Genomic DNA, 57,281 nt, shown 5'->3' on the forward strand with positions numbered 1-57,281 from the left:
GACCTGCCAGCGCTTACAACGGTATACCCAGCAGTACCAGTGAAGCAGCAAATCTTGCCTGCACCGTGGTGCCGGTTTTCAACTGTTGTGCATGCAGGTGCTCAGGTGTCGCCAGGGCGCACAGCGTCTGGCCGCCGGGGAGTGTGATGCGTACTTCGCTCGGGCCATCTTCAGCGTCGGTCACGCTGTCGATTCGGCCGATCAGACAATTGTTTCCATTTGTTTCTTCGCTGCGGTCTGCGTGCAGTTCCAGCCAGCCGGCCTTGATCAGTGCAACCACCTCCGTGCCGTTTTCCAGTTCCAGACGCAGGGTGCTGTCATGGGTGACCTGTGCTTCGATAAACACCTCGTCCGCCAATTGCAGGCGAACCTGATCGTTATGCCCCTGGCGGGTGATGCTGACGATCCGCCCCAGCAACTGATTGCGTGCGCTGGTACGCAGGGTCAGGCGATTGAGCAGGTCAAGGTCGCTGCTGTCTTCGGCCGCTTCCAGCACCTGGGCCTGCAAGGCCTGGACGCGCTGATAGAGACGCAGCACTCGCTCGCCCTCGACCGACAACTTCGCGCCGCCACCGCCGCGTCCGCCGACACTGCGCTCTACCAGCGGTTTTTGCGCCAGATTGTTCAGCTCGTCGATCGCGTCCCAGGCCGCCTTGTAACTCAGCCCTGCGCTTTTCGCAGCGCGGGTGATCGAGCCCTGTTCGGCAATATGCTGCAACAGCGCAATGCGTTGCGGGCGACGGACCATGTGTTGCGTCAGCAAGGTGGGGAGGGCCATGGAAATCCGGGCGGTCGAGTAGGAGTGGGCAGTATGATCGCTCTCGCTCATGGCGTCGAAACCGGACGCGGAGCGTCCCGAAAGGCATTACCACGCTGGAGCGTGGGAACGATATTAAACCAGGCGCGTAGGGGCCATTAGTCACCCGGCTTGGGCGTGCGAGCCAGGCAATACACGTCCACCCGCCGCGCACCGGCCTTGTTCAGCAGTCGCGCAATGACGTCTGCCGTCGAACCGGTGGTCAGAACATCATCGACCAGCGCCAAGTGCTTGCCCTGTACCCAATCGGGATCAACCAGGGTAAAGGCGCCGCGCAGGTTGCGCCTGCGGGCTTTCGCGTCCAGGCCCTGTTGTGCGGTTGTCTCCCGGCTGCGTAACACATGCTCCTCGTCGACGGGCAGTTGCAGCTGTTTACCCAGCCAACCGGCCAGCATTGCCGCCTGATTGTAGCCGCGCTGGCGCAAGCGTTTGTTGGCCAGCGGCACTGGAATGAGGCAGTCGGGGCGCGGCAGGTCTTCCTCGAAACGGTGCTGCAGGTATTGCGCGCACAGTTCCGCCAGCAGTCGTCCCATGGGCCATTTACCGTTATGTTTGAAGCGGGTGATCAGACCGTCGACCGGGAAATCGTACAGCCAGGGCGCGATGACCTGAGCAAAGCCGGGCGTTTGCTTGCAGCATTGCGCGCAGCTCATGCCTGAACGCGGTAACGGCAGCGCACAGCACACGCAGGCGTTGCCCAGCCACGGCAGTTCTGCTTCGCACGGCACGCAAATGGGCGTGGGCACCTCACTGCGTTCATCGCATAACAAACAGGATTGTTTGTTTTTTAACCAGATGTAAACCTCATGCGGGTAGCTGGGTTGACAGCGCATGGCTCTTCCTTAAATATGCCCGACATCCGTGTAGCGCATGGGGTCTTTCCCGCCCTCGCGCATTGCCCAGAAACACCAAGGAGCCGCCCGATGAGCGCCAGCACCACCGCCACTTTGCGTCACGACTGGACTTTAGCCGAGGTCAGGGCGCTGTTTGTACAGCCATTCAATGACCTGCTGTTTCAGGCGCAAACGGTGCATCGCGCTCACTTCGACGCCAACCGCGTGCAAGTTTCCACGCTGCTGTCGATCAAGACCGGCGCCTGCCCGGAAGACTGCAAGTACTGTCCGCAGTCCGGCCACTACAACACCGGTCTCGAAAAAGAAAAGCTGCTGGAAGTGCAGAAGGTGCTTGAAGAAGCCGCGCGTGCCAAGGCCATTGGTTCGACCCGCTTTTGCATGGGCGCGGCCTGGAAGCATCCTTCCGCCAAGGACATGCCTTATGTGCTGGAGATGGTCAAAGGCGTGAAAGCCATGGGCATGGAAACCTGCATGACCCTGGGCCGCCTCGATCAGGAACAGACCGAAGCGCTGGCCACCGCGGGCCTGGACTACTACAACCACAACCTCGACACCTCGCCGGAGTTCTACGGCAGCATCATCACCACCCGGACCTACAGCGAGCGCCTGCAAACCCTGGCCTACGTGCGCGATGCGGGGATGAAGATCTGCTCCGGTGGCATTCTGGGCATGGGCGAGTCCCTCGATGACCGCGCGGGGCTGCTGATTCAACTGGCCAACCTGCCTGAGCACCCGGAGTCGGTGCCGATCAACATGCTGGTCAAGGTCGCCGGTACGCCGCTGGAAAACGCCGAAGATGTCGACCCGTTCGATTTCATTCGCATGCTCGCCGTGGCACGGATTCTCATGCCGAAATCCCACGTGCGTCTGTCCGCCGGTCGCGAAGCGATGAACGAGCAAATGCAGGCACTGGCGTTCTTCGCCGGGGCCAACTCGATTTTCTACGGCGACAAGCTGCTGACCACCGCCAACCCGCAGGCCGACAAGGACATGCTGCTGTTCTCGCGCCTGGGCATCAAGCCCGAAGCAGGCGAAGGGCATGCCGACGAAGTGCATCAGGCCGCCATCGAACAGGCGCTGGTCGAGCAACAAAGCAGCTCGATGTTCTACGACGCTGCCTCTGCCTGATCCGTTGAATGGGCCGGCCTGTTCCGGCCCGTTTTGAATTGTCATCTTCCGGTTCGGGGCCTGCATGTCTTTCGATCTCCGCACGCGCCTCGATGCCCGGCGCGCCGCACACCTCTATCGCCAGCGCCCGCTGCTGCAAAGTCCGCAGGGGCCGCAGGTCATCGTCGACGGCCAGCCGTTACTGGCGTTCTGCAACAACGATTATATGGGGCTGGCCAATCATCCCGAGGTGATCGCCGCCTGGCAGGCAGGTGCCGAGCGCTGGGGCGTGGGAGGCGGGGCTTCGCATCTGGTGATCGGCCACAGCGCGCCGCACCATGAACTGGAAGAAGCGCTGGCCGAGCTGACCGGTCGCCCGCGCGCCCTGTTGTTCTCCAATGGCTACATGGCCAACCTTGGCGCAGTGACGGCGTTGGTCGGGCAGGGCGATACGGTGCTGGAGGACCGTCTCAACCACGCCTCGCTACTGGATGCCGGTCTGCTCAGCGGTGCACGGTTTTCGCGCTATCTGCACAACGATGTGAGCAGCCTGGAAGCCCGCCTGGAAAAATCCGTGGGCGATACCCTGGTAGTCACCGACGGGGTGTTCAGCATGGACGGCGACATCGCCGATCTGCCCGCGCTGGCCCGTTCGGCGAGGGCCAAAGGGGCCTGGCTGATGGTGGATGACGCTCACGGCTTCGGCCCCTTGGGTGCCAACGGCGCCGGTATCGTCGAGCACTTCGGCCTGAGCATGGATGAGGTGCCGGTGCTGGTCGGCACCCTGGGCAAGTCGTTCGGCACTTCCGGGGCGTTTGTGGCCGGCAGTGAAGAGTTGATCGAAACCCTGATCCAGTTCGCCCGGCCCTACATCTACACCACCAGCCAGCCGCCCGCGCTGGCCTGCGCCACCTTGAAAAGCCTGCAGTTGCTGCGTACCGAGCATTGGCGTCGCGAGCATCTGACGCGACTGATTCAGCAGTTTCGTCGCGGTGCCGAGCAGATCGGGCTGCAACTGATGGACAGCTTTACCCCGATTCAGCCGATCATGATCGGTGATGCCGGTCGGGCGTTGCACCTCTCGCAGTTGCTCCGTGAGCGTGGCCTGCTGGTCACCGCCATTCGCCCGCCTACTGTGCCTGCGGGCAGCGCGCGACTTCGTGTGACCTTGTCTGCCGCGCACAGCGAAGCCGACGTGCAGCTATTATTGAACACTCTGGAGCAGTGCTACCCGCTGCTGGATGCCAGCCAATCCTCGGAGCCTGTTCATGCGTGATCGTCTGATTCTGTTGCCAGGCTGGGGCCTTGGCGTTTCGCCGCTGGAGCCGCTTGCTGCTGCGCTGCGTGGGCTGGACGAGCACTTGCGGGTTGAAGTCGAGCCATTGCCGGATATCGACAGCTGCGACTTGCCGGACTGGCTCGACGAATTGGACAGCAACCTGCCAGACGACGCCTGGCTGGGCGGCTGGTCATTGGGTGGCATGCTCGCGGCTGAACTGGCGGCGCGGCGCGGCGAAGGTTGTTGCGGACTACTGACGCTGGCCAGCAACGCCTGTTTCGTCACCCAAGGTGCGTGGCCGAACGCAATGCCCGCGCAGGATTTCGAGGCATTTCTGGCTGGCTGTGCCGATGATCCGGACCTGACCCTCAAGCGTTTCAGCCTGTTATGCACGCAAGGCGCAGAAGACCCGCGCGGTCTGGCGCGGCTGCTCAAGGCCGGCGCACCGCACCTGTCGAAAACGGCGTTGATCGACGGCCTGAAAATACTTCGGCAACTCGACACCCGCAGCGCTTTGCAAACCTATCGTGGCCCGCAACTGCACCTGTTTGCCGGGCTGGATGCCTTCGTGCCCGCTGAGGCGGCAAGTGATCTGCTGGCCTTGTTGCCGGATGTCGAAGTGGGGCTCATCGAGCAGGCCAGTCATGCCTTCCTGCTGGAAAACCCTCACGGGGTGGCGGCTGCGATCCATGCCTTTCTGCACGAGCTGGACGATGACTGATCTTTCAATCCCCAAACCACCTTCTGTCTTGCCTGACAAACGTCAGGTCGCCGCGTCGTTTTCCCGCGCGGCAGGCAGCTATGACAGCGTTGCCGAACTGCAGCGCAACGTCGGTAATGAGCTGCTCACGTGTTTGCCTGCGCAATGCAATCCGTCTCGCTGGCTGGATCTAGGCAGCGGCACCGGCTATTTCAGCCGGGCGCTGGCGCAGGCTTTCAATGGCAGCGAAGGCATTGCACTGGATATCGCCGAAGGCATGTTGCGTCACGCCCGACCCTTGGGTGGCGCACAGCACTTTGTTGCGGGTGATGCCGAGCACCTGCCGCTGCGTGACCAGACCTGCGGGCTGATTTTTTCCAGCCTCGCGGTGCAGTGGTGCGCCGATTTCACGGCGGTGCTCAGTGAAGCTCACCGCGTTTTGCAACCAGGCGGCGTATTTGCCTTTGCCAGCCTGTGTGTCGGCACGCTGTACGAGCTGCGCGACAGTTGGCAGGCAGTGGACGGCCGGGTGCATGTGAACCGTTTTCGTCATGAGGATGACTATCGTCAGCTGTGCGTGGCGAGCGGCCTGCAAGTGCGCAGCCTCGATGTTCGCCCGCAGGTTCTGCATTACCCGGACGTGCGCAGCCTGACGCACGAGTTGAAGGCGCTCGGTGCGCACAATCTCAACCCCGGACGACCCAATGGCCTGACCGGGCGCGAGCGGATCATGGGCATGGTTCAGGCCTATGAAGGCTTCCGCCAGGACGCCGGACTGCCCGCTACCTATCAAGTGCTGTACGCGGTGCTTGAAAAAAACTGACGGACTGACAGGAAAGACTGCTGAGATGACTGCTGCCTACTTCATCACCGGGACCGATACCGACGCTGGCAAGACCACGGTGGCTGCCGGTTTGCTGCATGCAGCCCGAATGTCCGGCCTGAGCACGGCAGCCGGCAAGCCCGTTGCCTCCGGTTGTTTTGTCACGCCACAGGGGCTGCGCAACCCGGATGCTCTGGCGTTGCTGGCCGAGTGTTCTGTCGAGCTGGATTACGCTGAGGTCAACCCGCTGGCTTTCGAACCAGCCATCGCTCCGCACCTGGCAGCACGCGAAGCTGGCGTCGCGTTGACCGTCGATTCGGTGCTGCAACCCATGCGGCAGATGCTCGCCAGACAGGCCGATTTCACCCTGATCGAAGGGGCGGGCGGTTGGCGCGTGCCGCTGTCCGGGCAGAGCACATTGTCCGACCTGGCCATTGCCTTGGACCTGCCGGTGATTCTGGTGGTGGGCGTGCGTCTGGGCTGCATCAATCATGCGGTGTTGACTGCCGAAGCGATTGCCCGTGACGGGTTGCGTCTGGCCGGCTGGGTGGCCAACATCGTGGATGCCGACACCTCGCGGCTTGAAGAAAACCTCGCCACGCTGGTCGAGCGTCTGCCTGCACCTTGCCTGGGGCGGGTGCCGCGTTTGAACGAGGCGAGTGCCGAAAATGTGGCGCAGTATCTCGACTTGAAGGTGTTGAGCTGACAGCGCCGCTATGTCGCTGACCGGCAAGACAGTTTTGGATTTTCAAGACTCAGGCTATCGTGCGGCCTAGTGCCATTAGTCTGTTTGTCGAGTATTTCCGGGCAAATGCTGCTTCAATGGGCGTGTTCGTTTTTTGAACTGAGGATCGGCTTATGCAAATCACCATGAACAACACCCTCTACCCAGGCCTTAGCGCAATGCAGGTCGGGCAAAGTCGTGTGGATCAGGCGGCCACCCAGATTGCCAGCTCCAATATCGAAGTGTCGGGCAGAAGCCAGTCTTCTGACTTTCAGCTTGAGAACCTGCGCTCTGTTGATCGCAGCCAGCGTTCCGACTTGCCGTCCAACATCGTCGAACTCGAGGCTGGAAAGGATCAGTTTGCAGCCGGACTGGCTGCGCAGAAAGCCAGCAATGAAATGCTCGGTACGCTGATCGACACCTACGCCTGATTCTCGCGTCAATTCCCGCCGTGCCATCAGCGCACGGCGTTGCCCGCTGAATTTCTCCGCATCATTGTCCTGTATCACGCCTGCACCCGGTTTCTCCCTCCACTAGACTTTTGCTTACGTTTCGCTCGCCCCCGCACGACGTACACCTGCGTGGCTTATGCATGGGCCGTGGACGAATGGTGCGTGCTTCGCTATTGACAAGGTTTGGGCGTAAACGTATGTTTCAAACACCTGTTTGACCGCGAGGCATACGAGATTGTCTGGCGCTTGAGGGTATCTCTCCAGCGACCGCCCGGTCATTCGTTCCAGGATTCATCAGCAGAGGTTATCGCTATGCCTGACTACAAGGCCCCCTTGCGTGATATTCGTTTTGTTCGTGATGAACTGCTCGGCTATGAAGCGCACTATCAGAGTCTGCCAGCCTGTCATGACGCCACTCCGGACATGGTCGACGCCATTCTGGAAGAGGGTGCCAAGTTCTGTGAGCAGGTGCTGGCACCGCTGAACCGTGTGGGCGATACCGAGGGTTGCACCTGGAGCGAGTCGGGCGTGAAGACGCCGACCGGCTTCAAACAGGCTTACAAACAGTTCGTCGAAGGCGGCTGGCCAAGTCTGGCGCATGACGTTGCGCACGGCGGTCAGGGTCTGCCCGAGTCGCTGGGCCTGGCGGTCAGCGAGATGGTCGGTGAGGCGAACTGGTCGTGGGGCATGTACCCTGGCCTGTCGCACGGTGCGATGAACACGATCTCCGAGCACGGCACGCCCGAGCAGCAGGAAGCGTATCTGACCAAGCTGGTGTCCGGCGAATGGACCGGCACCATGTGCCTGACCGAGTCGCATTGCGGTACCGACCTGGGCATGCTGCGCACCAGAGCAGAGCCTCAGGCTGACGGGACCTACAAGGTTACCGGCACCAAGATTTTCATTTCCGCTGGCGAACACGACATGGCCGATAACATCGTCCACATCGTGCTGGCCCGCCTACCGGACGCACCGGCTGGCACCAAAGGTATTTCGCTGTTCATCGTGCCCAAGTTTCTCTCGGCTGCCGATGGCGGCATCGGTGAGCGCAACGCCGTGAACTGCGGCTCCATCGAGCACAAGATGGGCATCCACGGCAACGCCACCTGCGTGATGAACTTCGATGGCGCTACCGGTTATCTGATCGGACCGGCGAACAAGGGCCTGAACTGCATGTTCACGTTCATGAACACCGCGCGTCTGGGGACTGCACTGCAAGGGCTGGCGCACGCCGAAGTCGCCTTCCAGGGCGGCCTGCAATATGCCCGTGACCGCCTGCAAATGCGCTCGCTGACCGGCCCCAAGGCACCGGAAAAAGCCGCCGATCCGATCATCGTTCACCCTGATGTGCGTCGCATGCTGCTGACCATGAAGGCGTTCGCCGAAGGCACGCGTGCCATGGTGTACTTCACGGCCAAACAGGTCGACATCGTCAAGTACAGCGAAGACCCGGAGCAAAAGAAAGCCGCTGACGCGCTGCTGGCGTTCATGACCCCGATTGCCAAGGCGTTCATGACGGAAGTGGGCTTTGAAGCCGCCAACCACGGCGTGCAGATCTACGGCGGCCACGGCTTCATTGCCGAGTGGGGCATGGAGCAGAACGTTCGCGACAGCCGGATTTCGATGCTGTACGAAGGCACCACCGGTATTCAGGCGCTCGATCTGCTGGGCCGCAAGGTGCTGATGACCCAGGGCGAAGCGCTCAAGGGCTTCACCAAGATCGTTCACAAGTTCTGCCAGAGCAATGAAGGCAACGAAGTCGTTCAGGAGTTTGTGACGCCACTGGCTGCGTTGAACAAGGAGTGGGGCGACCTGACCCTCAAAGTCGGTATGGCGGCGATGAAGGATCGCGAAGAAGTGGGTGCTGCATCGGTGGACTACGTCATGTTCTCCGGCTATGCCTGCCTGGCGTACTTCTGGGCCGACATGGCGCGTGTTGCGGCCGAGAAACTGGCGGCCGGTACGTCTGACGAGGCGTTCTACCGCGCCAAGATCCAGACCGCGCGCTTCTACTTCCAGCGCATCCTGCCGCGCACCCGTACCCACGTGGCGGCCATTCTGTCGGGCGCTGCCAACCTGATGGACATGAAGGAAGAAGATTTCGGCCTGGCTTACTAAGCTTCGCTGGCGTCATGAAAACCGCCTGATCGCTGATCGGGCGGTTTTTTTATGGGTGCGTTTTAGCGCATCGCTGTATTCGAATCCCCGGCGAGACCTGAGAAGGCGTTCAGGCCCCGTGCATAGTCACGATGTTCTTCAGGACACCTCTCGTTCCTCACGCTCCGCGTGGGAATGCAGTTCGTGACGCTCTGTGTCACCCAACGCATGCCGACGCGGCGCATGGACGCAAGAAGCCCGCAATAAACATTTCCCGCTTCCTGCCGTTACAGAAATTAAGTTGTTTGTTGATCCTGCCGATGCATTGTTTGCTGGGGAGGGGCACAATGCCATCAGGCCAGCCAGTCATCCAGATGCCGGGTAGGAGATAACCCCTTTTGTTGCGTCCATCAGCTGCACGCTTGAGTCATTTTCTGCCTTCACTGGGCTTGCTGGTGGCGGGGCTTGCGGCTGCGTACGTAAAGGACCTGAACGTCTTCTTCACCTCGCTGTTCAACGTGCTTCCGACCCTGGTTCTGTTGTTGGGCGGCGCGTACTGCTGTGTTTACCGACGTCAGCGCGAGCTGTTTCTGATGCTCACGGTGTATATCGCCTACTACCTGCTCGATACCCAGACCGATTACTACCGTGACCACGGCAAGGTCCGCGAAGATGCGGCGGTGATCTTTCACCTGGTCTGCCTGCTGCTGCCGCTGCTGTTCGGGCTGTATGCAGCATGGGAGGAGCGAACGCATCTGTTTCAGGACATGGTCGCGCGGCTCGCGGTGCTGGTAGCGCTGGGCGGCGTGGCGGTGGGGCTTGAACAAAGTTATCCGGTCGAGCTGCAAGTCTGGCTGGCCGACATCCGCTGGCCTGTCCTGCATGGCGCATGGATGAGCCTGATTCAGTTGTCTTACGCGATGTTCCTCGTGTCATTCGGAGTGCTGATCTGGCAATACCTGGAAAAGCCGCGACCGCTGCATGCGGCGCAGATTGTCGGCCTGCTGGGCTTGTTCTGGGCATTGCCCAAGACCTTCATCCTGCCGTTCACGCTGAACATCCTGTGCAGCCAGGTGATGCTGATGATTGCCGCTGCTGTCGCTCACGAGGCCTATCAGATGGCCTTCCGCGACGAGCTCACCGGGTTGCCTGGGCGACGGGCGCTCAATGAGCGCATGCAGCGTCTGGGTCGCAACTATGTGCTGGCGATGAGCGACGTGGATCACTTCAAGAAATTCAACGATACCCACGGCCATGATGTGGGAGATCAGGTGTTGCGTCTGGTGGCCAGCAAACTGTCGAAAATCACCAGCGGCGGTGGCAAGGCCTATCGTTATGGTGGCGAAGAGTTCGCCATTGTGTTCGCCGCCAAGACTATCGATGAGTGCATGCCGCACCTGGAAGCCATCCGCGAGACCATCGCCAATTACGAGATTCAGCTGCGCAACAAGGACAGTCGCCCTCAGGACGATCAGCAAGGCCGGCAGCGCCGCAGCGGGGCGCAGTCAGGCAGTGTGTCGGTGACGGTGAGTATCGGCGTTGCCGAACGCCAGCCGGAGCATCGTACGCCCGAAGAGGTGCTCAAATGCGCCGACCAGGCGCTGTATGCGGCCAAGGGCGCCGGGCGCAATTGTGTGGTGGCTTACGGGCAGTTGAACCGACGTGGCGCTGTCCGCACAACTGAAGCGGCAACCTGAGCAAGCCCTTACGCTTCCCGTGACCTGTTATGACTATTCAGTCATGACACGACCCTATGTCTCTGAAATGTTGTTCGGTTAGACTCGTGGAACTCGACTGCTGATCTGCGTCGCTGGATGCATCGATCGGCTTCCCAAAGCATTTCGATCCGTGTTCACGAGGTTTGCCATGGCTGACTATAAAGCGCCACTGCGCGATATGCGCTTCGTCCTCAATGAAGTCTTCGAGGTTTCAAAGCTCTGGGCTCAACTGCCCGAGCTGGCCGAAACCGTCGACGCTGAAACGGTCGAAGCCATTCTCGAAGAAGCCGGTAAAGTGACCAGCAAGACCATTGCGCCGCTGAGCCGCAACGGTGACGAGGAGGGCTGCCACTGGAAGGACACCGTCGTCACCACACCTGCAGGTTTCCCCGAGGCCTATAAGACCTACGCTGAGGGCGGCTGGGTCGGTGTAGGCGGTAACCCCGAGTTTGGCGGCATGGGCATGCCCAAGGTGGTGTCGGCTCAGGTCGAAGAGATGCTCAACTCTGCCAGCCTGGCGTTCGGTCTGTACGCGATGCTTACGTCCGGCGCCTGCGTATCGATAGACACCCACGCCAGTGAAGCGCTCAAGAGCAAATTTCTGCCCAATATGTATTCAGGCGTCTGGGCCGGGTCGATGTGCCTGACCGAGGCCCACGCCGGTACGGATCTGGGCATGATTCGCACCCGCGCCGAACCCCAGGCGGACGGCGCTTACCAGATCACCGGCAGCAAGATTTTCATTACCGGTGGCGAACACGACCTGACCGAAAACATCATCCATCTGGTGCTGGCCAAGTTGCCGGATGCACCGCCTGGCCCCAAAGGCATTTCGCTGTTTCTGGTGCCCAAGTTCATGGTCGCTGACGACGGCAGCATCGGCGAGCGCAACACCGTCAGTTGTGGCTCGATCGAGCACAAGATGGGCATCCAGGCGTCTGCAACGTGTGTGATGAACTTCGACGCCGCCACCGGTTACCTGATCGGTGAGCCGAACAAAGGGCTGGCGGCGATGTTCACGATGATGAACTACGAGCGCCTCGGCGTCGGTATCCAGGGCCTGGCCTCTGGCGTGCGCTCTTATCAGGCCGCCGTCGAGTATGCGCAGGACCGTCTGCAGAGCCGTGCCCCGACCGGTGCGCAGAACAAGGACAAGGCCGCTGACCCGATCATCGTCCATCCTGACGTGCGTCGCATGCTGTTGACCATGAAAGCCTTCAACGAAGGCGGTCGGGCGTTTTCCAGCTACGTGGCCCTACAACTGGATATTGCCAAGTTCAGCGAAGACGATGCCGCGCGCAAGCGTGCCGATGATCTGGTAGCGCTGCTGACGCCCGTATCCAAGGCGTTCCTGAGTGATATCGGTCTGGAAACCACCGTTCATGGTCAGCAGGTATTCGGCGGCCACGGTTACATCCGCGAGTGGGGCCAGGAGCAACTGGTGCGTGACGTGCGTATCACGCAGATCTACGAAGGCACCAACGGCATTCAGGCGCTGGACTTGGTCGGGCGCAAGATCGTCGGTTCGAATGGCGCTTTCTATCAGCTGTTTTCCGATGAAGTCCGCCAGTTCATCAGCGGCTCGGACAACGCGCTCGGCGAGTTTACTCAGCCGCTGAGCAAAGCCTTGAACATGCTGGATGAGCTGACCGGCTGGGTGCTGGATCGCTCGCGTAACAACCCCAATGAAATCGGCGCAGCCTCTGTGGAATATCTGCATCTGTTCGGTTACACGGCGTATGCCTACATGTGGGCCATGATGGCCAAGGCAGCACTCGGTAAAGAGCAGCAGGAGGAGTTCTACGCAAGCAAGATGGGTACTGCACGCTTCTACTTCGCACGTCTGCTGCCGCGTATTCATTCGCTGGATGCCGCGGTGCGCGCGGGCAGCGAGTCGCTATACCTGTTGAAGGCGTCACAATTCTGACTTGGAAAAGCTTTGTAAGCATTTGCTTACACTGCGTGGTGCCAATTGACCTCTTCCCAAGAAAGGGATCCAAAGTTAATCTTTGTTCATGGACGTAGCGCAGGACGCGCAACAAGACATAACAGGGACACGTAGGGAAGCCTGCCAGGATGGCGGGGTGAAAGGGAAATCAGGGAAACAGTCTGGAAAGCCCCGCTTCGGCGGGGTTTTCTTTGTTTGCGTTTTGACGATTCTGTTTTCTTTCCGCTCGCAGCACACGATGCTGTGCCCGCAGTGCAACGCTTGTCCTGATCCTCTCCCGAGAAAGAATAATGGCGCGATGCCAGAGCCGGTTGAACCCTCACCGCCGGCCAGGGTCGATTAGCTGTATGGCCAATCAGAGCCAATCAATCAGGAGCTTTCCATGGACATCATTCGTATCATTTTCGCCATCCTGCTGCCCCCGGTAGGCGTGTTCATGCAAGTAGGCTTTGCTGGCGCTTTTTGGCTGAATATCCTGCTGACCCTGCTGGGTTACATCCCGGGCATCATCCACGCGATCTACATCATCGTCTCGCGTAAGTAACACCTCGTCGCACTCGCTGATCGTTCCCTGATGCGGGAACGATCACACGGCTCGATCAAGCATCCAGCACATCCCGATAGAAACGCCATTCCTTCTCCAGCGCATCTGCCAGGTTGTTCGCCTTGCGGAACCCATGGTGCTCGTCCGCGTAAAAGTGCGCTTCGGTCTTGATTCCGTTGTCTTGCAACGCCTTGAGCATGGACCGGGTCTGTTCCGGAACCACCACGGCATCCAGCTCGCCCTGAAAGAAGATGACCGGCACGCTGATGCTGTCTGCGTGCAACAGGGGCGTACGAGCCTGATAGCGCTCGATGTCCTTGTCGGGATCGCCGATCAGCCAGTCCAGATAATCACCTTCGAATTTATGCGTCGCCCTGGCCAGTGCCACCGGATCGCTGACGCCGTACAGGCTGGCACCCGCGCGGAATACATCGTGGAAGGCCAAGGCGCAGAGCGTGGTGTACCCACCCGCACTGCCGCCGCGAATAAACGCCTGTCGTTCGTCAATCAGGCCGCGCTCGGCCAGATGTTTCACGACTGCACAGGCATCTTCGACGTCCGCCACGCCCCAGGTGAGGTGCAGGCCTTGCCGGTACACCCGACCGTAGCCGCTGCTGCCGCGATAATTGAGGTCTGCCACGGCGAAGCCGCGGTGTGTCCAGTACTGAATGCGTGGGTCCAGCACCGGGTAGCAGGCAGAGGTCGGGCCGCCATGGATGAACACCACCAGCGGCGGTTTCTCCGCGCCGGTCATGGCCGGATAGAAGTAACCATGAGCCTCGGCCCCGCCACTGGGGTAACGCAATGTCTGAGGACGGCTGATCTGGTTGGCCGGCAGCGGCGACCCGCCTCCGGCAAGCACCTGAGCACTGCCGTCGTGGCGAGAAATAGCCAGTACCGCCGAGGTGCTTAAGGCTGAGGCCGCGATGCAATAGACGAACTCTTCGTCAATGGCGAGGCTGCGAAAGCGGCTGTAACCCGCGCTGAAATCCTCGACGCTGCCGTCGGCCTGACAAAGCCCCAGAACACTTGAACCGTCTTCGAACCAGCTCGCCAGGTAACCATCGTTGATCGGCAGCCAGGTGCAGCTGCCCATTTGCCAGGGCGCGGAGGCATGATCCGCCGGGCGGGCTGAAAGCGGCGCAAACCCGGAAGGTGATTCGCCCCACGGCTGCCAGAAACCTGCACGATCTGTCAGGCAATACAGCCGCCCGTGGGCATCGAAGCGCGGTTGTTGCAGTGACTCTTGCGCGCCGTCGCCTGCGATGCACTGCGCAGTGGCCCAACTGCCATCGTCCTGTTTCGTCGCAGACATCAAGCGGGTGCTGGTCCACGGCTGATGCGGGCGCTGCCATTCGATCCAGGCCAGGCGTCTGCCGTCGGCGCTGACAATCGGCGATGAGTAGAAATCAGCGCCTTCGGCCAGCAACTGGCGCTTGCCGTCAGCCAGCTCGATAGCCACCAGTCGATGCGTGTTGTGGTCTTCTTCAACGGCCAGAATCTGGCCGCCGCTGAAGAACACGCCGCCGTAGCGCTTGTCGCCCTCGGTCAGCGCCACCGGCTCGCTGGCATCCAGTGCCTGTCGATACAGTTGCTGGTCGCGCTCGTTGACGAAGACTACGGCGTCGTCGGCGAGGCAGAACGAGCCACCACCGTATTCATACACCCGACTGCGCACGCTGAAGCCTTGTGGCGTCAGGCAGCGCTTGCTGTTGGCGTACCAGTGCCAGATACGGCTGGCGCCGTCTTCGGGGCGGTATTCGTTCCAGAACAGGCCCGCCGAGCTGACATCCAGTTCGGCGAAGTCGACGCCTGCAGCGACCGCTTGGGCGGCGCTCAGGCGTTCAGGAGGATTTTGCGATGAGTCGTGAGTTTCGGTCATTGCGAAAGGCCAGCTCTTCAATGGTTTGAGTAGCGGTTTCGGACTCGTCACGAGCCTGAGTGATGATCCCGTGGTGATAGGATTTGCTGCACACCGGGTCGGCATTGGCGGCGTCGCCGGTCAGCATGAAGGCCTGGCAGCGACAACCGCCGAAGTCCTTTTCCTTCTCGTCACACGAACGGCAAGGCTCGGGCATCCAGTCGTAACCGCGGAAGCGATTGAAGCCGAACGAGTCGTACCAGATGTGCTGCATGCTGTGATCGCGCACGTTGGGGAACTGGATCGGCATCTGCCGTGCGCCGTGGCAGGGCAGCGCTGTGCCATCCGGTGTCACGGTCAGGAAGATATTGCCCCAGCCGTTCATGCATGCCTTGGGACGCTCTTCGTAATAATCAGGCGTGACGAAAATCAGCTTGCACGGATGATTCTCTGCCTCCAGCCGGACGCGGTATTCATTGGTGACGGCTTCGGCGCGGACCAGTTGATCTTTGGTCGGCAGCAGGCCGAGGCGATTCAGGTGCGCCCAGCCATAGAACTGACAGGTCGCCAGTTCGACGAAATCCGCCTCCAGCGCGAGACACAGCTCGATGATCTTGTCGATGCGGTCGATGTTGTGTCGATGGGTGACAAAATTCAGCACCATCGGGTAGCCGTGCTTTTTGACCGCCTTGGCCATCTCCAGCTTCTGCGCGAAGGCTTTTTTCGAGCCGGCGAGCATGTTGTTGACCTGCTCGTCGCTGGCCTGAAAGCTGATCTGGATGTGGTCCAGGCCTGCTTCCTTGAAGGCGATGATCTTTTCTTCGGTAAGGCCGATGCCCGAGGTGATCAGGTTGGTGTAGAAGCCCAGACGCCGGGCCTCGGCGATCAGCTCGGCGAGGTCCTGGCGCACCAGCGGCTCGCCGCCGGAAAAACCGATCTGCGCCGCCCCCATTTCCCGCGCTTCCTGCATGACCTTGAACCACTGCTCAGTGCTCAGCTCCTGGCCCTGTTTGGCAAAATCCAGCGGGTTGGAGCAATACGGGCACTGCAACGGGCAGCGATAGGTCAGCTCGGCGAGCAGCCACAGGGGCAGCCCGACCTCGGGAGTGGGCGGTATGTACGGGGTGTTGGTGACGGGGGCCAGGTCAGACAAGATCGATCCAGTTTTTCTTTTTGGCGCCTTCCATGAACTCATCGACGTCCATGCCCAGTTCGGGAACATTGGGGAACTGCTGCTGAAGCTCATGAATGATGGCGGTGATGGTGCGCTTGCCATCGATCAGCCCGCCAATCAGGGCCGCGCTGTCATTGAGTTTGATCATGCCTTCAGGGTAAAGCACCACATGCGCCTTTTGCGCAGGCTCGTACTGAAAGCGATAGCCTTGATGCCATTTGGGTGTCAACGCTCGGAACTGCGGATCGTGCTTCATAGCGTAATCCCCTTATGCCAGACCCTTTGGTCTGTGACGCTGTGATACGGCGGGCGGTTCAACTCGTAGGCCATGGACATCGCATCGAGCATGCTCCACAGGATATCGAGTTTGAACTGCAGGATTTCCAGCATACGCTGCTGACCTTCGTACGTAGTGTAGTGCTGTAACGTGATGGCGAGGCCGTGCTCTGCATCGCGTCGGGCCTGACCCAGGCGAGTGCGGAAATACTCGTAGCCGGCCGGGTCGATCCACGGGTAGTGCTGCGGCCAGCTGTCCAGGCGCGACTGATGGATCTGCGGTGCGAACAGTTCGGTCAGCGAGCTGCTGGCAGCTTCCTGCCAGTTGGCGCGGCGGGCGAAGTTCACGTAGGCGTCGACGGCAAAACGCACGCCTGGCAGCACCAGTTCCTGCGAGCGCAGTTGGTCCGGGTCGAGCCCGACGGCCTGGCCGAGGCGCAGCCAGGCTTCGATGCCGCCGTCTTCGCCGGGCGCACCGTCATGATCGAGCAGGCGCTGAATCCACTCGCGACGGATCTCGCGATCCGGGCAGTTGGCCAGAATCGCCGCGTCCTTGAGCGGAATGTTCACCTGATAGTAGAAACGGTTGGCGACCCAGCCCTGAATCTGCTCGCGGGTTGCACGACCCTCGTACATCGCCACATGGTACGGATGATAGATGTGGTAATAGGCACCCTTGGCGCGCAAGGCCTGTTCGAATTCGGCGGGGGACAGCGCAGTCGATTCGCTCATGTCAGCTCCTAAAGCTCGATGCTCATGCCATCGAAGGCCACTTCGACGTTGCGACGAACCAGCTCCGCACGTTCCGGGGAGTCTTCGTCGAGAATCGGGTTGGTGTTGTTGATGTGGATAAGCACTTTGCGCTGCTCGGGAAAGCCTTCGAGGACTTCCAGCATGCCGCCGGGGCCGTTCTGTGCCAGATGGCCCATTTCCCGGCCGGTACGCGTGCCCACGCCACGGCGCTGCATTTCGTCGTCGTCCCACATTGTGCCGTCGACCAGCAGGCAGTCGGCGTCATGCATTTTCTCGGCCAGTGCGTCATCGACCTTGCCCAGGCCCGGGGCATAGAACAGCTTGCCGCCAGTGCGGGTGTCTTCGACCAGCAGGCCGATGTTGTCGCCCGGGTGCGGGTCGAAACGGTGTGGCGAGTAGGGCGGGGCGGCGCTGCGCAGCGGAAAGGGCGTGAAGCGCAGGTTCGGGCAGGCCGGAATCACAAAGCTGCCCTGTAATTCGATGCGGTTCCAGGTCAGGCCGCCGTTCCAGTGCTTGAGCATTTCGAACAGCGGGAAGCCGGTGCTCAGGTCCTCATGGACCATGTCGGTACACCACACCTGATGCGGGCAGCCTTCACGCAGGCTGAGCAGGCCGGTGGTGTGATCGATCTGGCTGTCCATCAACACGATCGCGCTGATGCCGGTGTCGCGCAATGCGCGCCCGGGCTGCATCGGCGCAAAGCCCTGCAATTGCGCGCGAATGTCAGGTGAGGCGTTGCACAGCACCCAGTTGATACCGTCGTCGGACAGCGCAATGGACGACTGGGTCCGCGCATGGGCACGCAGGCTGCCGTCGCGAAAACCCGCGCAATTGACGCAGTTGCAGTTCCACTGGGGGAATCCACCGCCAGCAGCAGAACCTAGAATCTGGATGTACATGACAGCTCCTGGGACACGCTCTGAAATAAAAAACAGCCACAACCATAAAAAAAGCCCCGGCGAACCGAGGCTTCACAGCGCACTGAAATCAACGGCTTGCGAAGTACATGGTGACTTCAAAACCGATACGCAGATCAGTGTAAGCAGGTTTAGTCCACGACATAAAAATCTCCTCGGATAAGTGCAGCGGTGGGTGACTACATCTTAGTGCATCGCTGGAGGCATACGTTCAGATGCTTAGGGAGCTATGTTACTCATTTTCACAATTCAGCAGGGCTAGAATCTGCATGAAAGACCGTTACCGTTCAGGTAAGGATTGCGGAACGGCCGCGCTGGCAGGGCGATTGGCCACGATCAGCCAGCCTCCTGTGGCGTTGATCAATTGATCCGCAGAGGCCAGCAACGAGTGTGTATCCAGATTTGACAGAGCGCGCTGCAAGGTCTGCGCATGGTCACCCCGGTGCCCGGCGAGGTGTGCCTGCCACTGCAGGTCGGCACGCTGTTGCTCCGGCAGGCTCGACGGCTCGAACTGCGCTGCAAGGGCTTTGGTCTGCTCAGGCAAATCTGCATCGCGGACCCACTGCGGCAATCCGCCGATAAAGGCCTCGATGTGCGCAAACAGTTGCTGGGCATTGCAGGTGGGTGATTGCACGCCGAACAGCAAACCGGTCCGTCCGTCGATCTGCCTGAGGCTACTGAATACCGCGTAACCCAATTGCAGTTCGACCCGCAGCCGCTGATAGAACGGCGCTTGAGCCAGGTGCGCGAGCAGACGCCAGGCCGCTTCATCTTCGATGGAAGTCGTGGGCGCGGGGCAGAACACCAGCACGGCGTCTTCCGGGGAGGACGATGCTTCCGTCGCCCAGTGCTTGCCAGCGCGAATGGCTGGCAGATCGGGCGGGGAGGTTTGCCGAACGCCGGGTGCTGCATTCAACACCGCGTCCAGCATTGACTGGCTGGCCCGTTCAATACCGCTGGTGAAACTGATCCAGCGCGAAGCCGCCCATACGCCTGGCAGGTCGCTTATGGTCGCCTCCGACCCATTGCGCAAGAAGTGATCGGCAAGCTGCTTGAGCAACTGACGAATCGGGATCAACACCGGCTCGTCGTTTTCCTGTGCGTGGGTATCGGGGTGTTGCAAGCGCTGCAGGCTTTGTTTCAGGACCGCTGGCATCGGTTCGCGCAAACCGTTCAATTGAAGCTGCCAGTACGGACCGTACGCGGTGAAGGTCAGGGTTACTCCGGCCTGACGTGCGTCTTCGACCACTGGCTTGAGCGCCGCATCGAGCATCCGCCAAAGAGCGGGCTGCGGGGATGGCAGTTGCCAGCGCAGGTACAGCGCGGCTTCAGCGGGGTCGTCCGCTGCCGTATGAAGAAACGGATTCGGCGCTGGCAGGCGCCAAGTGACCGGCTCTGGAACGAGGTTATCCACATCAGCGGTGAGCTTCGCCAGTAATGCACTTAACGTTTTTTGGCCTTGCTCGCTCAACTGCGCGGGCGTTTCGCGACAGTGATGGTTTGCCAGAGCCAATGCTCCGCACGTCTGCAGACGGCGTCGTTCGAGACGGTGGTATTCCTCGATTTGCGTTGGCCAGTGAGCTTTGAAAAAACCGAGCCAGCTGAAAAGCAGGCTACTGATAGCGGTCGCGTTCGCCGGGTCGCCTTTAAACTCGATATCCAGCAAAAGCTGCCCGCCGAACTGGTACAGCGGCGCGGCGTTCAATGAGGTGCAAAGGCCCCTGCGTACCAGCTCGGCGACCAGTCCGCCAGGCTGCGCTGCATTGAGCCAGTGACAGAAGAAGGCCACCGCTTCGTCAGCCTTGTCTGGCAAGTCCTCGAAGGCAAACAGCAGATGGTTTTGCTTGCCAGCCTGTCGAGGGCTGGCCATCAATGCTGGAGGCGGGCGCTGTGTGACCTTCATCCCTGAGGCGAAAACCGCGCCGTGGTTTATCGCCAGCGCCTGCAGTTCAGCCACCGGCAGCGGGCCACTCAGGCACAGGGTCATCTGCCCGGCCTGATAGAAGCCTCGATAAAAGTCTTTCAACGCTTGCTGAAAAGCCGGGTTGGGCACTGACAGGCTGTAGCGATTGCCGGCGTGAAAGCCGCGCAGCGGATGCTGTGGGTTGATCGCTGTCAGCAGGCGCGCCTGATTGCCGGATGCGCTATCGCCGCGCCAGGCGATGAATTCGGCATGCAGCACTTCGCGTTCGCGTAATTGATCTGCGGTGTCCATGCGCGGCCGGGCAAGCATGTCGCATAGCCGCTCCAGCCCTTGGGCGAAGGCCGCTTGCGGCAGTTCGAAGAAGAAGTCAGTGGTGCGCTCACGGGTGCTGGCATTGACCTGCCCGCCATGACGCTGCACGAAGGTCATCAGGTTATCCCCGGCCGGGAAGCGTTCGGTGCCGAGGAAAAACAGATGCTCCAGAAAATGCGCCAGCCCCGGCCACGCTTGTGGCGCATCGTGACTGCCGGCTGCCACGCGCAATGAGGCCGCACAGCGCTTGAGCCGTGGCTCGTGACACAGCACCACATTCAAGCCGTTGGCCAGCGTGAGGCGTTGAGTGTCGGCGGCGTGTGCGGCAGGCATGAGGGGCGTCCGGAAAGCTGTGCGAGGCGAGGCGTCATGCTAGCGGATTAACAGACCCGTTCGCGAGCCTGCTGCTCAAAGCTGCGAAATAGAGGACGCAGAGCGTCCAGAACGGCATGCCAACGCAGAGCATTGGCACGATAGGCAACGAGAATGACGATGAGCAAACGCGCTATTTCCAGAGGCTGTACCGGCCTCTTCAGGATCAAGTCAGCGACGTATAAAGCGCCGGGCGGCGATCCACGAAGTAGTCGTTAGCGGTTCTGGCCTGGGCCAGCAGTGACTTGTCCAGCGTGCCGATCAGCAATGCTTCGTCCTGACCCGCCAGCAACGGGCGGCTGCCGTCCGGCGCGCAGAGGCTGCTGAGCCCGCAGTAACGAATCGCGCCCTCGCTGCCGCAGTAGTTGGCGTACACCACGTAGCAGTGATTCTCGAAAGCCCGCGCCCGAACGGTCACGTCGCAGACGAAATCGTAAGGCAGCATGTTTGCGGTCGGGACCAGAATCAACTCGGCCCCCGCTAAGGCCAGCCGACGAGTGTTTTCGGGGAATTCCACGTCGTAGCAAATCAACAGGCCCAGGCGCCAGCCATTCAACTCGACCACCGGGTAATGATCGTCGCCTGCAGCGAACATCGACCTGTCGAGCTCGCTGAACAGGTGCGTCTTGCGATAGTTGCACAGGCGTTTGCCCTGGCTGTCGATCAACTGCACAGCGTTGTAGATCTGCCGATCGGCGGCGCGCTCCGGATAGCCGTAGAGGATCGCAATGCCACTAGCCTGTGCGATGGCGGCAATGCGCGTTGCTGCCGGACCGTCCTGCGCCTGTGCCAGCTCACCGACAGCCTGGGCGCCGATGTTGTAGCCGCTGAGGAACATTTCCGGACAGATCAGCACCTGTGCCCCTTGTTCGGCGGCGGCCTGAGCCTGCTGTTTCAGGCGAGTCAGGTTGCCGCTGACATCCAGCGGCAATGGCGGGCATTGATACAGCGCAACGCGCATGGGGATTTCCTTCTTTCAGTCGCCCAGTGCAATCGGGCCGATTTCGTGGAACACATCACCGGGGCCGGGGTTCTCGGCGTGAGTTTTGCCGCCAAAGTGGTTCATGATGCCCCACACAGCATTCAGCGAAGTCTGCACAGCGCCTTCGACCCATGCCGGTGTCCAGGACACATCGTCGCCGGCGATGAACATGCCGCGCTGTTCGCTGGGCATGTCCTGCTGCATGAAGTGCGCGTACATGCGCTGGTTATAGCGGTAATGGCCCGGCAGCGCACCCTTGAACGCACCCAGGAAGTGCGGATCGGCTTCCCATGACACGGTAATCGGATCACCGATGATCCGCGCCGCGATGTCCACTTTCGGGTAGATTTTCTTCAAGGCATCCAGCGCCAGCTTCACCCGCTTCTCGATGGGCTGCGGGAGCATCTTCAGTGCATCGCTCATCCATGAGTAGGACAGGCAGATCACGCCGGGCTTGTCGTCGCCGTTATCGAACAGGTAAGTGCCACGGGTCAGCCGGTCGGTGAGGGTCATGCTCATCAGGTCGCGGCCGGTTTCCGGGTCCTTGTCCTTCCAGAACGGGCGGTCGACCATCACGAACGTCTTTGACGACTGCATGTAGCGGGTGCGGTCCAGGGCCATCCACATTTTCTGCGAGAACAGCGACTCTTCGCACTCGATCTGCGTGGTCAGCAGCCAGCTCTGGCAGGTCGTCAGCACGGCAGCGTATTGCCGGGTGTCGCCCCAATTATCGGTCACCGCAAAACTGCCATCCTCGGCGCGTGCGATGCGCTTCACACCGGGACGTGGTGCGCCGCGGTGCAACGACGACAGGCTGGTGCCCTTGGGCCAGTGCGCGCAATGCTCGGGGACGTGGCTCCACAAGCCGACCGGCACTTGCTGCACGCCGCCGACGATCAGATGCTGGTGCTCATCGCAGTTGGTCATCACCACACGGAAGATTTCCAGCATCGAGTTGGGGAAGTCCGAATCCCAGCCGCCAGTGCCGAAGCCCACCTGGCCAAACACTTCGCGGTGAAAGAACGACAGCTTGGCGAAGGCCTTGGAGGTCGCGACAAAGTCATAGAACGTGCGGTCGTCCCATAACGGCACCAGCTTGTTCCACAGCTCTTTGAGACGCGGTACATCGCGGTCACGGATCGCCTGCTGGATGTCACCGAATTGCGAGCCGCTTTCCAGTGCATCGGCCCAGGCGTCGGCGACTTCCTGAAACAGTGCCGGCAGGTCCGAGAGCATTTGTGCGTAGTAGGTGGTGCCTTCCAGGTCGATAACGGTGCTGCCGGACGCCGCGGTCAGCGGGTTGGGGAACGGCCTGGACTCAAGGCCCAGCTTGTCGACGTAATGGAAGAACGCTGTCGAGGACACCGGAAAGCGCATGCCGCCCAGTTCGGCCACGATGCCTTTGGCGCCTTCGAACTCCTGCGAGCGCAGGCGGCCACCCATTTTCGAGGCTTCGTACACCACCGGTTTGAGGCCCATCTTCATCAATTCGTAGGCCGCCACCAGACCGGCTATCCCGGCACCGATAATTGCCACTTCAGCACCGTGGTTCTCCACCGGAATGCTGCCCAGACCTTTCGGGTGCTCAATCCAGTCATCGAAGGCGAAGGGGAAGTCGGGGCCGAACATGGTGATCGGCTTTTTGCCGTTGGCGGGGTGACGGTTGTTCTTCATGACGGACCTTGATGGGCAACGGCGAAAAACAACAGTCTAGAGAAGGGCGGACACGTTAATAAGACGCAAAGTGTCGTCGATATGCTGTTTGTTTGGGCTAAGTGACGAATTTGCTGGTCAGTTTGTATCACTGCTTGATAGAAGCGTGCAGTTACACCGGCTGGCCGCGGTCGATCTTGCTGCTGAGGATGATCGATGTCGTGGTCTTCTCGACACCATCTACGCTGCCGATCAGGTCCAGTAGCTGGTCCAGTTGCTCGGGAGAGTCCGTGCGCAGCCAGGCGACATAATCGAACTCGCCACTCACCGCACAGAGTTGCTGAACCTGCGCCATGGCACTCAGCCGCCGCAACACTTCCTTGCCCGAGCGAGGTTGCACGGTAATGCCGACATACGCCTGCAACCCGCCACTGACCACGCGCTGGCCAAGGCGCACGCCGTAACCGGTAATCACTTTGCTGCTTTCCAGGCGCGCCAGCCGCGAGGTCACGGTGGTACGCGCGATGCCCAGTTGCCGGGCGAGCATGGCGACGCTTTCGCGCGCATTGATTTGCAGCGCGGCAATCAGCTGGCGATCGATTTCATCCAGCACAGGCGGGCGGGTATCGGGCACGGGCGGTTCCTTAAAACTTCCAGCGTTTGGCGGTCTTGGCCAGACGTGCCTGCAGGCCGTCGAGGTTGAGCGCTAACTGCTGGGTCATCAAGTGGTAGCCCTTCAGCTCGGTAGGAATGACGGCTTTCACTGGTGGTGTTTCCGGCGTCTCCGGTGTTTCGGTCGTGCGTTCCAGACGCTCGGTGGCACCGGTTTGCAGGGCGCGCGCCATGCCGATCAATTGCCGGCGAATCTGGCGGTAGTCAGCGTCCAGCGATGCCTTGAGCGTCTCGTCGGCAAGCTGATTCAGGTTCGCCGGGCGAATATTGGCGAGAATCTCCAGGGTGCTCAGGCACATGCGGAAGTGGCCCTGAATGGCGTCCAGTTCGACCATGGACATCTTCACTTCCTTGGACACCGACGGCAGCAGCGAGCGCAATTGCAGCATCGTGCCGTTGAGCCTGGCGGTCAGTTTCAAATGCTCATCCGCCGTCACTGGCTGGCCTTGCACAATGCGTCCGTAAACCTTGGCGCAGTCACGCAAACCACTGGCCAGGTTGTAGCGCCAGGAAAACACCGCATACAGCGGCAGGGCGAAGGAGAACGCCAGGGCCAGCGCGATACCAATCAGAATATCGACGGTACGCCACAGCCCGTCACTGATCGGGTTGTAACCATGACCGGCGACGATGAACAGCGTGATCGCCGACAGCAGCGCGGTGTAACCCCCTTTGCCGATGGCGTGATAGGCGAAGAAACCGCACATCACCGACATCATTGCGTAGGTCAGCAACGGCATTTCCAGATAGCCCTGCTGGACCACCACGATCAGACCGAGACCGGCACCGATCAAGGTTCCGTAGGCCCGTTCGACCGACTTTTTGCCGATATTGCCGTGATGCTGCAAACCGCCGATCACGATCAGCATGGTCACCGATGCCCACTCACCGTGAGGCAGGTTGAGGCCGGTGGTCAGCAGGATAGTCACCAGCAAGCCCACCGCAATCCGCGCCGCGTGGATCAGCCGCGCATGCCGATAACGGCGATACGGGTCCAGCAAAGGACGCAGAACAGGGCGAAGCCAGGAGGGTATGAAAGCAGAGCGCGAATTCGTCATGCGTTAAGAGACCGCGAGGGTAGGGAAGAGATTCCCTGATTGGATGATGGCAGGCTTCAGTAAGCCACATTTTGATGGGGGATGGGTGGGGTATGTCGATGATCAGTGACGTGGCATTGCGCATTCTAGGTGTAGGAATGACGCGCTGAGGGCAGTAGTCACGATTTTATGAGTAGTTAAGGTGTCACTTAGTGAGGCTTTATGAGGATTAATGTGTTCTTTCGTGAGCTGTTATTTTCGGGTCCACACTTCCCATGTCAGTCGGCATCGAAGGGTCGCGGCTCAACCGAGGCAATCTGCTCAGTCAGTACGCTCACTTTGCCTTGAGCAAGGAATAAGCCGAGGCGGCGCTGGACGAGGTGGCCGGTTGGGAAGCCGAACTGCATGATTACTACAGCCAGTTCCTGTCCGGTGCGGAACTGGATGCTGCAGTCGATGCGACCAGTGGCGCACGTCTGAAGCGCTGGCAACTCCTTCTGCTGTGTAGGGTTCTACGGCAAGGGCCGATTGATCTGGTAACGAGTGCTGCGGCCTCCACCGGGCAGGCGAACCAGGCAGTTTTTGGCAAGCAGATCACTTAAGTGGCGGGTAGCGGTGGCCTTCGAGACCTTCGCCACTGCCTGATACTGCGCTGCGCTCAGACCGTTTTCAAAGCCACGCTCGCCGCCATCCAGCAGTCGATTCAGCACCTTGACCTGTTCGGCGTTCAGGTCGTTGTCGCGATGTAATTGCCAAAATCGCGTTTTTCCCAGTACTCGTTCTATATGAACCAAGGCGTTTTCAATGCTTTTCAACAATGTGCGCAGGAACCATTCCAGCCACCCGGTGATATCGGTCGTGCTTTTCTGACTGGTCTCCAGAACGTGGTAATAGCCGGCGCGGTCAGCAAGGATGCTGGCGGACATGGCAAACAGTCGTATGGCTTGCTGATCGCCCTGAGTCAGCGCCAGGTCTGTAATGGCCCGAGTCAGGCGACCATTGCCGTCGTCAAACGGATGCAGGGTTACAAACCAGAAATGCGCGATACCTGCCCGCACGAATGGATCGAGCGTCGGATCACTTTGACTGCCGGCAAACCAGTCGAGAAAATCTTCCAGCTGTTGCTCAAGTCCAGCCCGCGGTGGCGCTTCAAAATGCACGATGGGTCGATCAAGCCTCCCTGAGACCACTTGCATAGGTTCGTCGCTACGCAATTGACCAACCAGGATGCGAGCAGACACAAAGCTGTCCTCTTCCGGGAACAGCCAGCGATGCCAGGTACACAGACGTTGCAAGTCAAGTGGCTGATCATGACCACGTGTAGCGTCCAGCATCAGCTCGGCCAACCCCTCGCTGCGAGGGCTATGCTTGCCGTTATCGGCGATCCCCAGGCGGCGTGCCAGCGACGACCTGACAGAATCTGCATTCAGTCGCTCGCCTTCGATGGCGGACGAAGTGACGATATTCTGCAGCAGGGCATTCAAGCCCTCGCACATTTGCGCATCGCCACCCACTGCACCGCTCATACCCAGCAAGCGACCTTGAGCCTTGGCGCACGCTCGTATCAACGGTGCAAGGCGTTCTTCGCGCCAATGAAAGCGGGGCCAGTTCGGCTGTTGCCAGATCCAGAGATGTTCGGACATCGTATCCGCCTATGCAGTGAGCCGAATAAAAAGTTAATCGGCTCATGAGATGAGCCGATTGTGGTGATTATTCGGCTCACCGTCCAGACGTGCTCATCGGCGTCTGGTTTCGATGTCAGGCAGTCAGGGAGGAAAAGCGGATGGAATTTGATCTGCGTGTGTCGCAACACAGCGACCTGGAATCGTTACAACGCCTGTCGGCGCGGGCGCGTCACCGGTACAAAAGCATTCCTTCCCTGGCGCATGTCGCCGAAAACCCTCCGCTGGGCGCAGACAGGTTCGAAGCCTGCCGGGTGGTGGTGGCTGCCAACAGGCGCAGCGGTGACGTCATCGGTTTTGCAGCCATGCGCTTGCTGGATGATTTCCTGTACCTGGACAACATCTCGGTCGAGCCTGGTGCATCCGGCAAGGGTGTCGGAAAAAGCCTGCTGGCGTCTGTCGAGGCGTACGCGCAGGTTTGCCAACTGCACGCGATAAGCCTGACGACATTTCGCGAGCCGCGCTGGAACGGTCCATGGTTTCGGCAACATGGCTTCCACCCGATGCCGGCAGAACGTATTGGCGATGGACTGAGAGGCGTCATGGACCGTCAGGCGCAGTCTTTCAACCCCGCGACACGCGAGACCTTGTGGCGTCTGCTGTAACCCGCACAGCAATGTGGGCAATCCGCCACCTTCGTTTTGTTGTTCAAGATTCGTACAGCCAGCCTTTGCCATATTCGCCTTGCCAGCCTGTTCTCTTGCCCCGGTGAGAGCTGCAGTGCTCCAGCCAAAATGTATCAAAACGGACATATTCCGGACACGCAACGACCACAGAATTCGCGCCAATCGCTGACGGACCGGCTCATAACCAGAAAATCTCAGGCACCTCCTTCAGACGAGCTAATACCTGCTGCCATGAATAACCTGAACCTGTCGACGCTAGGCCAGAACGAACAATCGCTGGACGTGATTTACGGTCCAATCCAACCTGAGCTGCTACGTGAGGAGGTGCTGGCCGATTTGCTGGAAGCCAGTGCCCGGCGCAACCCGCAGCAAGTGGCACTGATCTTCGGCGAGCATCAGATCAGTTATGGCGATCTGGACCGGCAGGCCGATCAGGTGGCGTCTGCGCTGATCGGTGCGGGTGTTCGGCCGGGGCACATTGTCGGTCTGTGGCTGCCGCGCGGCATCGAGCTGCTGGTCATGCAGGCCGGTATTGCCAAGGCGGGCGCCGCGTGGCTGCCTCTGGATCAGGACACGCCGGTAGAGCGTCTGCAGGTTTGCCTGGACGACGCCAGCGCAGTCGGGCTGGTGTCCTGCGATGCGTTGATGCCGGTGCTGGCCGATACCGGTTTGAAGGTGTGGACTGCCGAACACCTGCTGGCGCCGACCGACGCAGCGTTGGTGCGTCGCAGTGGAGTGCTTCCCGACCATCCTGCCTATGTGATTTACACCTCCGGCTCCACGGGCAAGCCCAAGGGCATTCTGATTTCCCAGCGCAGCATCTGCCATTTTCTGCGCAGCGAGAACGCGATACTTGGCATTCGTGCCAGCGACCGGGTTTACCAGGGCTTTTCCGTGGCCTTCGACATGTCCTTCGAAGAAATCTGGATCGCCTATCTGGTGGGCGCGACGCTGTGGATAGGCCCGAAGGAAACCAGCGGTGACCCCGAAACCCTGCCGCGCCTGCTGAACGAGCAGCGCATCAGCGTCTTGCATGCGGTGCCCACTTTGCTGGCGCTGTTCAGCGAAGACGTTCCCGGCCTGCGCCTGATCAATCTGGGCGGCGAGATGTGCCCTGAATCGCTGGTCGATCGCTGGGCCACGCCGACCCGGCAGATGTTCAACACCTACGGCCCTACCGAAGCCACCGTGTCGGCCAGCCTGGCGCGTCTGTCGCGCGGTCGCCCGGTGTCGATTGGCACACCGTTACCCAATTACGGGCTGTTGGTCATCGCCAATGACCCTGCGGTTGGGAGCACCCTGGCGCCCAGCCTGCTGCCGCGTGGCGAAGTCGGCGAGCTGTGCATCATCGGCCCCGGCCTGGCCGAGGGGTATCTTGGCCGGCCGGACCTGACCCAGGAAAAATTCCTGCCGAACCCATGGTCCACCGGCTATCACGATGCGCGCCTGTATCGAACCGGCGACCTTGCCCGGATCGACGACGAAGGGCAGGTGCAGTGCCTCGGGCGGGCCGACGATCAGGTAAAAATTCGCGGCTTTCGCGTCGAACTGGGCGAGATTGAATCGCTGTTGGCGCAACAGCCTGGCGTGGGCACCGTTGCCGTCCTGTTGCGCAACGAGGCGGGCGTTGATCAGCTGATTGCCTATCTGGTGAGCGACACCTCGACACCTTCCGCATTCACGAGTCAGTTGCGCAAAACCCTGCAGGCGCAGTTGCCGCCGTACATGGTCCCGGGACACTTCGAACTGCTCGACAGCATGCCGCGCCTCACGTCCGGCAAAATCGATCGCAAAACGCTCAAGGCCCGGCCGTTGACGGTGGATGCCAAGGCCGCCAGCGCAGAGTCCGATGTGGCGCAAACCGAAGGTGAGATTGCACTGTTTGCCGCGCTGAGCACACTGTTCCCCGGCATGCCGATCCGCCGCGATGCGGACTTTTTCACCGATCTGGGCGGGCATTCCTTCTTTGCCGCGCGTTTGGCCTCGGCGCTGCGGGCCAACCCGCGCTTCGCTCAAGTCACGGTGCGCGACATTTACCAGCGTCGGCGTGTCGGCGCGATTGCTGAAGTGCTGGATCAGGCGCCACAAGAGGTGGATGCGCCGGTGGACTGGACGCCTCCGTCAGCCTGGCGTCGCTGGCGCTGCGGCGTGGCCCAGGCGCTGGCATTGCCGGTCATGGTCAGCCTGCGCATGACCCAGTGGCTCGCACCGTTCTTTACCTATCACCTGCTCACCGGCTCGCCCGACGACTCTGTCGCATTGGCGACGCTGGCGTCGATCTCGGTATTCCTGATTGCTACCGTTCTGCAGTTTTTCATCGCGCTGGCAGCCAAGTGGCTGATCGTCGGCCGCCTGAAGCCTGGGATCTATCCGCTGTGGGGCGTTACCTATTTTCGCTGGTGGGCCGCAGACCGCATGGTCGAGTCGGCGCCGACTTATCTGCTGAGCGGCTCCTCACTTTATCCCCTGTGGCTGCGCGCACTGGGCGCGAAGATCGGGCAGGACGTGATTATTGGCGGCGCTACAGTACGGGCGCATGACCTGCTGGAAATCGGCGACGGGGTCAGCGTCGGCAACGGTGTCAGCTTCGAAAATGCGCGCGTCGAGCGGGGCCAGTTGCATCTGGGCCTTATCGCCTTGCAGGACAATGCCTGTGTCGGCTCTTACGTGATCATGGAAGGCAATACGGCTGTAGGCCCGTGGGGGCATCTGGAGGCCCAATCGGCCATGGCCGATGGTCGGGAAGTTCCGGCTGGGCGCATCTGGCAAGGCTCGCCAGCGCGTGATGTCGGCGCGTTCGATACGCTCGGCCAACCTGCGCGGCCTGTGACCAGCCCGGCGCGTTTGCGGGCAGAAAAGCTGTTCTTCGTGTTCGGCGTTCTGCTGGTCGCGACGCTGTTCTTCATCCCGGTCTTCCCGACCTTTTTCCTGATCGACTGGTTCGACACGCAGAACGTCTTGCCATGGTTCGAGGGCAGTGGACCATTGGGACAACTGGCGCGCTATTTCCTGCTCGCGTTCCCGGCCAGTGCGGTGCTGATTGTCGCGACTGTTCTGGCGTCTGCGGCATTGCGCTGGGTCGTCTTCCCACGCCTCAAGCCGGGCCGTTATGAGGTGCACAGCAATACCTACTGCGCCAAGTGGCTGATCAGCCAGATTCAGGAAGCGAGCCTCAACGTGCTGTCCGGCATCTACGCCACGGTGTATTCGCCCTTCTGGTATCGACTGCTGGGCGCGAAAGTAGGGCGCGACGCCGAGATTTCCAGCGCACAGGGCGTCATCCCGGACATGCTGACCCTGGGCGATGAAACCTTTATCGCGGATGCGGTGATGCTCGGTGATGAGCGTATCGACGGCGGCTGGATGACCATGCAACCCACGGTCGTGTCGCATCGCAGCTTTGTCGGCAACGGCGGGTACATCGCGGACGGCACGGTACTGCCGGAAAACGTCCTGATCGGCGTCCATTCCTGCGCGCCGCACAATAGCAAAATCGTCGACGGCGACACCTGGCTGGGCTCACCACCGATCCACCTGCCTGCCCGCGAGCAGGTCAGTGGCGCTCCCGAATCACTGACCTTCAAGCCTTCACCGCTGCGCCGCCTGGCACGAGGACTGGTCGAAGGCGTGCGCATTGTCACCCCGCACGCGGTAGTGATCGCCGTTGGCTACACGGTCATGCTTGACCTGATGCCACTCGCCGACGACGAGCGCTGGGGAGCGGTGCTGGCCTACCTTGCAGTGATCGGCGTGGCGTACAGCGTGGGTAACTTTCTGCTGATCGCGGCCCTGAAATGGCTGGTGATGGGCCGCTATCGCAAACGCGCTGACCCGATGTGGACGCCCTTCGTATGGCTGTCGGAGGGCATCACCAGTCTGTACGAAGGCATGGCCGCACCGAACTTCATGCGCTACCTGCGCGGCACACCGTGGTTGCCACTGGCGTTCAATGTGCTCGGCTGCAGGATTGGTCGCGGGGTTTACATGGACACCACCGACATCACCGAATTCGACTGCGTCAGCATCGGCGCAGACAGCGAACTGAATGCCGGCGCCTGCCCGCAGACCCACCTGTTCGAAGACCGAATCATGAAGATTGATCACGTCAGCATCGGCGAGCGTGTGTACATGGGGCCACGCAGCGCCGTGCTGTATAGCGCTGTCGTCGGCAACGATGCGCACCTTGGCGCACTGACCCTGGTGATGAAGGGCGAGCATATCCCTGCCGCCAGCCGATGGGCCGGTTGCCCCGCGTCACCGGACAGGGCATGAAGTGCGGGGCGAGCTGGGTATTCGATGAAGATGGCCGGCTCGCCCCGCCAAAGCCTTTCCCTTGGCAGAATGTATTGCTGGTCAGCTGCGTCACCAGACCGGGCTGTTCAAGGGATGAAGCCAGAAACCGCATTCGGGCTTGCGTGCGTATCGCCTTGGAGCAGTGGCTCGAATTGCCATCCGGGGCGATCACGTTCATCAGCGCCCCAGGTGTCGCGCCGCGATTGCTTATCGACGGGCTGTCGGAGCCCGGGTTTTCCATCAGCCACGAAGCCGGATGCTCACTGGCTGCCATCAATCTCCACGGCGCAGTGGGCGTGGACTTGATGCAGGTTCAGGCGGTGCCGGACTGGCACGCTGTCGCGCAGGACTATCTGGGGGCTGAGGTTGCTACCCGTCTGTCAGGCATGCCCGAGTCGATTCGCCCGATTGCCTTTGCCAAGGCATGGTGCAGGCGCGAAGCGTTTTTGAAGTTGCATGGATTGGCGCTCGATGAATGGACAGCACAGGGAGGGTTGCAGGGTGTGGGGGTTGAGGTTGAATTGGCGGAGGGGATGGTTGGAGTGGTGGCTTTGGGAGCGCTATGTGCTGATGCGTGCGTGCCGCTCTTCAAGCAAAAACATCAGTAAGATTTCCAGCAGGTCGTCGCTACACGCCACACGTATTAGTAACACCATCGATTTGACTGCTGGCTTCCGCATCCGGAAGCCATGCCTGGACAGCTCACGCGCTGGCTACAGTGCTTTTCGCTGCGCGCTGGCCTTTATTGGCCTTGCCTATGGTGCCCTCTCTGACGAGCTTAGGCTTTGCAGCAGCCTTGGCCGAGGCTACTTTTGCTGCTTGCCGCGGTTGCTTACTTGACCCGCTATCAACAGAATTCGTCGCAATTGGCTGCACGGTTAGCTCTACTCCAACGGCCTCCATCAGCTTTCTAATGGTGTCATAGCGAGTCTTCGCGCCGCCCTTAAGCGATTTATAAAGGCTTTCCCGATTAACCCCGGCATCTCGGGCAACCTTGTTCACTCCTTGCGCTTTCGCTACCTCGGACAAAGCCTTCATGAGTAATTCAGGATCTTTTGCCTTCATGCTTTCAGCAAGGTAAGCACTGATCGTTTCCGGATTGTCGAGAAAGCGGGAGGCTTCATAGCGGCTGGTACCGGATGTGTTGAGGTTGAGGATAGGCATCTCCTCTGGAGTTGATTTGATTTCAGTCATTTGATCTTACCCTCATGGCATCAAGAATCGCTTTCGCCTCCTTGATACCGCGTCTTTGGTCGGTTTTGTCACTACCCGAAAGCATAAGGTATTCGGCTTGACCCGAGCGTACGTAGTAAACACGATACCCTGGGCCTACAAAAACCCGCATTTCGCTTACGCCTTCGCCCACTGGTTCAGAGTCACCAAAGTTGCCTGCTTTGGCTCGATCCAAACGGACCAATACAGCAGCCTTGCCTTTTGCATCTTTCACACCGTCAAGCCAGTCATCGAACTGAGACGTGGTGCTTATGGTGTACTCGGTGGTATTCGTCATAGCTTTGAGTGTGGCCTATTGGCTACAGTTTGTCGAGTGGGCTGACATAAGGTCTTACTCAGCCATGATCTGGTTATAGCGCTTTTGATAGTCAGCATAGGGGAGTGCCTGCTCTTTGAGCAGATCAAGCTGTTGCTGCTGGTAAGCCTCTTTTGTCAGCGGCGATCTGCCGGCAACAGAGTTCGAACCTTTGGCTCCCTTCAGTCCGGCCGCGCCCTTTGGAAATAACTGATTAGTCATTTCGGTTATCTTTTTCTCGGCATCGATAAATTTATCGATTACGCGACCGCCACCCCAGCGTGAATCATACTCAGCCTGACCGACCTGCTGACCAAATTGATAAACGCGAATATCGGCGTAACTCATGTAGATCGCCATATCCCAGCTCCAGGTCCCGATATAAGTCGTTGTCAAAGGGCAACTGGATGGGCTGCTGCCCGGCGGGATTTGTCGTGTATGGAAGCCTTTCTCGGTCAGCAATCTTACGTAGGTTGTATTGAACCCCTCGCGCAGGCCATCGGCGGGAATCATGCAGATTTCCGGCGCCAGGTCCGGAGACAGCTCGACGGGAGTCACTGTTTGCTTGATGGTGCAACCAGACGCAAATACTGCTGATGCCAGAATCAGGGGGGTGTAAAGGGTGCGCATGGCGACCTCCTTGTCATGAGTTGGGCGGCGAAGGTATCACGGCTCGTGTAAGTTCACTCGTCCCGACTATGGAGAGGTCGATTTGCGCTTTTATTGACGGTTCGCCGCGGCCTTGAGTCTTTAAGGCTCTACCGAGCGTTGCGAGTGTTTGGCGAACTCATTGTGTCCGCCCCGACCGTATCACCAGCATCCCATGCACCTTCAAGGAAAGTCGGACCAGGAAGATGAATGCACGAATGTTCTAGACTCACCTTTTGACGTCAGCGATAACCAATCGCTTTCATCGATTCTGGTGTTTTATGCCTTCCACACACTGGATAGACCTCGCTCGCGACCTTGATACAGGTATCGAGACGCTGCACGCGCACTTTCAGGGGCATGCTTATGATCCCCATTGGCATGACAGCTATCTGGTGGGCGTTACCCGGCAAGGTGTGCAGCAGTTCAATTGCCGCCGTCAGCGCCATGCCAGCACGCCCGGGCAGGTGTTCACATTGGAGCCGGGGGAAATTCATGATGGCAATGCCCCGTGCGCCGAAGGGTTCACTTATCAGATGCTGTACCTGGACCCGCATTGGCTGAGCCGGGAGCTCAGTGGGTTGTTCGAACAGGCTCCCGACCAGCATCTGCCTTCTTTCGCCAACACCCTGCAAACCGAATCACGGCTGGCTCACGCGGTCACGTTCGCTTTCACGGCGCTGCATCAAAAAGAACTACGCATCGTTCGTCAAAGCGCGTTGGATGAATTACTGGCTCAGCTCATTGATCGGGTGCAATGGCGACGCATGACCGATCCCGATCCGCGCTTGCCGCAAGTGGCCTTGCGGGCGAGGGATTATCTGCACGCGCATCTGCATCAGGACGTGGGCATGAACGAGTTGGCAGCTGTTTGTGGCGTTGACCGCTTTCGCCTGACGCGGGCGTTCAAGGCCGCCTTCAGCCTGCCGCCTCATGCATATCTGGTACAGCTGCGCCTGGCCAAGGCTCGTCGAATGCTGGCAGCCGGAATCTGGCCCGCTCAGGTGGCCAGCGATCTGGGCTTCGCTGACCAAAGCCATCTGGGCCGCTGGTTCATGCGCGCCTACGGACTGAGCCCGGCGGCCTATCGCTTGCGCTGCTCAAACCTTCCAGACTGATCCCGTGGTATGTCGCAGCATGGGCTTTTTCAGCCCTGGATTGCCGATCATGCTGCCTTTCATACTGTTCGCCTTCGTCGCCTCGATCACCCCCGGCCCCACCAACATCCTGGTATTAAGCAACAGTGCCCGCTTCGGCTGGCGCGCCGTTGTACCGTTGATTCTGGGAGCCTGCACCGGCGCTGCACTGTTGGTGTTGCTCGTCGGCATGGGTGTCGGCCACTCACTGCTCGCGATCCCCAATGCTCAGCGCGTCATGGCATGGGTCGGCGTGCTGTGGCTGACCTGGCTGGCCTGGAAGATAGGTGCCAGCCCGACCGACTCAATCGAGCGGCAAAACAGCCTGCCGATGGGCTTTATCGGTGGCGCAGCACTGCAAATAGTAAATCCCAAGACCTGGGTCATGGCGCTGGCGGTGGTCAGTGTATTCAGCCAGCGCAACCCGGTGTCTTACCTGGCGCTGGTGTTCTTTCTGATTTCCTTGCCCTGCCTCGGCAGCTGGGCGCTGATGGGCGCAGGCTCGACCCGCTGGCTCACATCGCCTTGGCGAGTGCAGTGGATGAATCGAGTGCTGGCGGTTTTATTGCTGCTGGCGGCGTGGATCGGTTTTATGGACAGTGTCTGAACGTGTGCGGCATGGGTTGGCAGCAGGCACGCGAGGAGTCGGCTTCATTTCAAATCAAAGGCTGCTCTTGTCGAGCAACTCGACTATTTGCTTGTGACGTGAGTTTTGCTCTTCAACTTGCTGGTTTGCTCTGCGGTCGTCATCTCTTTTCACCGCAGAGCTTATATGGCGTCAGATTATTCCGGAGCTTGCGCGCCGCTGGTCCTGGACAGCTCAGCAGGTCGTGTTGCCGCATTGAAGAAAGCCAAGTGATAGGCCAGGCCGACGAACACCGCGCCGCCCACCGCGTTACCCAAAAATACCGGGACGAAGTTGTCGCCGAACTGCGCCCAGCTCAAGGCGCCGGCAAAGATCGCTGCAGGAATGACGAACATATTGGCGACGATGTGCTGAAAGCCGATCGCGACGAATGCCATCACCGGAAACCACATGCCGACTACTTTACCGATCACGTCCTTGCTCGCGTAGCTGAGCCACACCGCCAGGCACACCAGCCAATTGCAGCCAATGCCGGAGATGAACGCCTGTTCAAAGCTGGCCCCCACCTTGGCATTGGCGATGGCCACGGTCTTGGCCATGAAGGCGCCTTCAGTCAGCCCCACCACATGGCCGAAACAATAGGCGACGAACAGCGCGCCGATCAGGTTGGCCAGCGTCACCAGTACCCAGTTGCGCACCAACTGACCCAGACCGATACGCCCGGCGAACAGCGCCATGGGCAGGCTCATCATGTTGCCGGTCAGCAACTCGCCACCGGCCAGCACCACCAGAATCAGCCCGACCGGAAACACCACAGCGCCCAGCAGATTGCCCAGCGACGCCCACTCGTGAGGGATCATGGTGCTGACATGAATGTCGAGAAGAAACCCGAGGGCAATGAAAGCCCCTGCCAGAAAGCCCAGGATCATCAACGACGGCAGGCTCAGGTGGGCCTTCTTGACGCCGCTTTCGACGGCAATTTCAGCGATTTGCTGCGGGGTGTTCAAAGACATGGTGGGCTCGTGCGTGGTCGTGGGCTGAGCGGGGGGATTAAAAGCTCAAGCGGTGCGCGCATCTGTCGCACCGGGAAACAACGTTACGGAATGTTTCGGGAGATGGCTAATCGGATGTTTTGATCGGGTGATTGAGAGGGTCGATGACTGGGGAGGATACTGTGGGGGGAGTGGGCTTATAGTGGTTTGGTCGGCATGTTTGTAGTGGGTCAACTAAACCCGATCACTGAGTTGTCAGCGACCGAGCCATCTTGGAAACGCTGACTCAAGCGCTCAAGCCAGCGGATTCTGACGCAACGGTAGGCAACGGAACAAGGCGCCAAGGCTTCTGTAAGACGTTTACTCGTTTCGCAACACGATCCTGTTTTTTACTTCATCCGGCTTGGTATTGCCCGGCATCACCCCATAACTATCCCTGTCTCCATAAACCGCAAGGACAGACCATGACCAACCCAACCGAAACCGCCATCCTTGCCGGCGGCTGCTTCTGGGGCATGCAAGATTTATTGCGACGCTACCCCGGCGTGCTGCATACGCGAGTCGGCTACACCGGTGGTGACGTACCGAACGCCACCTACCGCAACCACGGCAATCATGCCGAAGCGATTGAGATCGTGTTTGACCCGGCGGTGATCAGCTACCGGCAGATTCTTGAGTTCTTTTTCCAGATCCATGACCCGAGCACCCCTAACCGGCAGAGCAATGATCTTGGGCCAAGCTATCGTTCGGCGATTTACTACCTGAGCGAACAGCAAAGGGATATTGCCGAAGATACCGCGGCGGACGTGGACGCCTCCAAGCTGTGGCCGGGGCGTGTGGTCACGCAAATCGAGCCCGCCAGCGAGTTCTGGGAGGCGGAGCCGGAGCATCAGGATTATCTGGAGCGGATACCGAACGGTTATACCTGCCACTTCATCCGGCCAAACTGGAAGTTGCCCAAGCGGGCTTGAACCTGAATTGCATCGGGAAAGGCCGCGATAGGGGGAGAGCGCAAAAGCTGGCCTGCCCCTGTCATGCAGGCAACTGTAGTGGTAATCAGACACTTCTATCTGGCGATATTCTCGCCTGAATGAGTGTCTGGAATTACTAGACCACTACAAGGCTGCATCTGAGAGGACCTCACCAGAAACACAAAAGCCGCGCAATGCGCGGCTTTGAGTATGGTGGGCCCACACGGACTCGAACCGTGGACCAAAGGATTATGAGTCCTCTGCTCTAACCAACTGAGCTATGGGCCCTCAGTAGGTCGCGGATTATAACGGCGGTTTCGCGGCTGTGCTATCCGAAAAGTCCGAAAGATTCATAAGAAGAAATCGCTCGCGGAATTCTTCGGCGTCGAGGGGCAGGCTGACAATGTAGCCCTGGATCTGTTCGCAGCCTTCGCTGGTCAGAAATTGCTGCTGTTCGCTGTTCTCCACGCCCTCGGCGATCACGGTCAGTTGCAGGCTGCGCCCCAGGGCAATGATGGCGCGGACGATGGCGGCGTCGTGGGTGTCTTCCGGCAGGCCGCGGACGAAGGACTGGTCGATCTTGAGGATGTCCAGTGGCAGGCGTTTGAGGTAGCTCAGTGAGGAGTAGCCGGTGCCGAAGTCGTCGATTGCCAGTTGCACGCCGAGTGTTTTCAATTGGTGCAGCACGGCCAGCGCTTCCTGGGTCTGGCTCATGATGAAGTTTTCGGTGATTTCCAGTTGCAGGCAGCCGGGTTCGAGGCCGTTGTCCGTGAGCAGTTGTTCGATGCGTTCGAGCAGGTTGGTCTGGCGCAGTTGCGCGCCTGCCAGGTTCACCGACAACGGGCCGAACGGCTGGCAGGCCTTGCGCCATACACCCATCTGGCGGCAGGCCTGCTCCAGCACCCAGTCGCCGATCTGCAGGATCATGCCGTTTTCTTCCGCCAGGGGAATGAAGTGCTCGGGCGGCACATCGCCAAAGGTCGGGTGGTTCCAGCGGATCAGGGCTTCTGCGCCTGCCAGTGTGTGGGTCGTCAGGTTGATTTTGGGCTGGTAGGCCAACGTCAGTTGATTGCGCTCCAGGGCTCTTCTCAGCTCCTGCTCGAGGGCGATGCGCTCGCTGGCCTGGTCACTGAGGTCGCAGGTATAGCTTTCGACCCGGTTGCGGCCTTTTGCCTTGGAGCGGTACATCGCCGCGTCGGCATTTTTGACCAGCGTGGCTACGTCTGAGCCGTCGGTGGGGAACACGCAGCTGCCGATGCTGGGGCTGATGTAGAGCTCATGTTCGCCAGCCTCGAAGGGCGTGTTGAAGCAGGCCAGTAATTTATTGGCGATGGCTTGTGCGTCACTGGCTTGCAGCAGGCCGGGTAGCAGAACGATGAACTCGTCGCCGCCCAGGCGTGCGACGGTGTCGATGTCGCGCAGGGTTTCCTTGAGCCGGTGTGCGATGCCTTTCAGCAGCAGGTCGCCGACCGGGTGGCCCAGGCTGTCATTGATGTGCTTGAAGCGATCCAGATCGAGGAACAGGACTGCGCCGAGGCTGCCGGATTCTTCGCTGTGCAGCAGGGCGGCTTGAAGCCGGTTCTCGAACAGTGTCCGGTTGGGCAGGCCAGTGAGCGGATCATGATGGGCCTGATAGTCGAGGCGCGCCTGTGCGTGTTTGAGGCTGGAGATGTCGGCGAACACGGCGACGAAGTGGGTCAGGAGGTTGTCCTTGTTGCGCACGGCACTGATGGTCAGCCAGCTCGGGTAAAGCTCGCCGTTCTTGCGGCGGTTGCTGATTTCACCCTGCCAGTGGCCCTCGGCCGCCAGTTGGTGCCACATCGCGGCGTAGAACGCGCTGTCGTGTTGGCCAGAGGCAAGCAGGCGAGGGGTCTTGCCGATGGCTTCACTTTCGCTGTAGCCAGTGATTTCCGTGAATGCACGGTTGACGGCGCTGATGGTCTGGTCGGTATTGGTGATGAGCACTCCTTCGGCAGTGCTCTCGAAAACGGTGGCCGCCAGATGGAGTTTCTCCTGCATTTGCCTGCTTTCGGTGATATCCCGGGTAGTCGTCAGCAGACAGTCTTCACCGGCAATGATGACGGGTTGAGATGACAGCTCGCACAGTCGAACATCGCCATTGCTGTTACGAATCCGGACCCGCAGATCCCTGACAAAACCATGTTGTTTCATTTGCTCGATGAGTCTTGAGCGTTCGCTGAGGTCAACCCAGATGCCCAGGTCGAATGTCGAGTGGTCAAGGCAGTACTTTTCGCTATACCCGGTCAAGCGGCAGAACCCTTCGTTGACCTCCAGCAGCATACCGTCCTGCTGTCGGGTAATCGCCATCCCGTCAGGCGACGCATGAAAGGCTTTGGCGAACTTCTCTTCGGAAAGCTGCAATTGTTGCCGGGCCTGTTTGAGCTGGGTGATGTCACGCACTATCACCAGCACGGCAGGTATCGGGCTATGCTCGAACGGTTGGGCAGACATGAGCCCTGAAAAGGTTTCGCCGTTTTTGCGCCGAAAGGGTATCTCCAGATTATGGATATCGCCGGTCTGCAATTGCAGCAAGACTTTTGGGCCGATGCCTGGCACTGCCCACAGATTCAGTTCTGTCGGTGTCTTACCAATTACTTCATCAAGGGGGATGCCTGTTCGCTCTACGAACGCCTCGTTGGCATCCATGATGTGCCCGTCAGCAAGGCTGACGATAAGCATGGCATCCGGGCATTGAGCGAAGATCGAGGCGAATTTTCCTTCGGACAGGCATGACGCTTCCCGGTCACTTTTGTTGATTACTCCACGCATATGCGGCTTACGTCCGTGTCTGACTATCGCTGATGATGGTGTGGCGTAACCCTGTAACTTCAATGATCCAAGGCTTGATTTGAAGAGCGCTGTTGTCTGGTGTGATACATAGTTGTAGGTCAATTTGTCAGGCGCTGCAATTAGACTGACGTCTGACCTCTTCTTGTTTTGGTCAATTGACGACTGGGCCTGCAAAGTTTGAATTTTCTTCTGCCCGGAAACGCAAAACCCCCGGCATGCCGGGGGTCTTGTTGACTCGCTGGTGCGATTACTCGTCGAGGAACGAGCGCAGGTGCTCGCTTCTTGTCGGGTGACGCAGCTTGCGCAGTGCCTTGGCTTCGATCTGACGAATCCGCTCGCGGGTTACGTCGAACTGCTTACCAACCTCTTCAAGGGTGTGGTCGGTATTCATATCGATGCCGAAACGCATGCGCAGAACCTTGGCTTCACGGGCAGTAAGGCCCGACAGCACTTCGCGTGTCGCTTCTTTCAGGCTTTCGACAGTGGCGACATCGATTGGCGACTGCATGGTCGAGTCTTCGATGAAGTCACCCAGGTGCGAATCTTCGTCGTCACCGATCGGGGTTTCCATGGAGATCGGCTCTTTCGCGATCTTCAATACCTTGCGGATTTTATCCTCAGGCATTTCCATGCGTTCACCCAGCTCTTCCGGGGTCGGTTCGCGACCCATTTCCTGCAACATCTGCCGGGAAATACGGTTGAGTTTGTTGATCGTCTCGATCATGTGCACCGGAATACGAATGGTGCGTGCCTGGTCGGCAATCGAGCGAGTGATCGCCTGACGGATCCACCAGGTGGCATAGGTCGAGAACTTGTAGCCACGACGGTATTCGAACTTGTCCACAGCCTTCATCAAGCCGATGTTGCCTTCCTGGATCAGATCGAGGAATTGCAGGCCACGGTTGGTGTACTTCTTGGCGATGGAGATCACCAGACGCAGGTTCGCTTCAACCATCTCTTTCTTCGCGCGGCGGGCCTTGGCCTCACCGATCGACATGCGACGGTTGATGTCCTTGATCTCGGCGATTTTCAGGCCGGTCTCTTCTTCCAGTGCGGACAGCTTCTGCTGGCAACGCTGGATGTCAGGCTGCAGGCGACCGATGGCTTCGGCGTATTTGCTCTTGCCCTTGGCCAGTGCGTCAGTCCAGCTTTCGTCAACTTCGTTGCCCGGGAACTGGCGCAGGAAGTCGGCGCGCGGCATACGTGCATCACGTACACACAGCTGCATGATGGCGCGTTCCTGGGCACGAAGACGCTCAAGGGCACCGCGTACACGCTCCACCAGACCTTCAAACTGTTTTGGAACCAGCTTGATCGGCATGAACAGTTCGGCCAGTGCAACCATTTCGGCAATGGCGTGCTTGTCGTCGCGACCAAATTTCTTCAGGGCCTTGCGGGTGATTTCCATTTGATCGGAAACCGCACCGAAGCGCTGCTGGGCGATGACCGGATCAGGACCGCTCTCGACTTCGTCTTCTTCGTCGCTGGCGTCTGCCGACTCTTCCTCGTCGTCATCGGCACCTTCGGCCTTGACGGCCTTGGGGTCGACAGGCGGCGGGACTTCGGCAGGCGGCGCAATGCCGTCGTCCGGGTCGATATAGCCACTCAGAACATCGGAAAGGCGACCGCCTTCACTGGTGACGCGTGTGTATTCGGAGAGAATGTGGTCAACCGTGCCTGGGAAGTGCGCGATTGCGCCCATCACTTCACGGATGCCTTCTTCGATACGTTTGGCGATTTCGATTTCGCCTTCACGGGTCAGAAGTTCAACGGTGCCCATTTCCCGCATGTACATACGAACAGGATCGGTGGTACGCCCGATGTCGGTTTCGACCGCTGCCAACGCTGCAGCCGCTTCTTCTGCGGCTGCCTCGTCGGTATCGGCGTCGGCCAGCATCAAGGCGTCCGCATCCGGAGCACTCTCGTGTACCGGGATCCCCATGTCGTTGATCATGCGGATGATGTCTTCCACCTGCTCGGGATCTGAAATATCCTCGGGCAAGTGGTCGTTGACCTCTGCGTAAGTCAGATACTTCTGCTCACGACCCAGGGTGATCAACTCTTTGATACGAGATTGCTGTTGCGCTTTTCCGGACATAACACCCTATCCACTGAAGGTCTTGGCGGGCAAAAAACAAGCCGAGGATTATACCCGAGCTATGACCTCACGCGCCAGTTGAGGTCGGGGTTTGTGCGGGAACATTGCGATTTAGCAGTTCCCTAAGCTGAATTTTCTCTTCTGCGCTCAGCTCGGTCTGCCGAGCCTTGCTGATCAGATGTTCCAGACTGCGCTCGCGTTGGCGAGCGGATAAGCTAGTTATAGTGTCGAAAAACTGTTGTTCAAGGTTGTCGGCCTCAATCAGCCATTCCTTTTCTGCCAGTGCGCGCAGCAAACGACCCTGCTCAGTCCCGTGCCATCGCGCTATCAACTGTAACGACCGAAGGTTCGGATTCTTTTGCCTGGCCTCGATAAGAGCGACCAGCAGTTGTGCGTTGGATTGGTCTTCTGCAGCGAAATGGCTGGCATTTTCGACCTTTTCCGCCAATTCGGGGTGATGCAGCAAGGTTCTCAGTGCGGCCTGCATGGGCGGCTCGACGGCGGTGGGTACACGCGGCGTTCGAGGTTCGAAGTCCTGGCGCTTGCCTTTTTTGCCCCAGGATTTGTTGTCCCATTTTTTTTGATTCGGACCGCCGGTTTTCTTCTGCGTCCATTCCTGTTGAGGCTCGTAACCGCCTTGTGGCTGGTAATCGGCAAAATCAGGCATGGCGTCGTAGTCGACATACGGGTCGTAACTCGGTGGCGCCTCTGCCGGCGCGCTCTGCACCAGCTGGCTGACGGCCTCGCCGGTCAGCCCGGTAATTTCGGTCAGGCGCTGACGCATCAGAATACGCAGGTTCGCGCCGGGCACCTTGTCGATCAATGGCGCCGCGAGGGTGGCCATGTGCGCCTTGCCCTCCAGCGAGCGCGGGTCGGACTCTTTGGTCAGTTGCTCGAAAAAATAATCGGCCAGCGGCTGCGCGTGCTGATTGATACGTGCCTTGAACGCATCTGTGCCCTCGGAGCGCACCAGTGTGTCCGGGTCTTCGCCCTCGGGAAGAAACAGAAAGCGCGCCCGGCGTCCGTCCTGCAGGTTCGACAGGGTCGCTTCCAGTGCCCGCCATGCAGCGTTACGCCCGGCCTGATCGCCGTCGAAGCAGAACAGCACGTTGGGCACGACCCTGAACAGGCGCTTCAAGTGCTCTTCGCTGGTCGCAGTACCCAGCGTGGCCACGGCATTGCGCAAGCCTTGCTGGGCCAGGGCGATGACGTCCATGTAGCCTTCGACGACGATGATTTCATCGAGGTTGCGATTGAATTTGCGCGCCTCGAACAGCCCGTACAGCTCCTGACCCTTGTGGAAAACCGGTGTTTCCGGGGAGTTCAGGTACTTGGGTTTGTCATCACCCAGTACGCGGCCGCCAAAGGCAATGACACGCCCGCGTGAATCTCGAATCGGAAACATCACCCGGTCGCGGAAGCGGTCGTAGCGTTTGCCGGTTTCGGCGTTCTCGATCAGCAGGCCGGCATCGATCATCACCTTTTGCTGCAATGAGTCGCTGCTCAGGTGCTTGTACAGGTTGTCCCAGCCGGGAGGGGCGAAGCCCAGGCCAAAGTCCCTGGCGATTTCGCCGGACAGCCCGCGGCCCTTGAGGTAATCCACCGCAGCCTTGCGTGACGGGTGGCTTTTCAGGGCCTGACGGTAGAACTCGGCTGCGGCGGTCAGCAGCGGGTAGAGCGGGGAATCGGTCGGTTGCCGGGGCTTCTGGCCTTTTAAGCTCTGTTCGCGAGGCACTTCCATGCCGGCGGCCTTGGCCAGGTCCTCGACGGCCTGGGGGAAGTCCAGGTTGTCGTGGTCCATGATGAAGCCGAGCGCGTTGCCACCTGCGCCGCAACCGAAACAGTAATAGAACTGTTTGTCCGGGCTGACGCTGAAAGACGGTGTTTTCTCTTTGTGGAACGGACAGCACGCGGTGTAATTCTTCCCGGCTTTCTTGAGCTGCACGCGCGAGCTGACAACATCGACTATATCGGTGCGGTTCAGAAGGTCGTCGATAAAGCTCTGGGGAATCAGCCCGGCCATGGCGTTCTCATCATTCAAGCGTGGTGCAAAAGTATCGGATGACTCTACGAGCGTTCCGTCAGCCTGTCAGCCGTCTTTTTGAAGACGTTGGCAATAAACGGGCACGTCTTTGTATTCGAAGGACGGTGTTGGCCTGAAAGGGATAAAGCTTGATCCCGCGAGTGGATCAGAAAGGCCGCAAGCTTCGTTGTCCACGAGAAGTGGTCAGAGCCTGAAGGCACGGAAGACGCTGCCTTGGCTGAGCTTCTTGCGAAGTCATCAAGGCATACTCGTCTGGTCATCGGTCGATGTGCTGCCCGAGTGGGCATGACCGATGTAGCCTGTGAACAGGCTGGACGTGCTTGACTGACATATCCGAGTCGCATCGGCGGCCTGGACAGGATCAATCAATAAAGCGAACGCAAAACAGCGAAGCTGTAACTGCCGACAGCCCGGCTGGTTGGCCGGGCAAGGCAGAAGCTTGCGACGAAGGTCTGTAAATTAATACAGACGAACGGCGCGGCGCTGTTCGCGCTGGACTTTCTTGGCGTGGCGTTTGACAGCAGCTGCTGCCTTGCGCTTACGCTCCGAAGTCGGCTTCTCGTAAAATTCGCGGCTACGAACTTCAGCCAGAACACCGGCTTTTTCGCAGGAGCGCTTGAAACGACGCAGAGCTACGTCGAAGGGTTCGTTCTCTTTAACTTTGACGGCTGGCATCCAGAGCTACCTTCATTCATTACCGGGGTCAACGCTCAGTGCAAACACTGCACAAAAGTACGTCGGTTTTTAAGGGTTGCGGATGTTAACCCCTCATTGAGAGGAATGCAAAGCCTCTGATCGAAAACCGCTGGTCGGCACCTCGGTCGGCGACTATTATGCGCGCCTTCAAATCTGCCCCCTACAAGGCGCAACCCCATGCTAGTACTGGGATTAGAAACCTCCTGCGACGAAACCGGCGTCGCATTGTACGACAGCGAACGCGGTTTGCTTGCGGACGCATTATTCAGCCAGATCGACCTGCATCGTGCCTATGGCGGTGTGGTGCCGGAGCTGGCTTCACGCGATCACGTCAAGCGCATGCTGCCCCTGATTCGCCAGACACTGGCCGAGGCGGACTGCGTGGCCACGGATATCGATGCCATTGCCTACACGGCCGGCCCTGGGTTGGTCGGCGCCTTGCTGGTCGGCGCTTCGTGCGCTCAGGCGCTGGCATTCGCCTGGGATATCCCGGCGCTGGGCGTGCATCACATGGAAGGTCATCTGCTGGCGCCGATGCTGGAAGAAAATCCGCCACAGTTCCCGTTCGTCGCCTTGCTGGTGTCCGGCGGTCATACGCAGCTGGTGCGCGTCGACGGCATCGGTCAGTACGAGCTGCTGGGCGAGACCCTGGATGATGCCGCAGGCGAGGCCTTCGACAAGACCGCGAAGATGATGGGCATGCAGTACCCCGGCGGCCCGGAGATTTCAAAGGCGGCCATGCAGGGCGTGGCAGGGCGCTTTGTCTTCCCTCGGCCGATGACTGATCGGCCCGGGCTGGAATTCAGCTTCAGCGGCCTGAAAACCTCAGCGCTCAATACCTGGCAGCAATGCCGGAACGCTGGAGACGACAGTGAGCAAACCCGCTGCGACATCGCTCTGGCCTTCCAGCAGGCGGTAGTGGAGACTTTGACCATCAAGTGCAAGCGCGCGCTCAAGCAGACCGGCCTCAAGAGCCTGGTGATTGCCGGTGGCGTGAGCGCCAACAAGGCACTGCGCGCCTCGCTGGAAAGCATGCTTGGCGACTTGCGCGGGCATGTCTATTACGCACGGCCCGAGTTTTGTACCGATAACGGCGCCATGATTGCGTTTGCCGGTTGTCAGCGTTTGCAGGCCGGACAGAAGGAAGATTTGAGCATCAGCGTGCAGGCGCGCTGGCCCATGGAGCAGTTGTCGGGGCTGTGACGGCAGGCGAGGCGGGTTGCGCCTCAGAAATGTCGTTCGCGCCCGGCGAGCAGGTCGCGTAGATTGCCGCGATGGCGCCAGACGATGAGCAGGGTCAACACGCTCATCGGCAGCAACGCATGAGGCTCCTGCCACGCCAGCAACGGCAGGGTCAGGGGTGTGGCGATCAGGGCTGCGAGCGAGCTGGTGCGGGTCAAGTACAGCGTCAGCAGCCAGGCGACTATCGCCAGGGCGGCGGCAGGCGGATACAGGCCCAGCAGCACACCGGCGGCGGTCGCTACGCCTTTGCCGCCGCGAAAGCGGAAGTACAACGGGAACAGATGGCCCAGCACCGCACACACGCCGATCCAGCCCTGCTGTGCGGTGTCCATGTTCCAGGCGCTGGCGATCAGGATCGGCACCAGGCCTTTGCAGAGGTCGCCGAACAGGGTCAGGATGGCGAGTTTTTTTCCGGCCAGACGCAGCATGTTGGTCGCGCCAGCATTGCCGGAGCCACTGGCGCGCGGGTCCGGCCTGCCGCTCAGGCGGCTGAGCAGAATGGCGAAGGACAGCGAGCCAAGCAGGTAGGCGAAGGTGGCCAGTAACCAAAACATGCGAACCATTCCGGGCGAGGATGCCCTGATTCTAACGGCGCATCGCGCCCTTGTCGTGCAGTGGAGAGTAGTGCTTGGACAGAGTTTTCATCGAGGGCCTTGAGGTCGATACGGTCATTGGCGCCTATGACTGGGAGCGCGGCATTCGTCAGTGCCTGCGTCTTGACCTCAGCTTCGCCTGGGACAATCGCCCCGCAGCTGCTGGGGACGATCTGAGCAAGGCTCTCGACTACGCCAGTGTTTCGACCCGTATTCAGGCGTTCGCCGAGCAGGCACAGTTCCAGCTGGTGGAGACCTTCGCCGAGCGACTGGCTGAAGTGCTGATGGGTGAATTCAATATTCCCTGGCTGCGCCTGAAACTGACCAAGCCCGGTGCTGTAGCGGCCGCTGCCGGTGTGGGCGTGGAGATCGAGCGCGGATGTCGCTGACGCGGATTTTCCTCGGCCTGGGGAGCAACATCGAGCGCGAACGCCACTTGGTAGCGGGGCTTGATGCGCTGGATGGCTTCCTGACCGACCTGAGCTGTTCGCCGGTTTTTGAGAGCCATGCCGTGGGTATCAAGAGCGGGCCGTTCTTCAACCTCGTGGTGTCGGCGCTGACCGATCTGCCCTTGATGGAACTGGATCGACGCCTGAAATTCATCGAAGCGGACAATGGCCGCTACGCCCCGGATCGCAAAGGGTTGCCGCTGGATATCGATGTGCTGCTGTATGGCGAGCAGGTCGGTAATTTCGACGGGTTGATTCTGCCGAGGGCGGAAATCTTAAAGAATGCCTTCGTGCTGCGCCCATTGGCGTTGATCGCCCCTGAACGTCTGCATCCTGGTGTAGGGATTGCCTTCAGCAAACTTTGGGCTGATGCGCAGATTGATCAGCAGCTTTGGCCGGTGGCGTTCGAGTGGCGCGGGCTGGCACTGACGCCTGAGGATTTGCTGCGTAGCTGAGCGTGTGTCCGAGCCTTCCCGCTCTAACGCTTCTCGTGCCAAGGCTGAAGATCGGACGCAGAGCGTCCAGGGCTGCGCTACCACGCGGAGCGTGGGAGCGATAACCGTGCACAAGAGCCTGTCAGGCGATGTGCTCAGCCTTGTAGGTTTTCAGTGCCTTCAAACGCTCGTTTTTCAGCGCATCACCCAGTTCCTTGCCCTTCAGACCCTTTTCCAGCAACGGCTGTACCGATACCGCGCGTGCGGCCTCGGCTGCGCCGCGCAGGTAACCGGCCTGTGGATAACTGCGTTGTTCAAAGCCGTGACGTCCTCGCGCGTCCATCTCGCACGCCGCAATGAACTCTTCAAAACGCTGCGGGCGGCGGTAGACGTCGAAGCTTTGCAGCAGCTCCAGCAGGGTCGAGGGTTTCAGCTCCAGCGCTCGGTGGCCGTGCGTGTGGTACTGGCCGACCAGCAGCGCCAGTTCCTGGCAGTCCCTGGGTACACGAAAACGCTCGTTCACCACTTTTATCAGGCGCAGGCCGGTGTGCTCATGGGCGATGTGCCTTGGCCATTCGGCTTCCGGCGTCAGCCCTTTGCCGAGGTCGTGCAGCAGGCAGGCCCAGCGCACCGTTAGCGGGTGTTTGTGGCGTGCGGACTGTTCGAGGACGCTGAGCACGTGTACACCGGTGTCTATTTCCGGATGATGCGCCGCCGGCTGCGGTACGCCAAACAACGCTTCGACCTCCGGCATCAGCTCCTTGAGCGCGCCGCAATCGTGCAGCACCTGAATGAACACCTGAGGCTGTTCCTCCATGAGTGCGCGAGAGATCTCTTTCCAGCTTCGCTCGGCAGTCAGCGCCTTGAGTTCGCCCGATTCACTGAGCTGTCGCATCAGCCCAAGGGTCTCGGTGGCAATGGTAAAACCGTAACCGGCGTAACGTGCGGCGAATCGGGCCACGCGCAAGACCCTGAGCGGATCTTCGGCGAATGCGGGGGAAACGTGACGCAATATCCGCGCTTCCAGGTCCTTCTGGCCGTTGTAGGGATCGGTTAAATTACCGTCCTTGTCTTCCGCCATGGCGTTGATCGTCAGGTCACGCCGAATCAAATCCTGCTCAAGCGTCACCTCGGGGCTGGCGTGGAAAACAAAGCCTCCGTAGCCCACGCCGCTCTTGCGCTCGGTGCGCGCCAGCGCGTATTCCTCATTGGTCAGCGGATGCAGAAACACCGGGAAATCTGTACCGACCGGACGATAGCCCTTGATCAGCATGTCCTCGGTACTTGCGCCGACCACGACCCAGTCGATGTCCGTGACAGGTTGACCCAGAAGACGGTCGCGTACAGCACCGCCCACTTTATAAATCTGCATAAAAAACCTCCGTAAGCGCGACAGGATAAACCTTGTGCCGTGCTTGCGGAGGCTAAAGCTGAATGAATAGGCGTTTTAAGCGCTATTGCCCTGGCGCTTAAAGGTGGACGACCGCCATATCAAGCCGGGGATATTCACTGTCGGCATGCTCGCCTTTCGGGGGGACGTGATGGGTTTTGACCACTTGATCGCCCTGCAAGGTTTCCAGGTGGATGTCAAAGCCCCACAGCCGGTGCAGGTGTTTGAGCACCTCGTCTGTCGATTCTCCGAGCGGTTTGCGATTGTGCTGTTGGTGGCGCAGGGTCAGCGAACGGTCGCCTCGGCGGTCGATGCTGTAGATCTGCACATTGGGCTCCCGATTGCCCAGGTTGTACTGCGCAGCAAGTATCTCGCGGATGGTTCGGTAGCCGTTTTCATCATGAATGGCGGGCACCAGCAAGTCATCCTGCTGGTCGTCGTCCATGATGCTGAACAGTTTCAGGTCGCGAATCACCTTGGGCGACAGGTACTGGAGGATGAAGCTCTCATCCTTGAAGCTGGTCATCGCAAACTTGATCGCCGTCAGCCAGTCGGTGCCGGCGATTTCCGGAAACCACTGCCGGTCTTCATCGGTAGGGTTTTCGCACATCCGGCGGATGTCCTGATACATGGCAAAGCCCAGCGCGTAGGGATTGATGCCGCTGTAGTAGGGGCTGTCAAAACCGGGCTGGAAAATCACGCTGGTGTGCGACTGCAGGAACTCCATCATGAAGCCGTCAGTGACCAGCCCTTCGTCGTACAGGTCATTCATCAGCGTGTAATGCCAGAACGTCGCCCAGCCTTCGTTCATCACCTGGGTCTGGCGCTGTGGATAGAAGTACTGCGCGATCTTGCGCACGATGCGCACCACTTCACGCTGCCAGGGCTCCAGCAGCGGGGCGTGTTTCTCGATGAAATAGAGAATGTTTTCCTGCGGCTCGGCCGGGAAGCGTGCATTGTCTTCCTTGCTGCTTTTGTCGGCATTTTTTGGGATCGTGCGCCAAAGATCGTTGATCTGCCGCTGAAGGTGCTCCTCACGGTCCTTCTGCCGACGGCGCTCCTCTTCGGCGGAAATCGGGTACGGGCGCTTGTAACGATCCACACCGTAGTTCATCAACGCATGGCAGGAGTCGAGCAAGTCCTCCACGGCATCGATGCCATGGCGTTCCTCGCACTGCATGATGTACTGCTTGGCGAACACCAGGTAATCGATGATCGAGCTGGCGTCGGTCCAGGTCCGAAACAGGTAGTTGCCCTTGAAGAAACTGTTGTGGCCATAGCACGCATGGGCCACGACCAGCGCCTGCATGCAGATGGTGTTTTCTTCCATCAGGTAGGCAATACACGGGTCCGAGTTGATGACGATCTCGTAGGCCAGGCCCATCTGGCCACGAGAATAGGATTTTTCCGTGCTGAGGAAGTGTTTGCCGTAGGACCAATGGTGATAGCCCAGCGGCATGCCCACCGAAGCATAGGCGTCCATCATCTGCTCGGCCGTGATCACTTCGATCTGGTTGGGGTAAGTATCCAGCGCATACCGCTCGGCAATCCTGCCGATTTCGCGGTCGTAGGCGCGGATCAGTTCGAATGTCCACTCTGACCCCGTGGAAAGGGGTTGGCGCTTCTGCTCTCTGGCGGTCATGACACTAACCTTCGCTGAAAGAGTTCGCGGAATACCGGATAGATATCACCGGCAGAGACCAGCTGTTGCTGGGCAAACGTGTCGGCAAAATCTTCACCGATGCGTTCGTATTCATACCACAAGGCCTGGTGCTCGCGCGGCGTGATTTCCACGTACGTGTAGTACTGCACGAAAGGCATGATCTGTTTGGTGAGAATTTCCCGGCAGATGGGCGAATCGTCGTTCCAGTTGTCGCCATCCGACGCCTGTGCCGCGTAGATATTCCAGTCACTGCTCGGGTAGCGTGCGGCCATGATTTCCTGCATCAGTTTCAAGGCGCTGGAAACGATGGTGCCGCCGGTTTCCCGGGAATAGAAAAATTCTTCCTCGTCCACTTCGCGGGCGCTGGTGTGGTGACGAATGAAGACCACATCGATCTTGTCGTAGTTACGTTTGAGGAACAGGTACAGCAGAATGAAAAAACGCTTGGCGATGTCCTTGGTCGCTTGGGTCATGGAGCCGGAGACGTCCATCAGGCAAAACATGACCGCTTTGGAGCTGGGGTTGGGTTGTTTGACCAGCAGGTTGTACTTGAGGTCGAAGGTGTCGAGGTAGGGCACACGACGGATGCGTGCTTTCAGTCGGTCGATCTCTACTTCCAGTTCCTGAATATCACCGAAGTTATCCGGCTCTTCACGCTTCATGCGCTCAAGCTCGGTAGTGGCCTCCCTGAGTTTCGCGCGACTGCTGCCGGACAGCGCGATGCGCCGTGCATGCGCCGAGCGCAGGGTACGGATGATGTTGATCCGCGAAGGATTGCCTTCGTTACTGATCCCGGCACGCACGGTCTTGAAGGTGTCGGTGCCGGTCAGGTTGCGCTTGACCAGGTTCGGCAGCTCAAGGTCTTCGAACATGAACTCGAGAAACTCCTCCTGAGTGATCTGAAACGAAAACTCATCCATCCCTTCGCCGGAATTGCCCGCCTTGCCGGGGCCCTTGCCGCCACCGCCGCCTTGAGGGCGGGCGATGTGCTCACCTGTGGTGAACTCCTTGTTGCCAGGATGAACAACGGTCTGTTTGCCGCCGCGACCGTGGTGCAGGACCGGTTCGTCGATGTCACGCCCGGGAATGCTGATCTGCTCGCCGTGTTCCATATCAGTGATGGAGCGACGGCTGACTGCTTCCTCCACTGCTTTCTTGATGTGGTCACGGTAACGCCGCAGAAACCGCTGCCGGTTTACCGTGCTCTTGTTCTTGCCGTTGAGACGTCGGTCGATCACATAGCTCATAGGCTCCTCCGGGGAGCTTCAAGTTGTAAGCATCAAGCTGCAGGCGAGCATGCGATCGATCCCGAGCCCGGGTCTCGATCGCTTTTCGCCTGCAGCTGATAGCTTGAAGCTTGCAGCTGCTTTACTGCGATTTCCGCACGCGCAGATACCATTCGGAAAGCAGACGTACCTGCTTGTCCGTGTAGCCCCTCTCGACCATTCGTGTCACGAAGTCGTTGTGCTTCTGCTGATCCTCTTTGCTGGCCTTGGCATTGAAGCTGATGACGGGCAGGAGATCCTCGGTGTTGGAGAACATTTTCTTCTCGATCACCACCCGCAGCTTCTCGTAGCTGAGCCAGGTCGGATTCTTGCCATTGTTGTTGGCGCGGGCACGCAGCACGAAGTTGACGATTTCGTTGCGGAAATCTTTCGGGTTGCTGATGCCAGCCGGTTTCTCGATCTTTTCCAGCTCCTCGTTCAAGGCGACGCGGTTGAGGATCTCGCCGGTTTCCGGATCGCGGTATTCCTGATCCTGAATCCAGAAGTCCGCATACAACACGTAGCGGTCGAAAATGTTCTGACCGTACTCGCTGTAGGATTCCAGATACGCCGTCTGGATTTCCTTGCCGATGAACTCGATATAGCGCGGTGCCAGGTATTCCTTGATAAAGCGCAGATAGCGTTCGCGCGTTTCGGCAGGGAATTGCTCCTGTTCGATCTGCTGTTCCAGTACGTAAAGCAGATGCACCGGGTTGGCCGCGATTTCGTGCGGATCGAAGTTGAAGACCTTGGACAGGATCTTGAACGCGAAGCGGGTCGACAGGCCATTCATGCCTTCGTCGACGCCCGCGCTGTCGCGGTATTCCTGAATCGACTTGGCTTTCGGGTCGGTGTCTTTCAGGTTCTCGCCGTCATACACGCGCATCTTGGAGTAGATGTTGGAGTTGTCCGGCTCCTTGAGGCGCGACAGTGTGGTGAACTGCGCGAGCATTTTCAGAGTGTCCGGCGCGCAATGCGCCTTGGACAGCGAACTGTTGAACAGCAGCTTGTCGTAAATCTTGATCTCGTCGCTGACACGCAGGCAGTACGGCACCTTCACGATGTAGATACGGTCGATGAAGGCTTCGTTGTTCTTGTTGTTGCGGAAGCTGTGCCATTCCGATTCGTTGGAGTGCGCCAGCAGGATACCGTTGAACGGGATCGCGCCCAGCCCTTCGGTACTGTTGTAGTTGCCTTCCTGGGTTGCGGTGAGCAGCGGGTGAAGGACCTTGATCGGCGCCTTGAACATCTCGACGAATTCCATCAGGCCCTGGTTGGCCCGGCACAGCGCGCCCGAGTAGCTATAGGCATCGGCGTCGTTCTGCGGGAATTCTTCCAGTTTGCGGATATCCACCTTGCCGACCAGCGCAGAGATGTCCTGGTTGTTTTCATCGCCGGGTTCGGTTTTCGCCACGGCAATCTGGTTGAGAATAGAAGGGTAGAGCTTCACGACCTTGAACTGGCTGATATCACCGCCGAATTCGGCCAGGCGTTTGGTTGCCCAAGGCGACATGATGGTGCTCAGGTAGCGTCGCGGAATCCCGAAGTCTTCTTCGAGAATCGCGCCGTCCTCGGTGGCGTTGAACAAGCCCAGGGGCGATTCGAAGACGGGCGAGCCCTTGATGGCGTAGAACGGTACTTTTTCGATCAGTTGCTTGAGTTTTTCCGCCAGGGACGATTTACCGCCGCCCACCGGGCCGAGCAGATACAGGATTTGCTTCTTCTCTTCCAGGCCTTGGGCGGCATGGCGGAAATACGAAACGATCTGGTCGATGCATTCTTCCATTCCGTGGAAGTCGGCAAAGGCCGGATAGCGGCGTATGACCTTGTTGGAGAAAATGCGCGACAGCCTGGAGTTGGTGGAGGTATCCACCAGTTCAGGTTCGCCTATAGCCAGCAGAAGGCGTTCTGCGGCAGAGGCATAGGCGCTGCGATCCTGTTTGCAGAGCTCCAGATACTCCTGTAGCGAGAGCTCTTCTTGCCTCGTGCTTTCGAAGCGTTGTTGGAAGTGGCTGAATATACTCATGACGTCACCTCGCTCGATACGTGGAGCCGGCGGCGGATCGTCAGTCGATGCTGGCAACAACCGTAGCACTACGGCTGCTGTTTCCCCCCAGAACACCTTAAAAGTAACTACCGATGACCCACGCGCCGGTGTACCGGCTCTCCCCTGAATACGGATGGCCTAGGCTAAGGATAGTTCGGATTCGGAAAGATAAAGAAGGGATGCGCGAGAAGAGGGGGTGACCGTTCGTCAGATGGCTCGCGAGCCCGCGTAGAACGCGGGATCAGCTGTCATAAAAATATTTTCTATCAGCCTTGCACGGTTTCTTGCGGGTAAGTGGCGCGCCACAGCTCGAAACCACCGTCAACGCTGTACACGTCGGAGAAACCCTGGCCGACCAGATAAGCTGCAGCGCTCTGGCTGGAGTTGCCGTGGTAACAGACGACCACCAACGGCTTGTCCAGGTCGGCCTCGCGGATGAAGTCGGCGATCGAGTGGTTGTCCAGATGCACGGAATCGGGAATGTGATTGCTCTGAAAAGCCTGTGGATCCCGAACATCGACCAGCACGGCGCCTTGCTCGCGCAGAGCCTGGGCCTGTTCAGGTGGGATACGTTTGAATTCAGTCATTGCCTGGGCTCCTGAGCCTGAGGTTACGAAAGGGGAGTAGCGCCGGGTTGCACGCGGGTAACAAGCCCGTCGGCGGCATTGCCGATAGCATCGCAATTGCACTGATGACGTTCAAGCGTATCGACATTAAGCAGCGTCATCGAGCCGCCCCAGACACATCCGCTGTCGAGGGCAAAGACGTCCGGTTCGTCGCAGCGACCTTCCAGTGCAGCCCAGTGGCCGAAAATGATTTTCACGTCTCGGGTCTTGCGGCTCTGATGGCTGAACCAGGGCGCGTAGCCAGGTATCGCGGTGCCGACCCCTTCCTTGCTCTTCAGGTCGAGCTTGCCGTCGCTGGTGCAGAAGCGCATGCGGGTGAAGTAGTTGGTGATGACCCGCAGACGCGTCACGCCTTGCAGGTCGTTGTCCCACTTGGCTGGTTCATTGCCGTACATGCCGTCGAGAAAGGCGTCGTACAACGTGTCGTCCTGCAGCGCATGCTCGACTTCGGCGGCGTGCTTCAAGGCCTTTTTCAGCGTCCACTGTGGCGCGATACCGGCATGCACCATGGCGACATTGCGTTCTGTGTCGTAATGCATGAGCTTCTGCCGACGTATCCAGCCAAGCAGGTCGTCACGGTCTGGCGCTTCAAGGATTTCAAGCAGCGTGTCGCCTTTCTTCAGCAGCTCTTTTTTACGGGCCACTGCCAGCAGGTGCAGGTCATGATTGCCGAGCACGCACACCAGCGATTCGCGGATGCTGTACAGATAGCGAAGCGTTTCCAGCGATTGCGGGCCACGATTGACGAGGTCGCCCACCAGCCAGAGGCGATCCTGCTCCGGGTTGAAGTGGACGTGCTCGAGCAGGCATTGCAGAGGCTCAAGGCAGCCTTGCAGGTCACCCACGGCGTACACTGCCATCAGTGCAGCGAGCCCGGAACGGCCAGACGGAAAGGCTCGATAACGGCATCGAAGCGTTTGCCGTCTTCGGCAAGCATCTGGTAGGTGCCCTGCATATTGCCGACTTTGGTGGTCATGACCGTACCACTGCTGTAGGTATGGCTTTGGCCGACCTTGATCAGTGGCTGCTGGCCAACCACGCCTTCGCCCCGTACTTCCTCGACATTGCCATCACCGTCGGTAATGACCCAGTGCCGCGACAGCAGCCGGGCAGGCAACTCGCCGTTGTTGTGCACGGTGATGGTGTAGGCGAAGGCGAAGCGGTTCTGCTCGGGTTGTGACTGTTCCGAGAGGAAGCGTGTGACGACGCTGACGTCGACCTTGTAACGAGAATCGGGCATGCAATAGGCCTTGAAATCCATAGCTGCGAAAAAGGGCGTGTGCGGCAGGTAGATCAGTCTAGGACAAGTAAGCGGAAAATGAAGACCGAGCCTGCCGTTTACTTGTCCCCAGGGTTCACTCGGTCACAACTTTTTCGCTGAGAGTGTCTGCCAGACGAACGAATGCAGCCAGATCGAGCTGCTCGGGACGCAAGCTGCCGTCTACTCCGGAAGCGGTAATCTCGTCGCTGGTCAACAGCAGCTTGAGCGTGTTGCGCAGGGTCTTGCGACGCTGGTTGAACGCTTCACGCACGATGCGCTCCAGCACACGGTGATCCTTGGCAGGGTGCGGCAGTGTTTCATAAGGGACGAGGCGCACAATGGCCGAGTCCACTTTCGGCGGCGGGTTGAACGCACCCGGTCCGACGTTGAACAGGTGTTCCACGCGGCAATGGTACTGAACCATGATCGACAGGCGGCCCCAGTCGCCACCGCCGGGTCCGGCAGCCATGCGCTCGACCACTTCCTTTTGCAGCATGAAGTGCATGTCGCGGATCAGGCTGGCGTTCTGCAGGAGGTGAAAAATCAGCGGTGTCGAGATGTTATACGGCAGGTTGCCCACCACCCGCAGGCTGCGCGGTTCGGCGCCGAGGGTGTTGAAATCGAACTTCAGCGCGTCGCCCTGATGCAGGTTGAAGTTCGGCTTGTTGGCGAACTGACCGTTCAGGATCGGGATCAGGTCCTTGTCCAGCTCGACCACGTCCAACTGAGCGCCGCTGTCGAGCAGGCCCTCGGTCAGTGCACCCTGGCCCGGCCCGATTTCCAGCAGCCGGTCTTCAGGTTTGGCACGGATGGCGCGCAGGATCTTGTCGATAACGCCTGCATCGTGCAGGAAGTTCTGCCCGAAGCGCTTGCGCGCCCGGTGTTGGTATTGCTCGGTCATGAATGGGTCTCGGCCATCTGGTAGGCGGTTTGCAGTGCGACGTGCAGGCTGCCGGTGTCGATGTTTGCGGTGCCGGCCAGGTCCAGCGCCGTGCCATGATCGACAGAGGTGCGGATGATTGGCAGGCCGAGCGTCACATTGACTGCTGCGCCGAAACCTTTGTACTTCAGCACGGGCAGGCCCTGATCGTGGTACATCGCCAGCACTGCGTCGCAGTGCTCCAGATATTTGGGGGTAAACAGAGTGTCTGCAGGCAGCGGGCCGCGCAAGTCCAGGCCTTCGCTGCGCAGGCGCTCCAGAGCA

51 protein-coding genes and 1 tRNA gene (1 of these 52 only partly in view) are annotated in these 57,281 nt (G+C 59.6%); 19 read left to right on the forward strand and 33 right to left on the reverse strand.

Going from position 1 to position 57,281, the window contains the following annotated elements; genetic code table 11:
* Positions 1-13 precede the first annotated feature (13 nt).
* Together BT119_RS23080 and BT119_RS23085 are read right to left on the reverse strand one after the other, a co-directional pair.
* Complete coding sequence (locus BT119_RS23080; RefSeq protein ID WP_003372419.1) at positions 14-778, reverse strand: TOBE domain-containing protein; 765 nt, start codon at positions 776-778, stop codon at positions 14-16.
* 137 nt (positions 779-915) lie between these two features.
* Positions 916-1,650, reverse strand: a complete 735-nt coding sequence (locus BT119_RS23085) for a ComF family protein (RefSeq protein ID WP_072366989.1) — start codon at positions 1,648-1,650, stop codon at positions 916-918.
* 90 nt (positions 1,651-1,740) lie between these two features.
* On the opposite strand from BT119_RS23085, the gene bioB reads away from it, so the two are divergent.
* From bioB to BT119_RS23135, 10 genes are all read left to right on the forward strand, one after another.
* A complete protein-coding gene (gene bioB / locus BT119_RS23090) occupies positions 1,741-2,799 on the forward strand; it encodes a biotin synthase BioB (protein ID WP_003372416.1) in 1,059 nt (352 codons plus the stop codon).
* Between the two features lie 64 nt (positions 2,800-2,863).
* Positions 2,864-4,054, forward strand: coding sequence for an 8-amino-7-oxononanoate synthase (gene bioF, locus BT119_RS23095; RefSeq protein WP_072366990.1), 1,191 nt, complete (start codon positions 2,864-2,866; stop codon positions 4,052-4,054).
* Positions 4,047-4,778, forward strand: a complete 732-nt coding sequence (locus BT119_RS23100) for an alpha/beta fold hydrolase (protein WP_060708366.1) — start codon at positions 4,047-4,049, stop codon at positions 4,776-4,778. Before bioF ends, BT119_RS23100 begins: the two co-directional genes overlap by 8 nt.
* A complete protein-coding gene (bioC, locus tag BT119_RS23105; RefSeq protein WP_060708365.1) occupies positions 4,771-5,580 on the forward strand; it encodes a malonyl-ACP O-methyltransferase BioC in 810 nt (269 codons plus the stop codon). Before BT119_RS23100 ends, bioC begins: the two co-directional genes overlap by 8 nt.
* A 25-nt stretch (positions 5,581-5,605) precedes the next feature.
* On the forward strand, positions 5,606-6,286 hold the full coding sequence (gene bioD, locus BT119_RS23110) for a dethiobiotin synthase (protein WP_003372407.1): 681 nt from the start codon (positions 5,606-5,608) through the stop codon (positions 6,284-6,286).
* 152 nt (positions 6,287-6,438) lie between these two features.
* Positions 6,439-6,735: a hypothetical protein gene (locus tag BT119_RS23115; RefSeq protein WP_003316196.1), complete on the forward strand. Its 297-nt coding sequence runs from the start codon at positions 6,439-6,441 to the stop codon at positions 6,733-6,735.
* 333 nt (positions 6,736-7,068) lie between these two features.
* Positions 7,069-8,874, forward strand: coding sequence for a phenylacyl-CoA dehydrogenase (locus tag BT119_RS23120; protein WP_003432609.1), 1,806 nt, complete (start codon positions 7,069-7,071; stop codon positions 8,872-8,874).
* A 377-nt stretch (positions 8,875-9,251) separates the two neighbouring features.
* Positions 9,252-10,550 (forward strand): GGDEF domain-containing protein, encoded by a 1,299-nt coding sequence (locus BT119_RS23125; RefSeq protein ID WP_058396391.1) that lies wholly within the window; start codon positions 9,252-9,254, stop codon positions 10,548-10,550.
* Between the two features lie 169 nt (positions 10,551-10,719).
* Positions 10,720-12,498: an acyl-CoA dehydrogenase C-terminal domain-containing protein gene (locus BT119_RS23130; protein ID WP_072366991.1), complete on the forward strand. Its 1,779-nt coding sequence runs from the start codon at positions 10,720-10,722 to the stop codon at positions 12,496-12,498.
* A gap of 403 nt (positions 12,499-12,901) precedes the next feature.
* On the forward strand, positions 12,902-13,063 hold the full coding sequence (locus BT119_RS23135) for a YqaE/Pmp3 family membrane protein (RefSeq protein WP_002555565.1): 162 nt from the start codon (positions 12,902-12,904) through the stop codon (positions 13,061-13,063).
* A gap of 55 nt (positions 13,064-13,118) precedes the next feature.
* On the opposite strand, the gene BT119_RS23140 is transcribed toward BT119_RS23135, so the two are convergent.
* The 12 genes from BT119_RS23140 to BT119_RS23205 form a co-directional block, all read right to left on the reverse strand.
* Entirely contained in the window at positions 13,119-14,945 is a 1,827-nt protein-coding gene (locus BT119_RS23140) for a S9 family peptidase (RefSeq protein ID WP_072366992.1), read from the reverse strand.
* Positions 14,908-16,077: a pyrroloquinoline quinone biosynthesis protein PqqE gene (gene pqqE / locus BT119_RS23145; protein WP_003372397.1), complete on the reverse strand. Its 1,170-nt coding sequence runs from the start codon at positions 16,075-16,077 to the stop codon at positions 14,908-14,910. The genes BT119_RS23140 and pqqE overlap by 38 nt, the downstream gene beginning before the upstream one ends.
* Complete coding sequence (gene pqqD / locus BT119_RS23150) at positions 16,070-16,354, reverse strand: pyrroloquinoline quinone biosynthesis peptide chaperone PqqD (protein ID WP_002555562.1); 285 nt, start codon at positions 16,352-16,354, stop codon at positions 16,070-16,072. The genes pqqE and pqqD overlap by 8 nt, the downstream gene beginning before the upstream one ends.
* Positions 16,351-17,106, reverse strand: a complete 756-nt coding sequence (pqqC, locus tag BT119_RS23155; protein WP_072366993.1) for a pyrroloquinoline-quinone synthase PqqC — start codon at positions 17,104-17,106, stop codon at positions 16,351-16,353. Before pqqC ends, pqqD begins: the two co-directional genes overlap by 4 nt.
* Positions 17,107-17,114: 8 nt before the next feature.
* The gene (pqqB, locus tag BT119_RS23160; RefSeq protein WP_003372392.1) at positions 17,115-18,026 is read right to left on the reverse strand and encodes a pyrroloquinoline quinone biosynthesis protein PqqB; all 912 of its coding nucleotides are present in this window, start codon (positions 18,024-18,026) and stop codon (positions 17,115-17,117) included.
* 88 nt (positions 18,027-18,114) lie between these two features.
* Positions 18,115-18,189: a pyrroloquinoline quinone precursor peptide PqqA gene (pqqA, locus tag BT119_RS23165; protein WP_003422658.1), complete on the reverse strand. Its 75-nt coding sequence runs from the start codon at positions 18,187-18,189 to the stop codon at positions 18,115-18,117.
* A 135-nt stretch (positions 18,190-18,324) separates the two neighbouring features.
* The gene (pqqF, locus tag BT119_RS23170; RefSeq protein WP_072366994.1) at positions 18,325-20,613 is read right to left on the reverse strand and encodes a pyrroloquinoline quinone biosynthesis protein PqqF; all 2,289 of its coding nucleotides are present in this window, start codon (positions 20,611-20,613) and stop codon (positions 18,325-18,327) included.
* Between the two features lie 205 nt (positions 20,614-20,818).
* On the reverse strand, positions 20,819-21,613 hold the full coding sequence (locus BT119_RS23175) for a carbon-nitrogen hydrolase family protein (RefSeq protein WP_054081705.1): 795 nt from the start codon (positions 21,611-21,613) through the stop codon (positions 20,819-20,821).
* Between the two features lie 15 nt (positions 21,614-21,628).
* Positions 21,629-23,308 carry a flavin monoamine oxidase family protein gene (locus BT119_RS23180; RefSeq protein ID WP_003341224.1) on the reverse strand — a complete coding sequence of 560 codons (1,680 nt, stop codon included), beginning with the start codon at positions 23,306-23,308 and terminating at the stop codon, positions 21,629-21,631.
* A gap of 151 nt (positions 23,309-23,459) precedes the next feature.
* A complete protein-coding gene (locus BT119_RS23185) occupies positions 23,460-23,921 on the reverse strand; it encodes an Lrp/AsnC family transcriptional regulator (protein ID WP_002555556.1) in 462 nt (153 codons plus the stop codon).
* Between the two features lie 10 nt (positions 23,922-23,931).
* Entirely contained in the window at positions 23,932-25,017 is a 1,086-nt protein-coding gene (locus BT119_RS23190; protein WP_032609321.1) for an FUSC family protein, read from the reverse strand.
* A gap of 491 nt (positions 25,018-25,508) precedes the next feature.
* A complete protein-coding gene (locus BT119_RS23205) occupies positions 25,509-26,639 on the reverse strand; it encodes a Fic family protein (protein ID WP_003432629.1) in 1,131 nt (376 codons plus the stop codon).
* A gap of 140 nt (positions 26,640-26,779) precedes the next feature.
* Between BT119_RS23205 and BT119_RS23210 the strand changes: the two genes are divergently transcribed.
* From BT119_RS23210 to BT119_RS23220, 3 genes are all read left to right on the forward strand, one after another.
* Positions 26,780-27,283 carry a GNAT family N-acetyltransferase gene (locus BT119_RS23210; RefSeq protein ID WP_003372382.1) on the forward strand — a complete coding sequence of 168 codons (504 nt, stop codon included), beginning with the start codon at positions 26,780-26,782 and terminating at the stop codon, positions 27,281-27,283.
* Between the two features lie 252 nt (positions 27,284-27,535).
* Positions 27,536-31,576 carry a Pls/PosA family non-ribosomal peptide synthetase gene (locus BT119_RS23215; protein ID WP_072366995.1) on the forward strand — a complete coding sequence of 1,347 codons (4,041 nt, stop codon included), beginning with the start codon at positions 27,536-27,538 and terminating at the stop codon, positions 31,574-31,576.
* Positions 31,573-32,205, forward strand: a complete 633-nt coding sequence (locus BT119_RS23220; protein ID WP_072366996.1) for a 4'-phosphopantetheinyl transferase family protein — start codon at positions 31,573-31,575, stop codon at positions 32,203-32,205. Before BT119_RS23215 ends, BT119_RS23220 begins: the two co-directional genes overlap by 4 nt.
* Before the next feature lie 94 nt (positions 32,206-32,299).
* Here the strand turns inward: BT119_RS23220 and BT119_RS23225 are convergent, their stop codons facing one another.
* Genes BT119_RS23225 through BT119_RS23235 form a run of 3 tightly spaced genes read right to left on the reverse strand, consistent with a single transcriptional unit; the run spans position 32,300 to position 33,755 of the window.
* The gene (locus BT119_RS23225; RefSeq protein WP_054081702.1) at positions 32,300-32,791 is read right to left on the reverse strand and encodes an addiction module antidote protein; all 492 of its coding nucleotides are present in this window, start codon (positions 32,789-32,791) and stop codon (positions 32,300-32,302) included.
* On the reverse strand, positions 32,784-33,107 hold the full coding sequence (locus BT119_RS23230; protein WP_072366997.1) for a type II toxin-antitoxin system RelE/ParE family toxin: 324 nt from the start codon (positions 33,105-33,107) through the stop codon (positions 32,784-32,786). Before BT119_RS23230 ends, BT119_RS23225 begins: the two co-directional genes overlap by 8 nt.
* Positions 33,108-33,161: 54 nt before the next feature.
* Positions 33,162-33,755 carry an Sbal_3080 family lipoprotein gene (locus tag BT119_RS23235; protein ID WP_072366998.1) on the reverse strand — a complete coding sequence of 198 codons (594 nt, stop codon included), beginning with the start codon at positions 33,753-33,755 and terminating at the stop codon, positions 33,162-33,164.
* A gap of 299 nt (positions 33,756-34,054) precedes the next feature.
* On the opposite strand from BT119_RS23235, the gene BT119_RS23240 reads away from it, so the two are divergent.
* Positions 34,055-34,891: an AraC family transcriptional regulator gene (locus BT119_RS23240; protein ID WP_072366999.1), complete on the forward strand. Its 837-nt coding sequence runs from the start codon at positions 34,055-34,057 to the stop codon at positions 34,889-34,891.
* Between the two features lie 49 nt (positions 34,892-34,940).
* Entirely contained in the window at positions 34,941-35,516 is a 576-nt protein-coding gene (locus tag BT119_RS23245; protein ID WP_003372373.1) for a LysE family translocator, read from the forward strand.
* Positions 35,517-35,692: 176 nt separating this feature from the next.
* Here BT119_RS23245 and BT119_RS23250 read toward each other — a convergent pair whose 3' ends face one another.
* Complete coding sequence (locus BT119_RS23250; protein ID WP_072367000.1) at positions 35,693-36,508, reverse strand: formate/nitrite transporter family protein; 816 nt, start codon at positions 36,506-36,508, stop codon at positions 35,693-35,695.
* A 443-nt stretch (positions 36,509-36,951) separates the two neighbouring features.
* On the opposite strand from BT119_RS23250, the gene msrA reads away from it, so the two are divergent.
* Positions 36,952-37,458, forward strand: coding sequence for a peptide-methionine (S)-S-oxide reductase MsrA (gene msrA / locus BT119_RS23255; protein WP_072367001.1), 507 nt, complete (start codon positions 36,952-36,954; stop codon positions 37,456-37,458).
* 211 nt (positions 37,459-37,669) lie between these two features.
* Here the strand turns inward: msrA and BT119_RS23260 are convergent.
* The 5 genes from BT119_RS23260 to rpsU all read right to left on the reverse strand — a co-directional run bounded on the left by BT119_RS23260 (position 37,670) and on the right by rpsU (position 45,086).
* Positions 37,670-37,746, reverse strand: a tRNA-Ile gene (locus BT119_RS23260).
* A 15-nt stretch (positions 37,747-37,761) separates the two neighbouring features.
* Positions 37,762-40,248, reverse strand: coding sequence for a sensor domain-containing protein (locus tag BT119_RS23265; protein ID WP_072367002.1), 2,487 nt, complete (start codon positions 40,246-40,248; stop codon positions 37,762-37,764).
* Positions 40,249-40,516: 268 nt separating this feature from the next.
* Positions 40,517-42,367 (reverse strand): RNA polymerase sigma factor RpoD, encoded by a 1,851-nt coding sequence (rpoD, locus tag BT119_RS23270; protein ID WP_003411788.1) that lies wholly within the window; start codon positions 42,365-42,367, stop codon positions 40,517-40,519.
* A gap of 67 nt (positions 42,368-42,434) precedes the next feature.
* Positions 42,435-44,390 (reverse strand): DNA primase, encoded by a 1,956-nt coding sequence (dnaG, locus tag BT119_RS23275; protein ID WP_072367003.1) that lies wholly within the window; start codon positions 44,388-44,390, stop codon positions 42,435-42,437.
* A gap of 480 nt (positions 44,391-44,870) precedes the next feature.
* Complete coding sequence (rpsU, locus tag BT119_RS23280) at positions 44,871-45,086, reverse strand: 30S ribosomal protein S21 (protein WP_002551877.1); 216 nt, start codon at positions 45,084-45,086, stop codon at positions 44,871-44,873.
* A gap of 198 nt (positions 45,087-45,284) precedes the next feature.
* On the opposite strand from rpsU, the gene tsaD reads away from it, so the two are divergent.
* Complete coding sequence (tsaD, locus tag BT119_RS23285; protein ID WP_003372796.1) at positions 45,285-46,310, forward strand: tRNA (adenosine(37)-N6)-threonylcarbamoyltransferase complex transferase subunit TsaD; 1,026 nt, start codon at positions 45,285-45,287, stop codon at positions 46,308-46,310.
* Positions 46,311-46,333: 23 nt separating this feature from the next.
* On the opposite strand, the gene plsY is transcribed toward tsaD, so the two are convergent.
* Positions 46,334-46,903, reverse strand: a complete 570-nt coding sequence (plsY, locus tag BT119_RS23290) for a glycerol-3-phosphate 1-O-acyltransferase PlsY (RefSeq protein ID WP_024663250.1) — start codon at positions 46,901-46,903, stop codon at positions 46,334-46,336.
* A gap of 74 nt (positions 46,904-46,977) precedes the next feature.
* Between plsY and folB the strand changes: the two genes are divergently transcribed.
* Together folB and folK are read left to right on the forward strand one after the other, a co-directional pair.
* Entirely contained in the window at positions 46,978-47,331 is a 354-nt protein-coding gene (gene folB / locus BT119_RS23295; protein ID WP_003316242.1) for a dihydroneopterin aldolase, read from the forward strand.
* Positions 47,322-47,846, forward strand: a complete 525-nt coding sequence (folK, locus tag BT119_RS23300) for a 2-amino-4-hydroxy-6-hydroxymethyldihydropteridine diphosphokinase (RefSeq protein WP_003351503.1) — start codon at positions 47,322-47,324, stop codon at positions 47,844-47,846. The genes folB and folK overlap by 10 nt, the downstream gene beginning before the upstream one ends.
* Before the next feature lie 121 nt (positions 47,847-47,967).
* Here folK and BT119_RS23305 read toward each other — a convergent pair whose 3' ends face one another.
* The 9 genes from BT119_RS23305 to pdxA form a co-directional block, all read right to left on the reverse strand.
* The gene (locus BT119_RS23305; protein ID WP_072367005.1) at positions 47,968-49,197 is read right to left on the reverse strand and encodes a multifunctional CCA addition/repair protein; all 1,230 of its coding nucleotides are present in this window, start codon (positions 49,195-49,197) and stop codon (positions 47,968-47,970) included.
* Between the two features lie 97 nt (positions 49,198-49,294).
* On the reverse strand, positions 49,295-50,857 hold the full coding sequence (locus BT119_RS23310) for a SpoVR family protein (protein ID WP_003433256.1): 1,563 nt from the start codon (positions 50,855-50,857) through the stop codon (positions 49,295-49,297).
* Positions 50,854-52,125, reverse strand: a complete 1,272-nt coding sequence (locus BT119_RS23315; RefSeq protein ID WP_003433255.1) for a YeaH/YhbH family protein — start codon at positions 52,123-52,125, stop codon at positions 50,854-50,856. Before BT119_RS23315 ends, BT119_RS23310 begins: the two co-directional genes overlap by 4 nt.
* 121 nt (positions 52,126-52,246) lie before the next feature.
* On the reverse strand, positions 52,247-54,169 hold the full coding sequence (locus BT119_RS23320; RefSeq protein WP_003372786.1) for a PrkA family serine protein kinase: 1,923 nt from the start codon (positions 54,167-54,169) through the stop codon (positions 52,247-52,249).
* 287 nt (positions 54,170-54,456) lie between these two features.
* Positions 54,457-54,777, reverse strand: coding sequence for a thiosulfate sulfurtransferase GlpE (glpE, locus tag BT119_RS23325; protein ID WP_003372784.1), 321 nt, complete (start codon positions 54,775-54,777; stop codon positions 54,457-54,459).
* A gap of 23 nt (positions 54,778-54,800) precedes the next feature.
* On the reverse strand, positions 54,801-55,676 hold the full coding sequence (locus tag BT119_RS23330) for a symmetrical bis(5'-nucleosyl)-tetraphosphatase (protein ID WP_003433250.1): 876 nt from the start codon (positions 55,674-55,676) through the stop codon (positions 54,801-54,803).
* Positions 55,676-56,056, reverse strand: coding sequence for a Co2+/Mg2+ efflux protein ApaG (apaG, locus tag BT119_RS23335; RefSeq protein WP_003316251.1), 381 nt, complete (start codon positions 56,054-56,056; stop codon positions 55,676-55,678). The genes BT119_RS23330 and apaG overlap by 1 nt, the downstream gene beginning before the upstream one ends.
* A 115-nt stretch (positions 56,057-56,171) precedes the next feature.
* Positions 56,172-56,978, reverse strand: coding sequence for a 16S rRNA (adenine(1518)-N(6)/adenine(1519)-N(6))-dimethyltransferase RsmA (rsmA, locus tag BT119_RS23340; protein ID WP_003433248.1), 807 nt, complete (start codon positions 56,976-56,978; stop codon positions 56,172-56,174).
* Positions 56,975-57,281, reverse strand: partial view of a 4-hydroxythreonine-4-phosphate dehydrogenase PdxA gene (pdxA, locus tag BT119_RS23345; protein ID WP_003433247.1) — the end only. The gene runs 683 nt beyond the window's last position; only the last 307 of its 990 coding nucleotides appear in the window; its start codon lies off the right edge, out of view; the stop codon is at positions 56,975-56,977. Before pdxA ends, rsmA begins: the two co-directional genes overlap by 4 nt.

The sequence above is a fragment of the Pseudomonas sp. NFACC10-1 genome, from assembly GCF_900119195.1.
In the GTDB taxonomy this organism is placed as follows: domain Bacteria; phylum Pseudomonadota; class Gammaproteobacteria; order Pseudomonadales; family Pseudomonadaceae; genus Aquipseudomonas; species Aquipseudomonas cerasi.

What these genes read in the sequence shown, in the direction of transcription:
- BT119_RS23080 (WP_003372419.1), bottom strand. Translation starts at nt 778, where the DNA reads ATGGCCCTCCCCACCTTGCTGACGCAACACATGGTCCGTCGCCCGCAA.
- BT119_RS23085 (WP_072366989.1), bottom strand. Translation starts at nt 1,650, where the DNA reads ATGCGCTGTCAACCCAGCTACCCGCATGAGGTTTACATCTGGTTAAAA.
- bioB (WP_003372416.1), top strand. Translation starts at nt 1,741, where the DNA reads ATGAGCGCCAGCACCACCGCCACTTTGCGTCACGACTGGACTTTAGCC.
- bioF (WP_072366990.1), top strand. Translation starts at nt 2,864, where the DNA reads ATGTCTTTCGATCTCCGCACGCGCCTCGATGCCCGGCGCGCCGCACAC.
- BT119_RS23100 (WP_060708366.1), top strand. Translation starts at nt 4,047, where the DNA reads ATGCGTGATCGTCTGATTCTGTTGCCAGGCTGGGGCCTTGGCGTTTCG.
- bioC (WP_060708365.1), top strand. Translation starts at nt 4,771, where the DNA reads ATGACTGATCTTTCAATCCCCAAACCACCTTCTGTCTTGCCTGACAAA.
- bioD (WP_003372407.1), top strand. Translation starts at nt 5,606, where the DNA reads ATGACTGCTGCCTACTTCATCACCGGGACCGATACCGACGCTGGCAAG.
- BT119_RS23115 (WP_003316196.1), top strand. Translation starts at nt 6,439, where the DNA reads ATGCAAATCACCATGAACAACACCCTCTACCCAGGCCTTAGCGCAATG.
- BT119_RS23120 (WP_003432609.1), top strand. Translation starts at nt 7,069, where the DNA reads ATGCCTGACTACAAGGCCCCCTTGCGTGATATTCGTTTTGTTCGTGAT.
- BT119_RS23130 (WP_072366991.1), top strand. Translation starts at nt 10,720, where the DNA reads ATGGCTGACTATAAAGCGCCACTGCGCGATATGCGCTTCGTCCTCAAT.
- BT119_RS23135 (WP_002555565.1), top strand. Translation starts at nt 12,902, where the DNA reads ATGGACATCATTCGTATCATTTTCGCCATCCTGCTGCCCCCGGTAGGC.
- BT119_RS23140 (WP_072366992.1), bottom strand. Translation starts at nt 14,945, where the DNA reads ATGACCGAAACTCACGACTCATCGCAAAATCCTCCTGAACGCCTGAGC.
- pqqD (WP_002555562.1), bottom strand. Translation starts at nt 16,354, where the DNA reads ATGAAGCACGATCCGCAGTTCCGAGCGTTGACACCCAAATGGCATCAA.
- pqqC (WP_072366993.1), bottom strand. Translation starts at nt 17,106, where the DNA reads ATGAGCGAATCGACTGCGCTGTCCCCCGCCGAATTCGAACAGGCCTTG.
- pqqB (WP_003372392.1), bottom strand. Translation starts at nt 18,026, where the DNA reads ATGTACATCCAGATTCTAGGTTCTGCTGCTGGCGGTGGATTCCCCCAG.
- pqqF (WP_072366994.1), bottom strand. Translation starts at nt 20,613, where the DNA reads ATGCCTGCCGCACACGCCGCCGACACTCAACGCCTCACGCTGGCCAAC.
- BT119_RS23175 (WP_054081705.1), bottom strand. Translation starts at nt 21,613, where the DNA reads ATGCGCGTTGCGCTGTATCAATGCCCGCCATTGCCGCTGGATGTCAGC.
- BT119_RS23180 (WP_003341224.1), bottom strand. Translation starts at nt 23,308, where the DNA reads ATGAAGAACAACCGTCACCCCGCCAACGGCAAAAAGCCGATCACCATG.
- BT119_RS23190 (WP_032609321.1), bottom strand. Translation starts at nt 25,017, where the DNA reads ATGACGAATTCGCGCTCTGCTTTCATACCCTCCTGGCTTCGCCCTGTT.
- BT119_RS23205 (WP_003432629.1), bottom strand. Translation starts at nt 26,639, where the DNA reads ATGTCCGAACATCTCTGGATCTGGCAACAGCCGAACTGGCCCCGCTTT.
- BT119_RS23210 (WP_003372382.1), top strand. Translation starts at nt 26,780, where the DNA reads ATGGAATTTGATCTGCGTGTGTCGCAACACAGCGACCTGGAATCGTTA.
- BT119_RS23215 (WP_072366995.1), top strand. Translation starts at nt 27,536, where the DNA reads ATGAATAACCTGAACCTGTCGACGCTAGGCCAGAACGAACAATCGCTG.
- BT119_RS23220 (WP_072366996.1), top strand. Translation starts at nt 31,573, where the DNA reads ATGAAGTGCGGGGCGAGCTGGGTATTCGATGAAGATGGCCGGCTCGCC.
- BT119_RS23225 (WP_054081702.1), bottom strand. Translation starts at nt 32,791, where the DNA reads ATGACTGAAATCAAATCAACTCCAGAGGAGATGCCTATCCTCAACCTC.
- BT119_RS23230 (WP_072366997.1), bottom strand. Translation starts at nt 33,107, where the DNA reads ATGACGAATACCACCGAGTACACCATAAGCACCACGTCTCAGTTCGAT.
- BT119_RS23235 (WP_072366998.1), bottom strand. Translation starts at nt 33,755, where the DNA reads ATGCGCACCCTTTACACCCCCCTGATTCTGGCATCAGCAGTATTTGCG.
- BT119_RS23240 (WP_072366999.1), top strand. Translation starts at nt 34,055, where the DNA reads ATGCCTTCCACACACTGGATAGACCTCGCTCGCGACCTTGATACAGGT.
- BT119_RS23245 (WP_003372373.1), top strand. Translation starts at nt 34,941, where the DNA reads ATGCTGCCTTTCATACTGTTCGCCTTCGTCGCCTCGATCACCCCCGGC.
- BT119_RS23250 (WP_072367000.1), bottom strand. Translation starts at nt 36,508, where the DNA reads ATGTCTTTGAACACCCCGCAGCAAATCGCTGAAATTGCCGTCGAAAGC.
- msrA (WP_072367001.1), top strand. Translation starts at nt 36,952, where the DNA reads ATGACCAACCCAACCGAAACCGCCATCCTTGCCGGCGGCTGCTTCTGG.
- BT119_RS23265 (WP_072367002.1), bottom strand. Translation starts at nt 40,248, where the DNA reads ATGCGTGGAGTAATCAACAAAAGTGACCGGGAAGCGTCATGCCTGTCC.
- rpoD (WP_003411788.1), bottom strand. Translation starts at nt 42,367, where the DNA reads ATGTCCGGAAAAGCGCAACAGCAATCTCGTATCAAAGAGTTGATCACC.
- dnaG (WP_072367003.1), bottom strand. Translation starts at nt 44,390, where the DNA reads ATGGCCGGGCTGATTCCCCAGAGCTTTATCGACGACCTTCTGAACCGC.
- rpsU (WP_002551877.1), bottom strand. Translation starts at nt 45,086, where the DNA reads ATGCCAGCCGTCAAAGTTAAAGAGAACGAACCCTTCGACGTAGCTCTG.
- tsaD (WP_003372796.1), top strand. Translation starts at nt 45,285, where the DNA reads ATGCTAGTACTGGGATTAGAAACCTCCTGCGACGAAACCGGCGTCGCA.
- plsY (WP_024663250.1), bottom strand. Translation starts at nt 46,903, where the DNA reads ATGTTTTGGTTACTGGCCACCTTCGCCTACCTGCTTGGCTCGCTGTCC.
- folK (WP_003351503.1), top strand. Translation starts at nt 47,322, where the DNA reads ATGTCGCTGACGCGGATTTTCCTCGGCCTGGGGAGCAACATCGAGCGC.
- BT119_RS23305 (WP_072367005.1), bottom strand. Translation starts at nt 49,197, where the DNA reads ATGCAGATTTATAAAGTGGGCGGTGCTGTACGCGACCGTCTTCTGGGT.
- BT119_RS23310 (WP_003433256.1), bottom strand. Translation starts at nt 50,857, where the DNA reads ATGACCGCCAGAGAGCAGAAGCGCCAACCCCTTTCCACGGGGTCAGAG.
- BT119_RS23315 (WP_003433255.1), bottom strand. Translation starts at nt 52,125, where the DNA reads ATGAGCTATGTGATCGACCGACGTCTCAACGGCAAGAACAAGAGCACG.
- BT119_RS23320 (WP_003372786.1), bottom strand. Translation starts at nt 54,169, where the DNA reads ATGAGTATATTCAGCCACTTCCAACAACGCTTCGAAAGCACGAGGCAA.
- glpE (WP_003372784.1), bottom strand. Translation starts at nt 54,777, where the DNA reads ATGACTGAATTCAAACGTATCCCACCTGAACAGGCCCAGGCTCTGCGC.
- BT119_RS23330 (WP_003433250.1), bottom strand. Translation starts at nt 55,676, where the DNA reads ATGGCAGTGTACGCCGTGGGTGACCTGCAAGGCTGCCTTGAGCCTCTG.
- apaG (WP_003316251.1), bottom strand. Translation starts at nt 56,056, where the DNA reads ATGCCCGATTCTCGTTACAAGGTCGACGTCAGCGTCGTCACACGCTTC.
- rsmA (WP_003433248.1), bottom strand. Translation starts at nt 56,978, where the DNA reads ATGACCGAGCAATACCAACACCGGGCGCGCAAGCGCTTCGGGCAGAAC.